At 52.1% G+C, this 56878-nt stretch carries 60 protein-coding genes, 4 tRNA genes and 1 pseudogene (1 of these 65 cut by a window edge); 32 read left to right on the top strand and 33 right to left on the bottom strand.

Going from position 1 to position 56878, the window contains the following annotated elements:
• Both C7386_RS04110 and C7386_RS04105 read right to left on the bottom strand, forming a co-directional pair.
• Positions 1-7, bottom strand: partial view of a hypothetical protein gene (locus tag C7386_RS04110; protein ID WP_110436919.1) — the 5' portion only. It extends 677 nt beyond the left edge of the window; the window shows 7 of its 684 coding nt (coding positions 1-7); the start codon lies at positions 5-7; its stop codon lies off the left edge, out of view.
• Between the two features lie 12 nt (positions 8-19).
• Entirely contained in the window at positions 20-523 is a 504-nt protein-coding gene (locus C7386_RS04105; RefSeq protein WP_110436920.1) for a hypothetical protein, read from the bottom strand.
• A gap of 387 nt (positions 524-910) precedes the next feature.
• Between C7386_RS04105 and C7386_RS04100 the strand changes: the two genes are divergently transcribed.
• The 8 genes from C7386_RS04100 (at position 911) to C7386_RS04070 (ending at position 10229) form a co-directional block, all read left to right on the top strand.
• Positions 911-1114, top strand: a complete 204-nt coding sequence (locus tag C7386_RS04100; protein ID WP_110436921.1) for a helix-turn-helix domain-containing protein — start codon at positions 911-913, stop codon at positions 1112-1114.
• A 686-nt stretch (positions 1115-1800) separates the two neighbouring features.
• Positions 1801-1926 (top strand): hypothetical protein, encoded by a 126-nt coding sequence (locus tag C7386_RS13675; protein WP_318261182.1) that lies wholly within the window; start codon positions 1801-1803, stop codon positions 1924-1926.
• 426 nt (positions 1927-2352) lie between these two features.
• Positions 2353-3273, top strand: a complete 921-nt coding sequence (locus tag C7386_RS04095; RefSeq protein ID WP_116704901.1) for a site-specific integrase — start codon at positions 2353-2355, stop codon at positions 3271-3273.
• Positions 3274-3499: 226 nt separating this feature from the next.
• A complete protein-coding gene (locus C7386_RS04090; protein ID WP_110436923.1) occupies positions 3500-3712 on the top strand; it encodes a helix-turn-helix domain-containing protein in 213 nt (70 codons plus the stop codon).
• 14 nt (positions 3713-3726) lie between these two features.
• Positions 3727-5622 carry a Dam family site-specific DNA-(adenine-N6)-methyltransferase gene (locus C7386_RS04085; RefSeq protein ID WP_116704900.1) on the top strand — a complete coding sequence of 632 codons (1896 nt, stop codon included), beginning with the start codon at positions 3727-3729 and terminating at the stop codon, positions 5620-5622.
• A gap of 14 nt (positions 5623-5636) precedes the next feature.
• On the top strand, positions 5637-7352 hold the full coding sequence (locus C7386_RS04080) for an AlwI family type II restriction endonuclease (protein WP_116704899.1): 1716 nt from the start codon (positions 5637-5639) through the stop codon (positions 7350-7352).
• A gap of 112 nt (positions 7353-7464) precedes the next feature.
• Entirely contained in the window at positions 7465-8532 is a 1068-nt protein-coding gene (locus C7386_RS04075) for a dsDNA nuclease domain-containing protein (RefSeq protein WP_110436924.1), read from the top strand.
• Positions 8529-10229 carry a coiled-coil domain-containing protein gene (locus C7386_RS04070; protein ID WP_110436925.1) on the top strand — a complete coding sequence of 567 codons (1701 nt, stop codon included), beginning with the start codon at positions 8529-8531 and terminating at the stop codon, positions 10227-10229. Before C7386_RS04075 ends, C7386_RS04070 begins: the two co-directional genes overlap by 4 nt.
• A 647-nt stretch (positions 10230-10876) precedes the next feature.
• Here C7386_RS04070 and C7386_RS04065 read toward each other — a convergent pair.
• The 3 genes from C7386_RS04065 to C7386_RS04055 all read right to left on the bottom strand — a co-directional run bounded on the left by C7386_RS04065 (position 10877) and on the right by C7386_RS04055 (position 13676).
• Positions 10877-11479 (bottom strand): hypothetical protein, encoded by a 603-nt coding sequence (locus C7386_RS04065; protein WP_133241565.1) that lies wholly within the window; start codon positions 11477-11479, stop codon positions 10877-10879.
• Positions 11480-11667: 188 nt separating this feature from the next.
• Positions 11668-12972: a sensor histidine kinase gene (locus C7386_RS04060; protein WP_110436927.1), complete on the bottom strand. Its 1305-nt coding sequence runs from the start codon at positions 12970-12972 to the stop codon at positions 11668-11670.
• Positions 12969-13676, bottom strand: coding sequence for a LytR/AlgR family response regulator transcription factor (locus C7386_RS04055; RefSeq protein ID WP_110436928.1), 708 nt, complete (start codon positions 13674-13676; stop codon positions 12969-12971). Before C7386_RS04055 ends, C7386_RS04060 begins: the two co-directional genes overlap by 4 nt.
• 234 nt (positions 13677-13910) lie before the next feature.
• Between C7386_RS04055 and C7386_RS04050 the strand changes: the two genes are divergently transcribed.
• Positions 13911-14396, top strand: coding sequence for an RNA polymerase sigma factor (locus C7386_RS04050; RefSeq protein WP_110436929.1), 486 nt, complete (start codon positions 13911-13913; stop codon positions 14394-14396).
• A gap of 126 nt (positions 14397-14522) precedes the next feature.
• Here C7386_RS04050 and C7386_RS04045 read toward each other — a convergent pair whose 3' ends face one another.
• The 7 genes from C7386_RS04045 to C7386_RS04015 form a co-directional block, all read right to left on the bottom strand.
• Positions 14523-16688, bottom strand: coding sequence for an ATP-binding response regulator (locus C7386_RS04045; protein ID WP_110436930.1), 2166 nt, complete (start codon positions 16686-16688; stop codon positions 14523-14525).
• The gene (locus C7386_RS04040) at positions 16675-17496 is read right to left on the bottom strand and encodes a substrate-binding periplasmic protein (RefSeq protein ID WP_116704898.1); all 822 of its coding nucleotides are present in this window, start codon (positions 17494-17496) and stop codon (positions 16675-16677) included. Before C7386_RS04040 ends, C7386_RS04045 begins: the two co-directional genes overlap by 14 nt.
• Positions 17497-17602: 106 nt before the next feature.
• Positions 17603-18538, bottom strand: a complete 936-nt coding sequence (locus tag C7386_RS04035) for an XdhC family protein (RefSeq protein WP_116704897.1) — start codon at positions 18536-18538, stop codon at positions 17603-17605.
• Positions 18535-19020: a cyclic pyranopterin monophosphate synthase MoaC gene (moaC, locus tag C7386_RS04030; RefSeq protein WP_116704896.1), complete on the bottom strand. Its 486-nt coding sequence runs from the start codon at positions 19018-19020 to the stop codon at positions 18535-18537. Before moaC ends, C7386_RS04035 begins: the two co-directional genes overlap by 4 nt.
• A 79-nt stretch (positions 19021-19099) precedes the next feature.
• Positions 19100-19175, bottom strand: a tRNA-Pro gene (locus tag C7386_RS04025).
• A gap of 45 nt (positions 19176-19220) precedes the next feature.
• Positions 19221-19307 (bottom strand) — tRNA-Leu (locus C7386_RS04020).
• A 120-nt stretch (positions 19308-19427) separates the two neighbouring features.
• Positions 19428-19919: a COG2426 family protein gene (locus C7386_RS04015; protein ID WP_227109541.1), complete on the bottom strand. Its 492-nt coding sequence runs from the start codon at positions 19917-19919 to the stop codon at positions 19428-19430.
• A gap of 178 nt (positions 19920-20097) precedes the next feature.
• Between C7386_RS04015 and C7386_RS04010 the strand changes: the two genes are divergently transcribed.
• Positions 20098-20433 carry a PadR family transcriptional regulator gene (locus tag C7386_RS04010; protein ID WP_110436934.1) on the top strand — a complete coding sequence of 112 codons (336 nt, stop codon included), beginning with the start codon at positions 20098-20100 and terminating at the stop codon, positions 20431-20433.
• On the top strand, positions 20420-20740 hold the full coding sequence (locus tag C7386_RS04005) for a permease prefix domain 1-containing protein (RefSeq protein ID WP_116704895.1): 321 nt from the start codon (positions 20420-20422) through the stop codon (positions 20738-20740). Before C7386_RS04010 ends, C7386_RS04005 begins: the two co-directional genes overlap by 14 nt.
• 302 nt (positions 20741-21042) lie before the next feature.
• Here the strand turns inward: C7386_RS04005 and C7386_RS04000 are convergent, their stop codons facing one another.
• From C7386_RS04000 to cls, 3 genes are read right to left on the bottom strand one after another with little or no spacing between them, the layout of a single operon-like run.
• On the bottom strand, positions 21043-21498 hold the full coding sequence (locus tag C7386_RS04000; protein ID WP_116704894.1) for a threonine/serine exporter family protein: 456 nt from the start codon (positions 21496-21498) through the stop codon (positions 21043-21045).
• Positions 21495-22259: a threonine/serine exporter family protein gene (locus tag C7386_RS03995; RefSeq protein ID WP_116704893.1), complete on the bottom strand. Its 765-nt coding sequence runs from the start codon at positions 22257-22259 to the stop codon at positions 21495-21497. The genes C7386_RS04000 and C7386_RS03995 overlap by 4 nt, the downstream gene beginning before the upstream one ends.
• 18 nt (positions 22260-22277) lie before the next feature.
• Complete coding sequence (cls, locus tag C7386_RS03990) at positions 22278-23807, bottom strand: cardiolipin synthase (protein WP_243031233.1); 1530 nt, start codon at positions 23805-23807, stop codon at positions 22278-22280.
• A 161-nt stretch (positions 23808-23968) separates the two neighbouring features.
• Between cls and C7386_RS03985 the strand changes: the two genes are divergently transcribed.
• The gene (locus C7386_RS03985; RefSeq protein WP_110436938.1) at positions 23969-25168 is read left to right on the top strand and encodes a M24 family metallopeptidase; all 1200 of its coding nucleotides are present in this window, start codon (positions 23969-23971) and stop codon (positions 25166-25168) included.
• A pseudogene (locus tag C7386_RS13885) lies at positions 25092-25568 on the top strand (dipicolinate synthase subunit A N-terminal domain-containing protein); the annotation flags it as partial. The gene C7386_RS03985 and the pseudogene C7386_RS13885, both read left to right, overlap by 77 nt.
• Before the next feature lie 130 nt (positions 25569-25698).
• Here C7386_RS13885 and C7386_RS03975 read toward each other — a convergent pair.
• Positions 25699-26442 (bottom strand): sporulation initiation factor Spo0A C-terminal domain-containing protein, encoded by a 744-nt coding sequence (locus C7386_RS03975; RefSeq protein ID WP_116704891.1) that lies wholly within the window; start codon positions 26440-26442, stop codon positions 25699-25701.
• A 426-nt stretch (positions 26443-26868) separates the two neighbouring features.
• Between C7386_RS03975 and C7386_RS03970 the strand changes: the two genes are divergently transcribed.
• The 5 genes from C7386_RS03970 (at position 26869) to C7386_RS03950 (ending at position 30682) form a co-directional block, all read left to right on the top strand.
• Positions 26869-27366 carry a QueT transporter family protein gene (locus tag C7386_RS03970; RefSeq protein WP_207655840.1) on the top strand — a complete coding sequence of 166 codons (498 nt, stop codon included), beginning with the start codon at positions 26869-26871 and terminating at the stop codon, positions 27364-27366.
• 23 nt (positions 27367-27389) lie between these two features.
• The gene (queF, locus tag C7386_RS03965; protein ID WP_116704890.1) at positions 27390-27887 is read left to right on the top strand and encodes a preQ(1) synthase; all 498 of its coding nucleotides are present in this window, start codon (positions 27390-27392) and stop codon (positions 27885-27887) included.
• The gene (gene queC, locus C7386_RS03960; protein WP_116704889.1) at positions 27884-28570 is read left to right on the top strand and encodes a 7-cyano-7-deazaguanine synthase QueC; all 687 of its coding nucleotides are present in this window, start codon (positions 27884-27886) and stop codon (positions 28568-28570) included. Before queF ends, queC begins: the two co-directional genes overlap by 4 nt.
• Before the next feature lie 113 nt (positions 28571-28683).
• On the top strand, positions 28684-29805 hold the full coding sequence (locus tag C7386_RS03955) for a cysteine desulfurase family protein (protein ID WP_116704888.1): 1122 nt from the start codon (positions 28684-28686) through the stop codon (positions 29803-29805).
• A 16-nt stretch (positions 29806-29821) separates the two neighbouring features.
• Entirely contained in the window at positions 29822-30682 is an 861-nt protein-coding gene (locus C7386_RS03950; RefSeq protein ID WP_110436944.1) for a tRNA 2-thiocytidine biosynthesis TtcA family protein, read from the top strand.
• Between the two features lie 3 nt (positions 30683-30685).
• On the opposite strand, the gene C7386_RS03945 is transcribed toward C7386_RS03950, so the two are convergent.
• Entirely contained in the window at positions 30686-32011 is a 1326-nt protein-coding gene (locus C7386_RS03945; protein WP_110436945.1) for a recombinase family protein, read from the bottom strand.
• 1 nt (position 32012) lies between these two features.
• Positions 32013-32150, bottom strand: coding sequence for a hypothetical protein (locus C7386_RS13395; protein WP_158574396.1), 138 nt, complete (start codon positions 32148-32150; stop codon positions 32013-32015).
• Between C7386_RS13395 and C7386_RS03940 the strand changes: the two genes are divergently transcribed.
• Genes C7386_RS03940 through C7386_RS13390 form a run of 3 tightly spaced genes read left to right on the top strand, consistent with a single transcriptional unit; the run spans position 32149 to position 33535 of the window.
• Positions 32149-32703: an NAD(P)-dependent oxidoreductase gene (locus C7386_RS03940; RefSeq protein ID WP_165815454.1), complete on the top strand. Its 555-nt coding sequence runs from the start codon at positions 32149-32151 to the stop codon at positions 32701-32703. The two genes, C7386_RS13395 and C7386_RS03940, sit on opposite strands and share 2 nt — an antisense overlap.
• Positions 32700-33284, top strand: coding sequence for a dipicolinate synthase subunit B (locus C7386_RS03935; protein ID WP_110436947.1), 585 nt, complete (start codon positions 32700-32702; stop codon positions 33282-33284). The genes C7386_RS03940 and C7386_RS03935 overlap by 4 nt, the downstream gene beginning before the upstream one ends.
• A 26-nt stretch (positions 33285-33310) precedes the next feature.
• The gene (locus C7386_RS13390) at positions 33311-33535 is read left to right on the top strand and encodes a hypothetical protein (RefSeq protein ID WP_165815453.1); all 225 of its coding nucleotides are present in this window, start codon (positions 33311-33313) and stop codon (positions 33533-33535) included.
• Positions 33536-33589: 54 nt separating this feature from the next.
• Here C7386_RS13390 and C7386_RS03930 read toward each other — a convergent pair whose 3' ends face one another.
• Together C7386_RS03930 and htpG are read right to left on the bottom strand one after the other, a co-directional pair.
• A complete protein-coding gene (locus C7386_RS03930) occupies positions 33590-34498 on the bottom strand; it encodes a diacylglycerol/lipid kinase family protein (protein ID WP_110436948.1) in 909 nt (302 codons plus the stop codon).
• Between the two features lie 144 nt (positions 34499-34642).
• Entirely contained in the window at positions 34643-36553 is a 1911-nt protein-coding gene (gene htpG, locus C7386_RS03925) for a molecular chaperone HtpG (protein WP_110436949.1), read from the bottom strand.
• Between the two features lie 402 nt (positions 36554-36955).
• Between htpG and ung the strand changes: the two genes are divergently transcribed.
• Complete coding sequence (ung, locus tag C7386_RS03920; protein ID WP_110436950.1) at positions 36956-37627, top strand: uracil-DNA glycosylase; 672 nt, start codon at positions 36956-36958, stop codon at positions 37625-37627.
• A gap of 249 nt (positions 37628-37876) precedes the next feature.
• A complete protein-coding gene (gene cysK / locus C7386_RS03915; protein WP_110436951.1) occupies positions 37877-38809 on the top strand; it encodes a cysteine synthase A in 933 nt (310 codons plus the stop codon).
• 184 nt (positions 38810-38993) lie between these two features.
• On the opposite strand, the gene C7386_RS03910 is transcribed toward cysK, so the two are convergent.
• The 5 genes from C7386_RS03910 to rpsT all read right to left on the bottom strand — a co-directional run bounded on the left by C7386_RS03910 (position 38994) and on the right by rpsT (position 41868).
• Complete coding sequence (locus C7386_RS03910) at positions 38994-40085, bottom strand: S-layer homology domain-containing protein (protein WP_110436952.1); 1092 nt, start codon at positions 40083-40085, stop codon at positions 38994-38996.
• Between the two features lie 206 nt (positions 40086-40291).
• Positions 40292-40939, bottom strand: a complete 648-nt coding sequence (locus tag C7386_RS03905) for an SdpI family protein (RefSeq protein WP_165815452.1) — start codon at positions 40937-40939, stop codon at positions 40292-40294.
• Positions 40923-41207, bottom strand: a complete 285-nt coding sequence (locus tag C7386_RS03900) for an autorepressor SdpR family transcription factor (protein ID WP_110436954.1) — start codon at positions 41205-41207, stop codon at positions 40923-40925. The genes C7386_RS03905 and C7386_RS03900 overlap by 17 nt, the downstream gene beginning before the upstream one ends.
• Positions 41207-41440 carry a hypothetical protein gene (locus C7386_RS03895; protein WP_110436955.1) on the bottom strand — a complete coding sequence of 78 codons (234 nt, stop codon included), beginning with the start codon at positions 41438-41440 and terminating at the stop codon, positions 41207-41209. The genes C7386_RS03900 and C7386_RS03895 overlap by 1 nt, the downstream gene beginning before the upstream one ends.
• Before the next feature lie 164 nt (positions 41441-41604).
• Positions 41605-41868, bottom strand: a complete 264-nt coding sequence (rpsT, locus tag C7386_RS03890; protein ID WP_110436956.1) for a 30S ribosomal protein S20 — start codon at positions 41866-41868, stop codon at positions 41605-41607.
• 139 nt (positions 41869-42007) lie between these two features.
• Here rpsT and gpr point away from each other — a divergent pair, with 139 nt between their 5' ends.
• From gpr to C7386_RS03855, 7 genes are all read left to right on the top strand, one after another.
• Positions 42008-42892: a GPR endopeptidase gene (gpr, locus tag C7386_RS03885; RefSeq protein WP_110436957.1), complete on the top strand. Its 885-nt coding sequence runs from the start codon at positions 42008-42010 to the stop codon at positions 42890-42892.
• Positions 42893-42963: 71 nt separating this feature from the next.
• Complete coding sequence (spoIIP, locus tag C7386_RS03880; RefSeq protein ID WP_116704887.1) at positions 42964-44031, top strand: stage II sporulation protein P; 1068 nt, start codon at positions 42964-42966, stop codon at positions 44029-44031.
• Positions 44032-44120: 89 nt separating this feature from the next.
• The gene (locus tag C7386_RS03875) at positions 44121-45569 is read left to right on the top strand and encodes a spore germination protein (protein WP_110436959.1); all 1449 of its coding nucleotides are present in this window, start codon (positions 44121-44123) and stop codon (positions 45567-45569) included.
• The gene (locus C7386_RS03870; protein WP_110436960.1) at positions 45566-46192 is read left to right on the top strand and encodes a Ger(x)C family spore germination protein; all 627 of its coding nucleotides are present in this window, start codon (positions 45566-45568) and stop codon (positions 46190-46192) included. Before C7386_RS03875 ends, C7386_RS03870 begins: the two co-directional genes overlap by 4 nt.
• On the top strand, positions 46185-47015 hold the full coding sequence (locus tag C7386_RS03865) for a hypothetical protein (protein ID WP_110436961.1): 831 nt from the start codon (positions 46185-46187) through the stop codon (positions 47013-47015). The genes C7386_RS03870 and C7386_RS03865 overlap by 8 nt, the downstream gene beginning before the upstream one ends.
• A gap of 167 nt (positions 47016-47182) precedes the next feature.
• Entirely contained in the window at positions 47183-47518 is a 336-nt protein-coding gene (locus C7386_RS03860; protein WP_110436962.1) for an arsenate reductase family protein, read from the top strand.
• A gap of 207 nt (positions 47519-47725) precedes the next feature.
• A complete protein-coding gene (locus C7386_RS03855) occupies positions 47726-48142 on the top strand; it encodes a hypothetical protein (protein WP_110436963.1) in 417 nt (138 codons plus the stop codon).
• 106 nt (positions 48143-48248) lie between these two features.
• Here C7386_RS03855 and C7386_RS03850 read toward each other — a convergent pair whose 3' ends face one another.
• From C7386_RS03850 to C7386_RS03820, 7 genes are all read right to left on the bottom strand, one after another.
• Positions 48249-49607 carry a PFL family protein gene (locus C7386_RS03850; RefSeq protein ID WP_110437238.1) on the bottom strand — a complete coding sequence of 453 codons (1359 nt, stop codon included), beginning with the start codon at positions 49605-49607 and terminating at the stop codon, positions 48249-48251.
• A gap of 72 nt (positions 49608-49679) precedes the next feature.
• On the bottom strand, positions 49680-49949 hold the full coding sequence (locus C7386_RS03845; protein WP_110436964.1) for an ACT domain-containing protein: 270 nt from the start codon (positions 49947-49949) through the stop codon (positions 49680-49682).
• An 81-nt stretch (positions 49950-50030) separates the two neighbouring features.
• Positions 50031-51173, bottom strand: a complete 1143-nt coding sequence (gene hemW, locus C7386_RS03840) for a radical SAM family heme chaperone HemW (protein WP_110436965.1) — start codon at positions 51171-51173, stop codon at positions 50031-50033.
• Complete coding sequence (gene lepA / locus C7386_RS03835) at positions 51160-52971, bottom strand: translation elongation factor 4 (RefSeq protein ID WP_110436966.1); 1812 nt, start codon at positions 52969-52971, stop codon at positions 51160-51162. Before lepA ends, hemW begins: the two co-directional genes overlap by 14 nt.
• 718 nt (positions 52972-53689) lie before the next feature.
• A tRNA-Gly gene (locus tag C7386_RS03830) sits at positions 53690-53765 on the bottom strand.
• Positions 53766-53975: 210 nt separating this feature from the next.
• A tRNA-Phe gene (locus C7386_RS03825) sits at positions 53976-54051 on the bottom strand.
• Positions 54052-54274: 223 nt separating this feature from the next.
• Positions 54275-54961 (bottom strand): hypothetical protein, encoded by a 687-nt coding sequence (locus C7386_RS03820; protein WP_116704886.1) that lies wholly within the window; start codon positions 54959-54961, stop codon positions 54275-54277.
• A gap of 198 nt (positions 54962-55159) precedes the next feature.
• On the opposite strand from C7386_RS03820, the gene C7386_RS03815 reads away from it, so the two are divergent.
• A complete protein-coding gene (locus C7386_RS03815) occupies positions 55160-55693 on the top strand; it encodes an RNA polymerase sigma factor (protein WP_116704885.1) in 534 nt (177 codons plus the stop codon).
• Entirely contained in the window at positions 55694-56374 is a 681-nt protein-coding gene (locus C7386_RS03810) for a DUF4367 domain-containing protein (RefSeq protein ID WP_116704884.1), read from the top strand.
• A 210-nt stretch (positions 56375-56584) separates the two neighbouring features.
• Here the strand turns inward: C7386_RS03810 and C7386_RS03805 are convergent.
• Positions 56585-56878: IS30 family transposase (locus C7386_RS03805; protein ID WP_116704883.1), on the bottom strand; the 294-nt coding region annotated here is incomplete at its 5' end.

Here is a 56878-nt window from a genome sequence, read left to right as displayed (position 1 = left end):
TAATCATGAAAAAACCTCCTCAATCAGCAAAAACAGCGAACTGGCGATAGAATTTGGGGTCGGTGGACAACTCAGCAATGATGTGTGCGAGAACTTCGTCTGCCTCGTCACCGATGCCCTTGCTCCACTCGCGGTAATCGTTCGGACACTGGTTGACAGTGTAGGCGAAAACCTTGGTCGGCGCGATACCGGAAGCCAGATCGTGCAGCGCGGCATAAACCAGATGCACGAACCCGCACAGGCGCGGCATGGTTTCCAACGTTTCGCGGAACAGCGGATGGTTCGGCGGGACGATAACCACACGCAAACCGTTGCGGCAAACCAGCTCGAACTTGGATTTCGGGTCGATGCAGAGAAGCAGCACTGTGCCGACTGCACCCTTGCCGAAGTTCTTCTGCGTTTCAAGAATGCACTCGGTGAGCGGCTTCAAACGCTTCGGCAGGCGGTATGGGTAGACGATAACAGTAACCTGCTCTCCGGTCGTGGTCATGCCAAGTCCACCAACTAAATGCTTAGATTCCATAAAAGAACCCTCCTTTGAAATTGTTTGAAAACAAAAACAGCGTGTAGGTGTGCCTACACGCTGTCTAACAATTTCGACTGGAGGAAAATCCGGGTGCGCTAAATAAGCCCGTTTCGCTTGCATTTCTGCTTAAAAAAGGGTATACTTATTCTGCGTGGTGCGGAAGTTTTTCCGTTGTGTAGGTGGGATAGACACCTATGCAGGTGCAAGAGAGTTGGCGCTCTCTTGTACTGCCACGTTATTTTGTTTTCTGATGTTATATTACCACCATACAATGGCTATGTCAACATTAAATATAGCGATAACGCCATATTTAATGTTTTGTTTACATTTTTATTTTTCTGCGATATACTATAAATACAGATATTACTTATAGGAGGAATTCACATGGCTTGGTCCTATATAAAGCTGTGGAAATTACTGCTCGACAAGGGCATGAAACGTATAGACTTGGCAGCAGCCGCTAATTTGACCTCAAACACACTTGCTAAATTAGGCAAGAACGAAGAGGTATCGATGGAAACGCTCAACAAGATTTGCAACCAGCTTGATTGCGGAATTGAGGACATCCTCGAACACATTCCTGATTGAAAAACAGACCGAAGCCGAACCGCAAAATGCAGCAATTTTTTGACTTCGGTCTATATTTTTAGGCACAATGTTTTTTGAAATTTTCAAAGTTTATTGATTTTTTCAATGATTATAGAACTACAAACATTGACAATCAAAAATGCCTACATTACCGCACTTGCTATTTTCCGCTTTCCAATCAATAATTATTTTGTATATCTATACGAATTTTGTTGTCTGTATTTGTACAATTCGACTGTGCTTTTATCACCTGAAAAACCACGAAAACCCGTGTTTTTGCAACCAAACCCCGTATGTGATTTCGACCCCTGATTTTATGATTTCGGGGAAACCGTAATGATTACGGGGTCTGGACAGAAAAAATCGTATATTTTTCGATTTTACGTCTTTTTCTCGCTTTTTTGATGCAATGATTTTGATGTTTCCTATACGGTTTTTGTTCGATTTTTTCTGGTTACGGGGTTTTTCGCCTGTTCTCTGGCTGCAACTTTTTCGCCGTTTTCATTTTCACTGTAAATAATTTCATATTTTGCACTAACAGCACCGAAATCTCCGGATTTTCGGTGCTGTTGTGTTTTTGCCGACTATCACTTCTCACATAATCTTTATGTAGCTAATTATTTGACGAAAAGGAGGCTTTAGTTGTTTCAAGTAATTGTTTCCGGCGGTTAGGAAAACCGCACGATATGCACCTTGAAACAGCGTCCGTGGTTGTGTTTTCAATGAAAAACGCAATCACAATCAAAGTTGGGACGTGTGCAATCGAAACGGAATTGGTGAACATCGGCGGCTCGGACGAGCGCATGACATGACAAATATTTCCTGTCGTTCACCAACCTACTGCTGCAATTATTGGTCGTAAATAACACATCGAACGCGAATGGCTTAAAGGTTATATTGCACGAAAAAGTGCAATATAACCGATTAAGCAGCTGCTCAATCGGATTTTCTCAAATATCACCGATGCGCCACTGGCTTTACTACGGCAATGATTGTAGCCTCTCACGAATTTTTTCTTCATATAGATGTTAGGTTGTTCAAAAATTGATTTGTTTCCCAACTAATTCGCCCAATTAGGTTTATCATCTTTCCCACTGATTCGAATATCAGCGAACAAAAAAGATGTCTCTCGGGCGAGAGTTGAACGGCATGGCGGGTTGAAATTCCCGGTGCGGACGCACAAAAATTACGGGATAACTATATCCATTCGCAAAGCAATTTTTGTATAGGAGGATTTTATGGACAACAGGAATAATAACGGAAGCCTTTTTCATCAGCTTATCAACGCGCCGGGATTGATGGAGCGGCAAGACCTCTCTCAACCGGTATCATTCCAAACAAGGGAAAATTATTGCAACTGGTGTCACAAAGCGGCAGACGTTTTCAAAAGCTATGGCATCCGAAATTTAAGCGAAATCGGCAAAGACGAAATCCAACGTTACGAGAATCAACTTGAAGCCGAGGGCAAATCTGCGTCTACCATTCACAATTATCTGGTGCCAATCTGCAAGGCCACGGGCATTGCAATCAAAGACATTCGCAAACCGATTCGTGCTTCAAGCGAATTCAAGCGCAGCGCTGGCAAAGGGCGTGGTGATGGCGGTAAACCGGCAGAACTGAATAAGTTCCTCGGTCTGCGCGAGGGCGACCTCAAACGGCTGCGCGGCGATTCGCTTATATACAAAAACGGGCATTGCTATGTTGTCGTTGATAAAGGCAAAGGCGGTAAATATCAGGAACAGCGTGTTTGCGACAAAGATATTTCTCAAGTCGAAAAATTCTTCGACGGCTCACATCGCAAGCTGTTCATTGCCGGAGATTTTGGCCACAATTTCGACTACCACGGTCAGCGCCGAGAATATGCTATGAATATCTGCGCCTACTACACCGAGCAGGCCAAGGACCCAAAGTTTCGCAAAGAGTTGTACAAAGAGGTTGCGACCCAGTGGCACCAGCTTAACAAGAAGCATCGCGGCCATCTTGAACCGTTGAGCTTCTTCGATCAGCCGTATGTTCTGCGCGGCAAGAACAAGGATTTAGCCATCAAGCAGGGACGGCCGTGGATTCTCGACCGGCTGGCCCTGCGGGCCACGAGTGTGCTTCACCTCGCACATTGGCGGGATAATGTTACGGTGCAAAGTTATTTGGCAAGACGGTAAAACTCTAGGCATAACATATTCCTATGATAAGATGTTCCACATATATAAGTTTTCGCATTAACTTCGACATATGAGGTCACTTTCTCCGAAAATATCTTTCTTAAATTGTTTTTTACTCATATCTTGTTCTATATAGAAAAGTATGATATACTAGCATAGATTTCAGCGAATGCTGATTTTAATTCTTCTAATTATGAATTATAAAATTATTATCGGAGTGTAATGTATGGCTGTTAGTTATAAAAAACTTTGGAAATTACTTATTGATAAAGATATGAAAAAGAAAGACCTCTGCATCGCAGCAGGCATCAGTCATGCATCGATGGCGAAACTTGGAAAAAACGAAAATGTTACAACCGATGTACTCGTAAAGATTTGTACCGCTTTGCAATGTGACATCGGTGATATCATGGAACTTATCCCGAATTCCAAGGTCTGAAAGGAGGCAGCTAAATGCAAAGTAATACTGCAACACAAATCTCTACAATAGTGGCTAAACCCATTCTCAAATGGGCTGGCGGCAAAACCCAAATGTTGAAAGAGCTGCTTCCTAAAGTTCCTTCTAGCTATGGGCGTTATATCGAACCTTTCATCGGTGGTGGCGCAATGTTTTTTGCATTGCAACCAGAAAATGCGATTATTGCAGATAGTAACCCTGAGTTGATTAATATGTATCGTCAGGTAGCAGAACATGTTGATGAAGTGATTTCCTATCTTGAGAAATATGAAAACACAAGTGAAATGTTCTATGCTGTGCGCAGTTTGGACTGGGAAGAACTTCCCGAAGCTGAAGCTGCTGCAAGAATGATTTATCTAAACAAAACATGCTATAACGGACTCTATCGTGTCAACAAAAAGGGGCATTTTAATGTTCCTTACGGAAAGTATAAAAAGCCCAAAATATGTGACATTGAATCACTTTATGCTGCATCAAAATCCTTGCAGAACGCTGAAATTGTATGCGGCGATTACTTTCTTGTGCTGGAGCATTATGCTGAACCAGGAGATTTTATTTTCTTAGATCCACCATATCTTCCGATTTCTGAATATTCGGATTTCAAAAGATATACTAAAGAGCAATTTTATGAAGAGGATCATGTTGAACTTGCTAAACAAGTTATGCGCCTGCATGAAAAAGGATGTCATGTTATTCTAACCAATTCCAATCATCCTCTTGTTCATGAATTGTATGCCCCTTTTAAAATTGATGTTATCCAAACCAAACGCCATATTTCCTGTAACGGTAATACACGCAAAGGCGAAGATGTAATCGTCACTGTTCCACCTAAACAGCGTTTTCTTATCAACCTCGCGCCCACACCGTTGCCCAAACAAGTTTCTCTCTATCCCCCTACTCGTTTTATGGGCTCAAAGAGCAAATTGCTTTCTGAAATTTGGGCAGTTGCTTCACAATTTCAGGCAGAAACAGTGGTAGATTTATTCTCAGGTTCAGGCATTGTCGGATATATGTTCAAAACCCAAGGCAAAACCGTAATTAGCAATGATTATATGTCTATGTCAGCTACTTTCACCAAAGCAATGATTGAAAATAGCAATGTTACTCTGCCACTGAATGAGGCAGAAAATTTATTGATTTCGCACAAAGAGTCCGATCATTTTGTTGCAAATACATTCAAAGACTTATATTATACGGATGCCGAAAACGATCTAATCGATACCTTGCGCACCAATATTGCTGAGATACATGACCAGTACAAGCGTGCCATTGCAATGACTGCACTGATTCGTGCTTGCACCAAAAAGCGTCCTCGCGGTATCTTCACATACACAGGTCAGCGCTATAATGACGGACGTAAAGATTTACAAAAAACACTTTCTCAGCAATTTCTTGAAGCAGTTGAGGCTGTAAATAAAGCCGTATTTGACAACGGAAAACCAAATAAATCAAAGAACGGCGATGCTATGGACCTTCGCATTGAGCAAGCTGACCTCATATATATAGATCCTCCGTACTATTCGCCGCTCTCTGATAATGAATATGTACGCCGATATCATTTCGTGGAGGGTCTTGCCCGAGATTGGAAAGGCGTAGAAATTCAAGAACATACTCAAACCAAAAAGTTCAAATCTTATCCCACACCCTTTTCTACGCGTAAGGGTGCAGCCGATGCATTTGACAAGCTATTCAAAAAATTTTCCAATAGCATCTTAATTGTGTCCTATTCATCTAATAGCTTGCCCACCCAAGATGAGATGGTAGCCATCATGGCAAAGCACAAGGAACATGTCGAAGTTGTTCCGGTCGATTACAAATATTCTTTTGGAAATCAGAATAATGCCAAAACCCATAGGAATTCCGTCAAGGAATATCTTTTCGTCGGGTATTAATTGGAGGTTGTCGCATGAGTATGAAGATAGAAATTTGGCTTGCCGGTAATACGGGATTGCGCAATCCGAACCGCATTCAAGATGGTTTCGCTGTATTTGCAAATTCACCCTATGTTGGGAATCTCCATGGAAGAGATAACGAAATAGGCTTTATGCGTCTTTTGGATGAAAAAGGAATCATCCAAAATGAAAATGGTAAAGATGAGTCCGGAAGTCACGCGCGAAAGTGGCGCTTGATGTTTTCCAGAAATGGTTTTATTTATCCCCAGATCAAGAAAAAAGATGGTGTGCAGGAAGAGTTAGGACCGCTTGATGAAATCACGCCATTTGGCAGAACCTTTCTGAAAGCAGACACATACCCCGCTGTGCAAGAGTGCTTTCTTCGATCAATGAGCATTGAACAATATCCGATGCCTAATAAGACACACTATTTCTCTCCGTTAAGATGGCTGCTGGCAATCATGCTCGAACTTGAGCGACGAACCGGCTCGTCTGAATTGAGCAGAATCGAGTTCGCACTGTGGGGACATACCACTAATCCCAGCTATAATGTAGATGAGGTCGTTGATAGAATTCTTGATCTGCGCCAGCGAAGGACCGCTGCCCCTGCCAAGCGTTCTTTTGATAAAAAAGAAATTGTAGCCAGAGGTGAAAATTACGACAAGAAGTCTGATAATTTCTTGGATTATAGTGATATGAATATGCGCTATCTTCGCATTTCTGGCATACTCCAGCGAAAAGGCAGAGGACTTATCATTGTTCCGACAAAGCATGTGATAGCAGAGAAACTTGCGAAAGCAACTGCAAGTTCAGAACCTATTATAGAACAATATAAAATGCTTTGTATGGGTGCGCCCCTGCCCACTGATAACAAAGAAATCGCCAAATCTTTGCTTGACGATTTGATTAAGCAGATGCGAGAGCGTCATATTCTATTTGATATTTCTGATCTCCCATTAAACACTGCAGCAGAAATAAATATCGCAAGGCAACGACTTGAAAATATTCTGGCTCAGACGGACGAAATTCAATATGCCAAAGAGCAATGTAATCAGTGGCAAGAAATCAGAGACTATATGACCCTGCTGATTAAAGGTGGTGGTAAATTGGTCTATGACGAAGATGCTGCCATTGAAGTACCTAAGGACGAAACTCCAGCTTACCTTGAATGGACACTTTGGCGAGCTGCATTAGCAATCGACCATATGGTAAATAAACCTTATGAAGTTCGCGGATTCAAATTGGATTCTGATTTTATGCCTGTTTCAGCAGCAGGTGGAGGTAAGGGTGACTTATACTGCGAGTTTGAGGAATTTACTATTCTCACCGAAGTCACGATGTCTACATCTTCGCGCCAAGAAGCTATGGAGGGGGAACCGGTTCGACGTCATGTTTCTGATGCAGTCCTGAAATACGATAAGCCGGTATATGGTATGTTTATTGCCGTTCGTATTGATACTAATACTGCCGAGACATTTAGACATGGCGTTTGGTATGCCAAAGGTGATGTCAAACAACGATTGAATATCCTTCCATTGACACTTGCTCAATTCAAAGACTACTTTGTAGCAATGTTTAAAGCCGACAAAGCAAGTCCAGAAAAACTTCGAGATTTAATTTTGCAATGCGAGTCTAGAAGAGATTTGTTGGAGGCTCCTACTTGGAAACGGTATATTGATACAACCGTTTCTGAAAAGGTAACTGAAATTGTAAACGGACTTGTTATATAAACCCTGTTAATGTATCTAGATGATATGTGATTTCTCACATTGCAAATAGATGTTAAAATTGAAATCTATATTTCTACATTAGATATGATATAACCGTTAGGATGTGAATATTTTGAGTAAGAGTCTACATACTCCCCGAAAAGTCAAAGCGGATACTCGCTCCGGAAGCCTTGCTTATAACCGCTTAGATATGCAGGTCAGTCAAGCTATTCACATGGCTGTCGAATTATTCGATAATCTTGACTATTTACTGGTTTTAGACCATTATGATGATATCTCTATCTTTGATAGTGAGAATTCTCCTGCAGTTGTCAGTTATTATCAGATGAAAAGTCATGAAGAGTCTATCACGATCAGTACGGTTATTCGTGAAGAATGGCTCCCCAAATTATATCAGCATCTTAGCAACAAAGAATGGAATGTGAAAGAACTTGGATTGATCACTCCATGCGTTCTAAAAATTACTGCTTCTTCAACCGATGGCATTAAAGGGCAGGTATTTTCAAGCGAAAAAACCCCATTTTTAAGCATGGATAGCATTACCCAAGCAAAGATAAAAAAAGATATTGGTACAGCACTTTCGATATCTCCCGACACTGTTGACCTCTCTAAATTCGTTCACATACGTACAACATTAACAATAGCCAAACATAGAGATATAGCTGAACAGAATTTGAATGAGATTTTACACGAAAAATATCCAAACATTACATTAGATATGGCCAAAACCATATTTAACACGCTAGTCGAATTGTTATCGCAGCGTCAGTCTTATGAACAGCTAAATAATGATTCGGATTTTGAAACCATAAGAAAGCATAAAGGCGTTTCAAAAAATGATATAACTCGAGTTATTGATAGTGCTATGATCGTCTGCATTCCAACATATGAAGAAATAGAACAATGGACAGAATATCATGAATCAGAACAACATGAATTGTCTCTTGCGTATCTTCAAGTATTAACTGATGGGCAGAAAAAACTTAACTCACAACGTGAGTTATTTCGAAAAACCGCTCAGCGAATTTCCGTAACTCCAAGAGAAAAAGCAGAGAATATGCTTGAATACTCTAAGCGTATCGCTGTAACGATAGAATCCTTACCGCCAATATATAATGACCTTTATATGCTAGTGGTAGTTACAAGTATACTGATAAATGATTGGAGGCGTCAAAAATGAGCGAAATGTATTTCAAGAGCATCTTAATTGCAGATATTGTTTCACATAAGGCACGTTTTCAGCAATTCCAAAAAGGATTAAATGTTATTACAAGCACTAATAATCATGTAGGTAAATCTTCATTATTAAAATCTCTGTATCATACATTAGGGGCAAATGTAAAATATGATAGTGTATGGAATGTAAATAACAAATTATTTGTCTTGGATTTCTGTGTCGATAATATTGATTATAGAATAGTGCGTCAAATAAAAAGTTTTGCAGTATTTAAAGGCGAAGAATTGATTTTAGTCACAAGCAAAGTTATGTCTGAACTTGCTCCGCTATTAGAAAAAATTTTTCACTTTGGAATATACTTAGACAGCAAGAAAGATGGTCGAGTTACTCTAGCCCCACCAGTCTTCACATTTTTACCATATTATATCGACCAAGATAACGGTTGGAGTGAATTATATGGCAGCTTTCAAAACCAAGAGCAGTATAAAAAACATGACAGAATGAAATCTCTGTATTATCATCTTAGTATTTATACCAAAAGCGCTGTAGAGTTGATGGCTCAAAGAGATAAGTTGCAAGAAGAACTGGATACGTTAAAAACAGATGCGACTAAATTACTTGATATAATTGAAGCGCTTACTGATGAAATTCAAGGTATTGTTCCCGCAGATGATGTAGCGCAGTTTGATAAAAATATTCAGATCTCTAAAAACAAAATCCGGACTCTTGTCAAACAGATTGGCGAGAAAAGAAATCGTATTCAAGAACTAGAGATTTCATTGGAACAGCACGAACACCAATTGCAAGTCATTACAGAATATCATACTATCGCAAAAACTGCACAGAGTAACCAAGAAATATTTACTCATAGTTGTCCACGGTGCGGTTATTTGTATGATGATGAAATCTACAACAGAGTCCATGCGAATTACCTAAATGTCAGCGATTCCTATGTAAAAACATATATCGGACAAGTGATTATATCAATCCGAGATGATCTTCAGAAAGAAAAACAACAATATATCACTCTAACGAAGAAACTAAACAATTTAGAAACCGCATATTCCAATAAGGAAGATGAATTTGATTTATATATTCGTCATCGCGGAATAAGCGAATCCGTTGATAAACTTAATACCCGATTAGGTAAAAATCAAAAAGAACAATCTGATATTCGAAAAGCGCTTAAAGATATTGCCAAAGAACTAAAGTCCTTTCCCAGTAAAAAAGAAGTTGAGAGTAAATATATCGAGTTTACCAGACTAAATATTATAAAATTGGGAGCTTGGAATGCAGCCTATGACGGTACCATCAAATTACTTTCTCCGATAAAAGCGCAGGGAACATTGGAAAATAAAATAATTTTATCTCAATTTGTAGGCTTATTTCAGACAATGGAATATTTTAAAACGCAAACTATTCGCTTGCCGTTTGTCGTAGATTCACCACGAGGCAAGGAAGCCAGCCAAGAGAGCAGTAAAGAAATTTTATCAATGATCGCCGGAATATCAATGCTTCCACAAGTGATTCTTGCGACAATAGATTTTAACGATTACAAGGACAGTCTCGGCGATTCTGCAAAAAACGCTACCGTCATTACATTACAAAAACATAATCGTCTTCTTGATGAGGCGGATTATATAACTCACGAAGCTGAAATTGAGCAATTATTAAATTTGTTTAACGTGTGTAAAGAATAGCAATCGCTCCCGCTATTAAATGAGAACGTGTACCTTGTGTCGCGAAAATACTTTATTGCGACCTACATTTTATGTAATACGTTTTTTCTAATAATGATGCTGTCTAATATGTGTCTAATAGATTGTATTTCCAAGCAAAATTTCCGCTGCAAATCAGATTTTCTACCAGAATATACCGATTTTCTGCTGGTTTTTTCTCGAATTTTTTAGTATTGTAAATTCTGATTTTATGAAAAAGCACCAGCTATTCAGTACAAAATTTAAGTTTCACACTCGTATTATTCATTTTGCAGCTGGTTATATGCACAAAAATCGTATCTTCAGGTGCTAGTGTTCGCAAGGACGTGGGGGTTCAAGTCCCCCCATCCGCACCAAGTTAAAGAGCTTCAAACTTATGTTTGAAGCTCTTTTTCTGTACTTTTTACGGTATTTAGTTTTGTGATGTAATTCGTGAAAAACTGGTGTCTACCACAAGTGTCTACCAAAATCGCAGCGCTTCATTTTAGTGCAGGTTCAGCACCTTTTTAACGAGTTTTAGGATGACAGGATATCGTTTCAGAACATATGCTACCGATCGGCAGCAAAAGCACAATTTCCGCATCACCAAAAGAGCTGAAACCCAAAAGTTTCAGCTCTTTCACGCATTTTCAATTCCCCCCTGCCTCCGCTACCTTCATACGCGAATACCCAATCGGCATATTCAACGGTACGCTTGCGCGAATCGAGCAGTATACACCATTTGCGGTCTGCAGCAGTACGCGATCGCCCTTAGAGAGATTCGGCAGCCAGCCTGCGTCCTGCTGCGCTGTCTCGTTGTAAATGCCCAGATTGTATTTTCTGCCCGGTATCGTCACCGCAAACGCACTGACCGTCTCACCGTTTCCCAGAAAACTGTAAAACGGCTTGTACTTCACATCTTGCGTCAAATACACATTCCGGTAATAGCCGCTGATCGAATGCGAACCGACATCAGCCACCTCAGCCAGTGTCGTACTCGATACCGAAGCCGCTTGCTTCGGCACTGTCCACCCGGGATACAGCGCCGAGAACTCCGGTACCGGCTCTACTGTGCCGTCGCTGTGCTGAATAGCTGCCGCACCGTTCACCGTCCACGCCTGACTGCCGTAAATGGCCTTCTCGCGTGCGGCTTCTGTGCCGGTATTCGCCGCACCGGCGCTCATCATCAGCGCAGAGACCGCCATGCAGCCTGCCAGCGCGGCGCTCAGTATTTTTCGAAATCTGTTCATCATTTAACCCTCCCTGTTTGCTCTCTAATTACTATCCATACCTTACCGGTTTTCATTTCAACATAGCATCGGACTCACCTCAAAAAAGCAGTTATCTCAGCAGATAACCCATGCACATTGCATTTGTCATGGTCTATCTGTAAGATAACTGCTTTTCACCGAAATTGCAACCGGCTATTCCTGCTTAGTCGTTATTCGTTCCTGCTTGGCACGTTAAGGAGCAAAATATCGCAGATGAACCGGTCGTTCTGCTTATAAAACCGAATCAGTCCCTGATTACGTTCCACCGCCTGCCGCATATTCTGAATGCCGAAGCCGTGGCGATACCGGATATTTTTCGTGGTACGCAGTGCCGGATTGTCCAACAGCACCGGATGTGCGATATCATTGGCAATCACAATCGAGCTGTATGCTCCCTGCGGCTGAATATGAATATCCACCACCTTGCGCTGACTGTCTTTTGCGGCACGAATCGCGTTGTCCAGCGCATTGCCGAGGATGATGGTAATATCCTCCGGCGAAACACCCGCCAGCGGGGTTGTGATAATAGCGCTCAGCCGAACGCCTGCCCGTTCCGCGGCTGCGCTTTTGCTGTTGATGATCGCATCCAGCACCTTGCTGCCCGAAAACATGATCAGCTTGTTGACAGTATTCTGCTGCTGCAGAAGCTGCCCTGTGTACTGCTCGATACCCTCGACATCCCGTTCTTCCGCCATGGATAAAATACAGAGCAGATGATTTTTGAGGTCATGCCGCAGCGCACGAACCGTGTCATACATGTTCTCAATGTCCTTGGCGTTTTCCTGCAGGCATTCGTTCTGCAGCGCGAGCAGCGCCATTTCGGTCTGGATTTTGCTGACCTGCCCCAATCGAACAAACAGGAAATAAATCAGGATATTCAGCGCCAATACGATGCACACCGCATAAAATACAATATTTTGAATATGCGGTTCCTGTATCGCCGCGTACATCATCAGCGTAATCGTAATAATGGATAATGTCGGAATCGCTGCCAGCGGGATAACATCCAGCCATTTGATTTTACCGTTTTCCTTCACCCGCAGGATAATCCGCGTGATAACAAAAAACAGCAGCTTGGTTATCAAAATCGAGATAATACGAACCGAATTAAACCGGCTGAGCAGCAGGGTAACATTATTTCCGGATAGCTTTGCAACAAGCAGTGCTGTAAAAGTTGCAATAACAGCCACAAGGCCCATTGTAAATGCAGAAACAAATATCTTCTGCAGAATTGACCCGCGCAGCAAAATACAGCAAAACGCAATGTTAATCAATATCTGTACCAAGCTTGCATAGCCTTCATACAACTGCCCCCAGGAGAAAAAGGCTACACTGCCGAAGGACAGCACGCCAAAGAGTGCCGTCCATATGTATTTCGCCGGACCGGCCATGCGGTAGCCGAAATACTGCACCAAGAAGCTCAAAATAAGGGTTATCTCTACGGCGTTAATCGCCATTTCAAACCAGAAATTCATGGGCGCAGGCTCCTCATATACGCCATAAAGGCGGTCTGTGTTTCCTCTGCCTTGGCGCGGCTGACCGGCAGGACCGTTCCGTCCGTCAAGGTGACGCTTGTCCGGCTGCAGATTTGAACAAACCGGCAATTCAGCAGATAGCCAACGTGGCAGCGCACGAAAAAGTATTTGCTGAGTGCCGTTTCGATATCGCTCATGCGTGCCTTGAACCGCAGGGATTTCTCGTTGTAATGTACAACGATATAATGTCCCTGGCTCTCAAAATACGCAATCTCCGTGATTGGAATGCGGGTGCTGCTGCCGTTCATCGTAACCGTGTAGTGAATCTGACGGCTGTTGAGAAGCTGCAGCATTTTCTCGGTTACCTGCGGCAGCTCCTCCAGATGCGTTTTGCGGAGAAACCAGAACGGCTGAAACGCAAACGACTGATACACCAGATCTTCCATGCCGGACAGGAAAATGATAAGAGGCTTCGACGGCATGGCTGACAGCTCTTCCGCGACCGAAAAGCCGTTTTTTTCAGGCATATCAATGTCTAAAAACAGCACATCCGTCGGCCTGCGTGTAATCTCGCGCAAGGCTTCCACGCCCGTGTGCGCGGACACGATCTCCGGTGTGATCCCGTATTTTTTGAAAACGGTCAGCAAGCGTTTTTCAAAGACCTGCGTGAATGCGGTATCGTCATCGCACAGTATAATGCGCATGCGTGCTCCTCCCTGTTGTGTTCTGAACTAACTATACCATAAAGCAGCACAGCAGACAATATTTCACAAAGCGTTCTGTCTCCTGCTGCCCCGTTTCTATTATACCGCAGATTGATGGACGTCCGGCTGCAGAGCGGGAACGCAAAGTGACCAATCAGGAACGCGCTATTGATTTTCCCCTTGAAAACGGGTATCGTGCATAACATAACCCGATAGGAATCAGGTGAACGATCTATGACGGCACAGGACAAGGAGCTGTTTTCTCAATTATACGACAGGAATTACAAACGGCTGCTGTATGCGGCCATCCGCATTGCACACAACCCGTTTACAGCAGAGGAACTGACAAACGAGGCGTTTACCATCCTGCTGACGCATTTTGACCGGGTGCGCCAGCACCCGAATCTGCCCGGCTGGCTGCACACCGTGCTGACCAATCTCGCGCTTGATGAGTACAAACGGCAGAGCCGGTATGTGCAGGTGCCGCTGGACAGCGTTCAGAATCTTGGCTGCGAACCGGCGTCCCTTTCTATGCTCGACCTGCTGCCGAATGAATTATCCCGCACGGATAAGGAGATTCTATATCTGCGGTATCAGCTGAATCTGAACTGTGTGGACATTGCCGAGTATCTGCATATCAGCCACGAGGCCAGCCGTGCGCGCTTGAGCCGCGCCAAACAGCATTACGCCCACCTGCTTGCGAAGGAACGGCTGATGTGAGTTTTCCATCCTGCCGAATAGTTCCGCTGTGTGTATGCTGCGGGCAGCAGAACTGCACTATACAGGAAAAGTCAGCCGTTTTTGGCTGACTTTCCTTTATATCGTATTCTTTCTGCGCTTCTGCTCCTATTTCCGCGAGGATTTGACAAACCGCTCCAGCGTTTCCACCATCTCCGAGCCTTCCAGCGGCTTTGCAATATGCATATCCATGCCCGCAGCAAAGGCACGCTGACGGTCCTCTGCGAAAGCGTTTGCTGTCATGGCGATGATTGGAATGGTTCTCGCATCCGGACGCTTCATCGCACGAATACGCCGCGTCGCTTCCAGACCGTCCATCACCGGCATCATCACATCCATTAAAATCGCATCAATTTCTCCCGGCCTGGAATCGGCAAAAATGCGTACCGCCTCCTCGCCATTCACTGCCTTGATGATGAAGGCTTCTTCCACATTGAGTACAAACTCAGCGATCTCCATATTCATCCTGTTATCTTCCGCAACCAGCACATGCAGTCCGGCAATAGAGCTGGTCTGCAGCAGGCGTTTCGGCTTGTTCCGCTTCTCCGGTGCATGGCAGATGCGGAACGGCAGCGACAGCGTAAACGTCGTGCCTACGCCCTGCCTGCTGACAAAGGACAGCGTGCCGCCCATTTTCTCCGCCAGACTTTTCGCAATCGGCATACCCAGACCGGTACCGCCGTATTCCGATCGAGCCGTATTCCGCTCCTGTGCAAACGGCTCAAATACATGCTTCTGAAACTCCTCGCTCATGCCGATACCGGTATCCGCACAGGTGAATTCAATCTGTGCAGTCTCCGGATCCGCACTCGGCTTTTCGCAGCATCCCAACCTGATTTCGCCGCCCACGCGGTTGTACTTGACCGCATTGCTGATGATATTCATCAGCAGCCGCCGCAGGTGCAGCGGACTGCCGAGCAGGCAGCGGTGCTCAACCGGATAGCCATCCGTTATTATCGTAATGCCCCGCTCCCGCGCCTGCTTATCCACCACCATGCCGACGCTGTCCAGCAGTTCCTTGAGGTCAAACTCGCGTTCCTCCAGCATGATCTCGCCGGATTCGAGTTTGCCCATGTCCAGCACCTCGTTTACCAGCTCGAGCAGCAGACCGGAGGCATCCCAGATTTTCTTCCGGCACTCGGTCTGCTTGTCCGGATCGTCCTTGTAGTAATTCGCAATCTCAATCATACCGCGAATGCCGTTGATCGGCGTGCGGATATCGTGGCTCATGCGCTGCAGGAACTCGGTCTTAGCGCGGTTGGCCTGCTCGGCCTTTTCAGCGGATTCCATCAGCTGCTCACGGAATTCCCGCTCGCGCCGATCCCGCTCGGCCAGATATTCCCGCGCGGAACGTCTGCGGAACATCTGAATCGCGGTCAGCATGACCAGATAGATGATCAGCGCCGCCATCATATTTTTGACCATATCAGTCGCTACCATGCGGTCGGATACATAGGCGTAGATATAGTAATCGCGGCTGCGGTCCAGACCGCCGAAATAGATGCTGCCATCGCACTTGAAATGTCCGACCGCGGCGGACGAAAGATTCGACTTGATCTGCTGCAGAATACGGCTGTCCTCCACCTTGGTATCAACCAGCTTTTCATCGTTGGACGCGATAATGCGGTCGCCGTTTGCCACCACAATCACACCGTCGTCCCTGGTATTATAGCCCGCAAGCGAACCCTGTATGGTCAGCGTATAATTGCGTGCATACTCCGCAGTGGTGTGATAGTATGCAACGATCACACCGGGCACATCTGTACGGCCGTACGCCGAAATATCCACATAGGAGCCGTCCGGCAGGTCAATCCGCGAAGCATAGGTCTTCTGCGGATACCTGACCACATCGAGCACTGTATCCCGCTCTATATACTCCTGCAGCGTCAGAAAATTCAGCAGATCACCGTTATACTCGCACTGCACGCTTCCATCTGTGTCCAGCAGAATAATGCCGGTCAGCCGCTGTTCCTGCGCATAGAACCGAAGCCGTTCTTCATCTACAGCCGAGCCTTCATAGCCGATATTGCGGTTTACCTGCTGTGCGTTGTCCATGATACGCATCAGGCTTTTGGTAACAGCTGCAGCATTGTAGCGTGTATAGGTCGTGCACTGCTCCTTCACATAATCTATCGTATTGCCGAGCTGTTCCCGTGTCTGCGCGCTCTCCGCACGCATCGTGTTAAAGCCGACCACGATAACCAGCACGGCGCCGATTGCAGCCGCAATCCGTTCGTACCGGCGTGTGGCTTTGCCCTTTTTAATCTGCAGCACAGTCCACCTCCAAATATTTATCCGGATCGGACAGATACCTGCCTATGATCGTTCGAGTCGTACCGTCTGCACGCATTTCCTCAAAAACCCGGGAAAGCTGTTCGCTCAGTCCGCGCGTATCGTTTTTTGCAAATGCCACACCGATTCCTGTCGTGAGAATGCTTTCGTCCAGAATACGGTAATCCGCATCATAATCCTTCATATACTGCCGAATAGCGGTTTCGTGCGCCGCGATCGCATCCACATAACCCTTGCCGAGAGAGGTGTAGAGCAGTTCGCGATCCTCCAGACTGTATACTTCACGCACAAGCGGAATGCGGCTATCCGTTCGCTCGAGGAAAATACTCTCCGGCTTGGTGGTGGACTGCACAGCAATGGTCTTGCCCTCCAGATCGCTCAGCCGGTAAATATCGCTGCTTCGGTTGACTGCAACCACCTGGCGGCTGATCATATACGGTTCGGTCCAGTTGTATTCGTTCTCGCGCCCATCAATGGAAAAACATCCCCAGATACAGTCAATATCACCATGTTCAACCAGTTTCTTCTTTTCTTCCCAGTCAATGCCGACGAAGGATACTGCATACCCCAGCCGTCCGAAGGATTCCTTAGCCAAATCCACATCCACGCCTGCCGGATTGCCGTTTTCATCGGTATAATTAAACGGCGGATAGTTGTCGCTGCCCACCTTGATCGTTATCGGTGTTTCCGTCCGGTGCTCCTGCATACCCTCGGCAGCCGTACATCCGCACAGCAGCACACCCGCCAGTGCTGCTGCAAATACACCGAAAATCCGTCTTTTGAGTCTCATGGCTTCCCCTGCTTTACTTTTTATCCTTATTATACCATTTAAAATCTATGAATGCCAGAGAGAATATGACATTTTATCCCAGTATTTTTCGACAACTTTTTTCACTTTATGTCGATTTTTTCGTACCCAAATCCGCCAGCAGCACCTTCATCTGCCCGCCGCAAACCATACCTTCCTGCGCAGCAATGTCGTTGCTCATGTCGATGGTGACGCACTTGTGCTCGCCGGTGCCGATCAAGTAATACGCCTGCCGCATAACGGCACTCTCACTGCAGCCGCCGCCGATGGTGCCCGCAGTAGCCGTATTGGCATCGACCACCATGTACGATCCGGATTTTACTGGCGTGGAACCGCTGGTCTCGTACACGAGCATGAGCGTTTTTGGAATATCACCGCGTGCAGCGGTTTCCAGCAGCGGCAGGTCGATATCCTCTGCGGTGAGAATGCTGCTCTTGGAACGGCGGTCGGTCGTGCGGCGGCGTTCCGCGATCAGCTCTGCCACGATAGAAATCGCGATCTCCTTGACGGTCAGTGCACCAATGTCCAGACCGATGGGCGTATGAATGCGGTCGAGATCTGCCCGAGAGAAGCCTTCTTCCTCAAGCATGTTCAGCAGACCGACCGTGCGTCTTTTCGACCCGATCATGCCGAGATAGCGCGGCATGATGCCGCGCAGAAGCTCCCGCAGGCAGTCCGCGTCATAACGATGCCCGCGCGTGATAACGGCAACGTAATCGCTCTCTCGGATGCCGATTTTCTCGATTGCCGCCGGAAACAGATCACATACAATCTGCTTTGCTTCCGGAAAGCGCGGATGGTTGGCAAAGGACGGTCGGTCGTCCGCCACGACCAGTTCAAAACCGAGATCGGCCGCATAGCGGCAAAGCGGCTGCGCGATCGTGCCGCCGCCGAGCAGAATCAGGCGTTCCTGCGGCATGAAATTGCGCGTATACTGTACGCCGTCCGCGTCGATGGTCAGCGCCGCCGGAAGTCCCTTGCGCGCATTTTCTGCGGCAGCCTGCAGCTGTTCCAGCAAAGTCATCGTGCCGCCGCTCCTTCCGCGTGATAATCGCCGCTTTTGCCGCCGGTCTTGTGCAGCAGCAGCGTCTCATCAATACGCATACCGCGGTCCACCGCCTTGCACATGTCGTAGATGGTCAGCGCAGCAACAGAGGCCGCCGTGAGTGCTTCCATCTCAATGCCGGTCTTGTGCGAGCAGCGCAGCGTGCTGACAACGCGCACCTGCGTCTCCGAGACAGCCTCAATGGCGATGTCCACGCTCTCGATCGGGATTGGATGACACATCGGGATCAGCTCTGCCGTCCGCTTGGCCGCCATAATGCCCGCGATGCGCGCGCACGCGAACACATCGCCCTTGGGCGCTGTGCCGTCAAGGATCATGCGCAGCGTCTCCGGCTGCATGGTCAGCACGGACTGCGCCACAGCTTCGCGCTGCGTGACCGGCTTTGCGCCGATGTTGACCATGTGCGCTGCACCGTTTTCATCCAAATGGGTCAGTTTCATGTTGTTCCTCCCGAAAATTCATTCTGTTCTGCAAACGCAAAAAACACCGCTCAAAACGACGTTTAAGCGATGTTTCATCTGGTCCGAGTGACAGGACTTGAACCTGCGGCATCTTGTTCCCAAAACAAGCGCGCTACCAACTGCGCTACACCCGGATAGTATTGTGAGCGCCCCGTATTCCGAGGAACCGAGGCGCTTGATGGTGCCGGTGACCGGACTCGAACCGGTACGCTGTCGCCAGCGGTGGATTTTGAGTCCACTACGTCTACCAATTCCATCACACCGGCATAACATGGTTATTATATCGTAAATCGCACCGGTTGGCAAGAGGAATTTTCCGAAAAGGGTATTTTTCTTTCACTGCTGCAAAAGATAACAGCCATTCCCACGGGAATGGCTGTTATCTGTTAAAACAAATGTGCAACGCCAATTACACCCTGAGAACCGAGCAGCATAATGAAGCCTGCAACAATTACGCCGCACAGAATCGAAGTCAGCGCTTTGGTTTTCGGCATTTTGAGCAGCGTTGCGATCAATGCACCCGACCATGCTCCGGTGCCCGGCAGCGGGATCGCCACAAAAAGGAACAGACCCAGCCGTTCATACCGGGTGACCTGACCGGTCTTTCCGAGCAGCTTTTCACGGTACTTGGTGGCAAATCCGGAAAGCGGGCCGAGCGAGCACACCCAGTCCAGCAGCTTTTCGCCGAAAAACAGTAAAAACGGGATCGGGATCATATTGCCGATCACAGCCAGCGGGATCAGCTCGATCGCCGGCACGCCTGCGACCGCGCCCAGTGGGACCGCACCGCGCAATTCTACCAGCGGAACCATGGAGATGAGCACAACCGCCAGTTCACGGCCTGCGCCCATCAGCCAGTTGAATAACGATGAAAACACGATTTTTTCCTCCTGACAAGTGTTCTATGATAAACAGCGAATACTCACACAGATATACTTGTTAATAATACCCTATTCCGCATACAAACGCAAGCGCTGCAATCGTAAAATCTGTGTAAAATAATTTGACGCACCCCTTGCGAACGGTTATACTGAATATATAAAGGAGGGGATCTCCATGCCGCGAGGACAAAAAGACGCTGCCTTTTACGACAGCGCAGCTCTGCTTGTACTTTCTCTGCTTGAGGAGGCGGACAAGACCGGTTTTCAGCTGCTGCATGAGGTGGAATGCCGCTCAGACTGCGCGTTTGCCATCCGCGAAAGCCGCCTGTATCCCCTGCTGCACGGACTTGAGGCACGCGGCGATGTCCGCTCCTGTGAACGGCAGACCGAGGACGGCACGCACCGGTTTTACCGACTGACCCGTCAGGGCGTGAAAACGCTCACCTGCTGCCGGGAACAGTGGAAAACCTGCCGCAAGCCAATCGGAGGTGGCGCCTGTGTCACCAAATAAGCTGATTGTGCCGTACCTGCACCGCGTGTGCCGGCATCTCCTGTGGCCGCCTTACCGTGCCCGCGTTCGGCGGGAGCTAACCGACCATATTCTCAGCCGCGCGGAGGAGCTGCGCTGCCGCGGCAGTCTCACACAGGAGCAGGCTGTGCGTCAGGTGCTGCGCGCACTCGGTGACCCGGATGTACTGGGAAAGGCTCTGCGGCAGGCACGTCTGCCGCTTGCGCGGGTAGTGTACAATGTAATTTTCGCCACTGTGTGGATCGCGATTCTGCTCTGTGCGTTATATCTGACAATTCACCTGCTGTAAGCAGCACAAAAGCGTTCTGTATGAAATTTACAGAACGCTCAGTTTGTAGTAAACCAATTTTATCCTATCGCGCGGTAGCGCGTGTTTCAATAGAATTTGCCATGCAAATTCCAAAAATCCGGGGACATGTGCCACGCAGCGCGGCCAAGAAGCCGCGCAAGGATGGCGTTCGGTTTTTTATACTTCTGGAGGGAGAAAGTTTCTGTATAGGAACTTTCGGACGACTTTGGAACGGCCCACGGTCCGTTCCTGCTTGTCGGCGAAACTGCAGTTTCGCGACAGCCTCTTACAGAACGCTTTCTTTATTTTCTTTCGCTGTGCAGCAGCCACAGCTTGCCGAGAGTCTGCACCAGGCACGCCACAAGGATGACGCCGAACGCCATCGCGCCCGCCTCCTCGATGAACAGCGTACCGTATCGAGCAAAGCCTGCTGTGTCGCCCTGCACGAGCGCAAGCGTCGTGTAATACAGGTCGCCGCCCGGAATCAGCGGCACCAGCATAGGCACAAGCAGCGTGATGACCGGCGCTTTGAGCAATCGCGCGAGCAGCTCGGCCAGTGCGGCCGTTGCCAGCGTAGAGACAAAAAACGCGGTCACGCGGTTATCATACCACTGCATCGCCAGCAGGTATACACCCCAGTTTACCGCAGCACCCAGCATGATCGTGATCAGGCGGCTGCCGGAAATATGAAACAGCAGTCCGAAGCCGAGCGCACCGATCATCGCCATGACAATCTGCAGAAGGATTTCACCCGTCATACGGCACCGCCCCCAGTCTGCATGAGCACAAGCGCGCAGCCTGCCGCGATGGCAAGCGCTCGCAAAACCGCTTCAAATGCACTGAGCAGTCCGGTGATGGTGTCGCCCACGAAAATATCGCGCATGGAGTTGACGAACGGAATGCCCGGAATCAGCAGCATGATGTTGCCGATAATGATATAATCCAGATTCTGTCCCATGCCGGTTTTTACCGTGAGAGCCGCTGCCGTGCACATCGCCGCCGAGCTGACCATGGTCAGCACCAGCGGCTGCAACGAAATCCGATCACCGAGCACGCCGATGACATACAGCAGCACGCTGCACAGCATGGCGGCTATGCCGTCTCTCCAGGTGCCGCCGAAGAACACAGCGAACGAGCCTGACGTGATCAGATACGCCAGCGGCAGCCGGCAGCGCAGCTTATCCGGTGCGGTGCGGATGGCTTCCAGATGTGCGTGTAATTCCTCCGGCGGGATAGGATTCACACATACCTTGCGCGACAGCTCGTTGACCGCCTCAATGCAGCGCATATCGGTTCCGCGCCGCAGGATGCGGCGTGTCTGCGTAATCACCTGATCGTCTGCCGTCCGTACCGTTACTGCCATGCTGGCCGTGATGGTCAGCACATCCGCTCGTACAAAACCGTAGGCGCGTGCCAGACGGCGCATGGTGTCCTCTACGCGAGCTGCCTCAGCACCCGAGGTCAGCAGCAGCTCTCCCGCATCCAGCACAGCGGAAAGTGTCTGCTCCGGTCGGTCCATCAAACCACGCTCCTCTCATTACAGCAGCGGCGCGAACAGACGCAGCACGCTTGCCATGATCGACCGAATCCACGGCACACGGCGCAGCCATTCGTCATCAATCCGGCGGCTGACATTGATGGTCTCCATAATGTCCTGCTTAACGGCGGCAACGACCGAGCTGTTGTAGAAGCAGGTCGCGCACTCAAAGTGCAGGAAGAACGAGCGGAAATCCATGTTGATCGTACCGACCACCGCCGTATCATCGTCGGACACGATGGTTTTCGCGTGCAGAAAGCCCGGTCGGTACTCATAAATCTTCACACCCGCTCGGTGCAGCTGCTGATAGTACGAACGTGTGATCATGTACACCAGCTTTTTATCCGGGATGCCCGGCGTCAGGATGCGCACGTCCACGCCGGACTGCGCCGCAATGGTCAGCGCCGTAATCATCTCGTTATCCAGTACAAGATACGGGGTGGTGATATAGACGTACTTTCGCGCGTTATGGATGATCTGCAGGTAGGTGGATTCACCGATATTGATGTCGTCGAGCGGTGAATCCGCAAACGGCTGCACATAGCCGTCTGCCGGCAGCTTGGCAGTCGGCAGATAGTTTTCGAGCGGCGGCATATCCTCGCCGGTGACATACTCCCACATCTGCAGGAACAGGGCGGTCATATTGGCTGTTCCCTCACCCCGCAGCATGATGCCGGTGTCCTTCCAGTAGCCGAAGCGTACCTTTTTGTTGATATACTCATCCGCCAGATTGATACCGCCCATATAACCGACATTGCCGTCAATAATCGTCATCTTGCGATGGTTGCGGTAGTTGAGATAGGTGTTCAGCGTCGGGATAAAGCGGTTAAAGCGCACCGCGTGAATGCCGAGGCTCATCAGATAGCGGTCGTAGTTTTTCGGCAGCGTGCAGATCGAACCAACGTCGTCGTACAGCACACGCACATCCAGTCCGGCGGCCGCCTTCTCCCGCAGGATGTCAAGGATAGTATCCCACATGATGCCTTCTTCGATGATGAAATACTCCAGAAAGATGAACTTCTGTGCGCGGCGCAGCTCCTTACACATGGAGTCGAACATTTCCTCGCCGATACGGAAATATTTCGTCTCCGTGTTGGTCCACACCGGCATACCGTCCAGCGTCTCGATATAGCGGGCGCGTGCTGCATGACGCGGATGCTGCTCGATCAGCTCCTTTGTAGCAGGCGTGCGCATATAATCAGTGAAATCCGGCGGTTTCGGCTCGTACTGATGCTGGGTACGCGCCCGATTGAGCGGCGTATTGCCCCAGAACAGATAAAACAAGCCGCCGAACAGCGGCAGCAGCACAATAACCAGCATCCATGTGATCTTGTACATCGGGTTGTCGTACTTACGCACCAGCCAGATGACAATGATAACGCTCAGCACGGTCAGTGCCGGTGTCAGCCAGTGATATTCCGTACTTGCCCAGCTTACGCCGAACATAACGATTGCAAGCTGAATCAGCAGCAGGAATCCTCCGACAACGCGGCGGTCGCCCAGCAGCTTGCCTACTTTTCTGCGCATCATAATCGCTCCCTTCCCTGCACAACGCAGTCCTTCCATAGACTATAATCATATCGCACAAGGTATAAAAAGTCAACGCGTCTGCGTTGCTCTCCGGTTAAATATGTGCTACACTAAAAGTAACATTTTTGTAAACCACCGTTAATCATACAGGAGGATCATCCATGCCCCATATTCCCGTGCCCGCCGCCGAACTGAACACGCGGCTCGACCGTCTGCGCTGTGCCATGACCGAGAAGGACCCTGCGTGGTCCATGCTTCTGCTTGACAACACGCTCGACATGTACTACTTCACCGGCACCATGCAGGATGGCGCACTTGTCGTGACACCCGATCAGGCTACGCTGTTCGTCCGCCGCTCGTTTGATGTTGCAAAGGACGAATCCGCCTTTGCAGACATCCGTCCGATGGGCAGCTTTCGCGGCATCAAGGAGGTCTATCCGGATATTCCGGAGACCGTCTACGTTGCCGCAAAGACCATGACGCTGCAAAAGCTCTCCATGCTGAACAAGCATCTGCCTTTTGCACCCAAGCCGATGGACGGCGTTCTGAGCGGTCTGCGCTCGGTCAAGAGCGCGTATGAGCTTGACTGTATGCGCGAATCCGGCAAACTGCACCGCTATGTCATCGAGGAACTTGCTCCGGCATTCCTGCGCGAAGGCGTCAGCGAAGCACGCCTGTGCAGCGAGATCTGCACCGCCATCGTGGACCGCGGCGGCATGGGTATCTCGCGCTACAATCAGCCGGCAGCCGAGGACGTGCTCGGTATTGCCAGCTTCAGTGAAAACAGCCTGCGTCCCACCGCACTGGACAGCCCCTCCGGCTGTGTCGGCACCTCGACCGCAATGAAGTCCATCGGCTCGTCCGAGCGCACGCTGCACGAAGGCGACACCGTCCTGCTGGATATTCCGTGCGGCTGGCGCGGCTACCATACCGATAAGAGTATTACGTTCTACTACGGCGAGCTGGACAAGCATCCGCAGAGCGGTGTGATCCGCGCGGCACGCGAGCAGTGCATTGCGCTGGAGAACGAAACTGCATCTCTCCTGCGCGCCGGTGCCGTTCCGGCTGAGATTTACGAGAAGATCCTCTCTCTCGTCGATCCTGCGTTCCGCGAAGGCTTTATGAACGGCTGCAAGTTCCTCGGCCACTCCATCGGTCTGACAATGGACGAAACACCGGTTCTCGCCAAAGGCTTCTCGGCTCCGCTCGAGTCCGGCATGACGCTTGCCGTTGAGCCGAAGATCGCGATTCCGGGTGTCGGCCTCATCGGCTGCGAAAACACCTATGAGATCACCGCAGACGGTCCTGCGCAGTCGCTCACCGGCGCATGCGACACGCTGTTCGAGGTACTCAATCAGTAATCTATACAAAAATATCCGCTCTCTGTTTGTACAAAGAGCGGATGTTCTCTTTTCACTCCTCTTTTGCATCCGGCATAGAATGGCGCAAAGGAGGTTTTTGCTTATGAATCAATCGACGACTCTCGCCGTCGTCGGCGGCGACGTGCGTCAGGCATATTTAGCCGAGCTGCTGCATGAAGCAGGCCACACCGTGCGCACATTTGCACTCGAGCGCCGCCCCGCCGCAGGCTGCACGGCTGCAAGTGACCTGCAGGCGTGCCTTGCTGACGCACGCGCGGTCATTCTGCCTATGCCGGTGCAGACGGGGGACGGCAGTCTGAACGCGCCGCTTGCCAATGCACAGCACACGATTGGCGATGTACTCGATGCCATTCCCGCCGGAACGCTGACGCTGGCCGGTGCCGTGCCCTTTTCCGTACACGCCCGCGCGGTGCAGAACGGACTGACACTCATCGACTACTTATCCCGCGAGGAGCTGGCGATCCGCAACGCGGTACCTGCCGCATTTGCAAAAAGCACAGGCTGTCCGGTTACAGGCGGCAGGCTTCCTGCCGGAGATACTCCACGAGAGCCGCACAGAATTCGCGGTTGCTCGGCGGCTCCTTATCCTGTGCACGCGCTTCACCGAAATACCTGGCAAGCACGGCTTTATCACACTTATCCCATGCGCGGTGAACGGCATAGCGCATATTGCGCTCCACATTACTGCCTTCGCTGTTCATCTGCTGCGCGACACTGTGGTAAATGATCTTGGTGATGCTGGCACCGTCGGTCTCCCGATACAGGCACACGGTCAGCAATGCACACTGATAGCCGATCGTCTGCTCGCGCATACCCAGCTCACGCAGGATCTGGGCCAGCCGCTGCTCCACCGTGTCTCCCCGACTGGTACAGGTGACCGCCAGCTTGATGCGCTCATACAGTGCATCCGCGCAGATTGGCTTACGCAGCAGCACGTTAATGTGCAGCAGGCTGCACTCCACATAGGTCTGACCGCCGATGAACGAGCTGAGCAGGATAATGCTCGTATCCCACATCTTATTCTGTCTCATCCATGACGCAACGGCAAAGCCGTCCGCATATGGCAGGTCGGTATCCAGCACGACCATATCCGGCATTTTTTGTCGAATCATTTCCCACGCCTTCGTGCCGTTCGACGTACAGCCGACAAGCTCCAGCTCTTTGCTCGCCTGCATAAGCCGTTTTGTCTGTTTCAGCAGAGACTCGTCCGCACACGCCAGTAAAATACGCATTTTGCCTTGTTTGATCTTCATTTACTGCTTTCCCCCGGCTTTCTCTATCTTATGCCGATTGATGGATTACATCTTATTTTTACATATTCAGCGCGTCCGCGCAAGCGGATATCCCTGCTTTTTCCCGCATATTTATCGACAATTTTCGACAAGACCGCATTTTTTCTGTCGAATGTCCGGTTTTCTCCCAACCAGACAGGTGCTCTGCGCTTCTCTGTGAAACCGCATAATCTCTCTATCAAAAAACGCATTTTGGTGCTTTTACACTTGCATAAACGATAAAAATACGCTATACTATCGTTTGTGCCGTTCGGCACTTTGCTTCCGGATATGGAATGACAGTTCGAAACCATCCTGTCGTAAAACAAAACTAGGGACAACGAAACAGAAAAACTTTACGTTTCTCAATCAACGTTGTTGTGTGCATTATTTGGAGGTGAACGAAATATGGTAAAAGAAAACATGAGCAAGGTTCAAAAACTGACCGTTTCTGCTATGGTGATGGCACTTTACGTTGTTGTGCTGTACTTTACGCAGAGCTTCTCTTTCGGTGCGTACCAGATCCGCATTGCGACGGCTCTGTATGCGCTCGCTTACCTGTTTCCGTTCCTGGTTTTGCCGCTTGGTTTCGCGAATTTCATTGCCAACTTTCTGTTCGGCGGACTCGGTCTGCTGGACTGGTTCGGAGGCTGCTTCGTCGGTATCATCGTTACCGCGATCATCGTGCTCATCCGCCGCAAGGGCTGGAGCCTCTGGCTGATGATCCTCCCGATCATCCTTGTGCCCGGTCTCGGCGTACCGAGCTATCTGAGCTATCTGCTGCACGTTCCGTATTCTGTACTTGCCACCAGCCTGTGCATCGGTCAGTCCGTACCTGCGGTCTGCGGTGTCGTTCTGGTGAACGTACTGCAGCGTGCACTGTATCCCAAGGCAACTAAGGCCTAATTAAATGTAAGGAGAATGCAACCATGACCGGAAGAAATAAAGAAGAACTGAACGGCGTCACTCTGCTGGGCAGCCAGAAGAACCAGTATCCCTCGGACTACGCGCCCGAAATGCTGGAGACTTTCCCGAACAAGCATCCGGACAATGACTATTTTGTCAAGTTCAACTGCCCGGAGTTCACCAGCCTGTGTCCGATGACCGGCCAGCCGGACTTTGCTACTATCTATATCTCCTATGTGCCCGGCGAGCGCATGGTAGAGAGCAAGTCGCTCAAGCTGTATCTGTTCAGCTTCCGCAACCACGGCGATTTCCATGAGGACTGCGTAAACATCATTATGAAGGACCTCATCCGCCTGATGGATCCGAAGTACATTGAGGTCTGGGGCAAATTTACACCGCGCGGCGGCATCTCGATCGACCCGTACTGCAACTACGGCAAGCCCGGCACCCGCTGGGAGGAGGTTGCATTCGAGCGTCTCACCCACCACGATCTGTACCCGGAGAAGGTGGACAACCGATGAGCGAAAAGGCAATGGTCCTGTGCAGCGGCGGCGTGGACAGCACAACCTGTCTTGCGCTTGCCATCGAGAAGCACGGCAAGGAGAATGTGTGCGCGCTGTCCATTTACTACGGTCAGAAGCACGTTAAGGAGATCCAGGCTGCAAAGGCGGTTCTCGAATACTACGGCATCGAGGGCACGTCTCTCGACCTGACGCCGGTGTTCGCGTACAGCGACTGCTCGCTGCTTTCCCACTCGACCGAGGACATCCCCGAGGAATCCTACGCCGAGCAGCTCGCGCAGCGCGGCGGCAAGCCGGTTACGACCTATGTGCCGTTCCGCAACGGTCTGTTCCTGTCGGCAGCGGCCAGCGTTGCGCTGTCCAAGAACTGCAGCGTGATTTACTACGGTGCGCATCACGACGATGCCGCCGGCAATGCCTATCCCGACTGCAGTGAGGATTTCGTAAATGCAATGAACCACTCCATCGTACTCGGCTCGGGCGGTGATGTCCGCATCGAGGCTCCGTTCGTGCGTTGGAACAAGGCGCAGATCGTTGCCGAAGGTCTGCGGCTGCAGGTTCCCTATCAGCTGACGTGGAGCTGCTACGAGGGCGGCGACAAGCCGTGCGGCAAGTGCGGCACCTGCCTGGATCGCATCCGCGCGTTCGAGGCCAACGGCGTGACCGACCCCGCAATGAGGTAAAACAAAAGACTGCTGTTTCATCGGAGACAGCAGTCTTTTTCTGTCCATCTTGACTTTTTCCTATAAGAATGCTATGATTATAGCCGTTAACCTTATTTTGAGGAGTCCATGCTATGATTTATCTCGATTATGCCGCCCATGCACCCGCTGACCCCGTGGTGCTCGAGCGATTCTGCGATATGGAACGCCGCTTCCCGGCCAACCCGAACTCGGTACACGCGGCTGGCAAAGCCGCCCGTGAGGAAATGGCGCGTGTCACCGAGCAGATTGCGGCACTGACCGGCGCGTCCCCTGCCGAGATCATCTTTACCTCGGGTGCGACCGAGGCGAACAACCTCGCCATCAAGGGCATCGCACAGGCGTCACGGCATATCGGCAAGCATATCATCTCCACACCGCTCGAGCATTCCTCGGTCAGCGGCAGCCTGACCGCCCTGCAGGAGCGCGGCTGGGAGATTGACCTGCTCTCCATCGGTCTGGACGGCACGGTTGACCCGGAGGAAGTGCGCGAGCTTCTGCGTCCGGATACCGTTCTCGTTGCCATCTGCGCGGTGGACAGCGAGCTTGGCACCATTCAGCCGGTAAACGAAATCGCAGCGCTGCTGGCTGACCATCCGAACTGCCGTCTGCACATTGACGCAACGCAGGCTATCGGACGCATCCCGGTGGACTTTTCCGGTATCGACACGCTGAGCTTTGCGCCGCACAAGTTTGGCGGCATCTGCGGGAGCGGCGTGCTGCTTAAGCGCAGCCGTATGCCGCTCGAGCCGCAGATGAACGGCGGTGCCAGCACGACGCTGTACCGCAGCGGCACGCCTGCACTCGGTCTGGCGGCTTCATCTGCGCTGGCACTGCAGCTGGCATGCGATGAGCGTGAGAGCCGCTGTGCGGTCGTTCAGCGCCACAGCGAACGGCTTCGGAAGGCACTTGCGGCGTATCCCGCGGTGCATATCAACAGTCCGGAGCACACCGTGCCGCATATCCTCAATCTGAGCGTCAAGAATGTGAAAGGCACCGTATTTCAGCGCGCGCTGTCCGAAAAAGGCGTGTGCGTATCGGTCAAATCCGCCTGCTCGGCAGACGGTCTGCCGTCCCGTGCAGTGTTTGCTGTCAGCCGTGATCGCAGAAATGCACTGTCCTCATGGCGCATCAGCCTGAGCCACCTTACCACGGACGCGGAAATCGACGAATTTCTGTCCGTTTTCGACGCGTGCTATCACGAGTTAGTCAAGTAATACAGGGAGCATCATTATGAAACGAGATTTACAGCCGCACGAGCTGATCGAGCGCAGTATCATCAAAAAATTCCGCAAGACCATCTGGAACCCGTTTACACTGGCGGTTCGACAGTATCAGCTGATTCAGCCGGGCGACAAGATCGCCGTGTGCATCTCCGGCGGCAAGGATTCCATGCTGATGGCCAAGCTGATGCAGCTGCTCCAGCGGTACAGCGAGGTGCCGTTTGAGGTAGTTTTCCTCGTTATGGACCCCGGCTACAACGAGATCAACCGCAATAAGATCGAGAGCAACGCCGCGCTGCTGCATATCCCGATCACCGTGTTCGAGACCGATGTTTTCGCGGTCGCCAACAGCAGCGAGAAAAACCCGTGCTACCTGTGTGCGCGGATGCGCCGCGGCTATCTGTATAGCAAGGCGCAGGAGCTTGGCTGCAACAAGATCGCACTTGGCCACCACTTCAACGACGTCATCGAAACCACCGTGATGAGTATGTTTTATGGCTCACAGATGCAGGCCATGCTGCCCAAGCTGCACAGCACCAACTTTGCAGGCATGGAGCTGATTCGTCCGCTGTACTGCATTCATGAGGAGGATATTCTCGCGTGGAAGCAGTATAACAACCTCGAATTTATCCAGTGCGCGTGCCGCTTCACCGAAAACTGCACGATGTGCGACAACGGCGGCGGCGGTTCCAAGCGGCAGGAGGTCAAGATCCTGCTGCGCCGTCTGCGCCGCGACAACCCGAATATCGAGCGCAGCATTTTCAACAGCATCCACGCGGTAAATCTGGACATGATGCCCGGTTACAAGACCGGCGGCGTGCTCCACTCGTTCCTCGATGATTACGACGAACGCGGAAAGAAAAGCGAATAGTGTTCAGCCGTCCGTGCGCTGCACGGACGGTTTTTCTCTGCCCGAAAGTTCGAAATGCAGCGGTTCGGACACGCCGTGCAGATATACAGTCAAGCCCTCCCCCGTTGCGGTGATATGATCGAGCAGCGCGCTGTAAACCGTTTCACTGTACAGCTTTTTTCGTAAAATTGTACAGAATTGCTGCCTTTCGGTGCGTGTGAGGTCGGGTATGGCGCGCAAGGTCTGCCGCAATACCATCTCCATGCCGATTGGTAAATCCTGTACAATTTGCTTCATGCAGTCCAGCAAAATCCGATTCCCAACTGCCGGAGCCGCACACGCTGCCACGCCGTGCTGCACCCGTTTCCCGCACACCCATCGCAGACCGCCGTCCGCCTGTGCCCCTCTGCGCGGCACAAACCGACTGCCGCACCGTCCGCAGACCACTTTTCCGGAGCACCAGTACCGCGCGGAGGGTCGGCTGCCGGCTTTGCGGTTTGCCTGCCGGCGGTCGAGTTCCCGCCGGACAGCCTCGAACATCGAGCGCGGCACAATCGCCTCGTGATGATCCCGCAGATAGACCTGCGGTGACTGCCCCTCATTTTTCACCTTGCGATGATCGAGAAAATCCGGCGTGCAGCTTTTGCGCTGCAGAAGATCGCCGCAGTATTTCTCGCTCCGGAGCAGCCGCAGCACCATCGTAGACGACCACGATTTCCCTTTTCCGCTTGGCGGCGGGATGCCCTCGGCGGTCAGCTCCCGTGCGATGATGTAAGTACCTTTGCCGTCCATCAAGAAACGGCGATACACCTCGCGGACGACTGCCGCCTGTTCGGGATTCACTGTCAATTCCCCACCCCGCAGGGAAAACCCGTAAATATTATCGCATCCGAACACCACACCGCGCTCCATCGAGCGCTGCTGCCCCCACTTGACGCGCTCAGAGATTTTGCGGCTCTCCTCCTGCGCTACGCTTGCCATTATGGTAAGCCGAAATTCACCGTCGTTCTGGCGGGTGTCGATCTGATCTCCAATGAATACAATACCGACTCCCTGACGGCGCAGCAGCCTCGTGTACGCGAGCGTGTCAACCGTATTTCGGGCAAAGCGTGAGACCTCTTTGGTTAAAATCAGGTCAATTTTCTCTTCTGCTGCCGCTGCCAGCATGCGCCGAAAGGCAGGCCGGTCGGACGAGGTGCCGGACAGACCCTCGTCCGCATAAACCTCCACAAGCTCCCAGTCCGGCTGGCGGCTGATGTACTCCGAAAAATATCGCCGCTGATTCTCCAGCGAGTTTCTCTGGTCCTCCTGCGAGGTGGAAACGCGGCAATAGGCGGCCACGCGCAGCATGTCAGCGGCCTGCGCACAGCAGCTCGAGCACCAGCTCCAGACGCTCGGGCGGCAGCACGCCTTCCGCGTGCAAAGCGCGGAGCAGACCCTCGATCATGCCGCGCGAAACAGCAGCCTGCTCCTGTTCGGTCAGTTTCATGGCTATCCCTCCTTCGCTTGCAGTCTATGCGAAAGCAAACCCGTTTATGCGCCAAACCGCTAACGCCTTCCCTACCTGCGAGGGAGCACTTCAGCTCGCGATGGAGCAAACTGCGTTCACGCTGCAAAATGCACGCTGTCTGGTGATTGGTGCCGGACGGATCGGCATGCTTCTTGCACGCAAATTGTACGCTCTCGATGCACAGGTTACAGTCTCCGCACGCTGTACGCGTGATTTTGCACGCATCGCCGCCGCAGGACTGCACGCACTGGATACACGCAGGCTCGCCGGTCACCTTGCCGGTTTTGACCTGATTTTCAACACCGTACCCGCTCCGATCCTGACAACCGAGGTACTATCCGACATGAAACCGCCCTGCTTCATCATTGATCTTGCATCTCTGCCGGGCGGTGTTGCCGCCGATACCCTGCTTCCGGATGGCTGCCGCGTGCTGCACGCACTGTCTCTTCCGGGCAAGGTAGCACCGCTCAGCGCTGCACGCGCGGTATTCGATACCGTGGACACCATTCTGCACGAGGAGGGCATCTTATGAGCAAACTCCGCATTGGCTTTGTACTGACCGGTTCGTTCTGTACCTTTGCCAAGGTCATGCCGGTTATACAAGCACTCATCGAGCGCGGCGACACGGTCACGCCGATTCTGTCCGACAGCGCCGGTACACTCGACACCCGCTTTGGCACCGCCGCGCACTGGCGCGAGGAGCTGACCGCACTCACCGGCATCTCCCCTATCGACAGCATTGTTTCCGCCGAGCCGATTGGACCGAAGGCGCTGTTTGATATACTGATCGTTGCTCCATGCACGGGCAATACGCTCGCCAGACTGGTGCACGGTCTGACGGACACGCCTGCAACCATGGCGGTCAAAAGCCATCTGCGCGGAGAACGTCCGGTCGTGCTGGCGGTCTCCACCAACGACGGTCTGTCCGGCAGCGCCGCCAATCTCGGCACGCTGCTGAATCGCCGGCATTACTATTTCGTGCCGCTCCGGCAGGATGCGCCGCACAGCAAGCCGCGCTCGCTTGTCGCAGATATGACGCTGATTCCCGCTGCCATTGACGCAGCCATGAACGGCAGACAGCTTCAGCCCATCCTGCTTGCACCCAACGTATAAAAACCCCGCAAAGCTGACACTGAATCGTGACAAGTAATTATTGTGCCGCAAAGAACGGTGTGACCGTGAAAGTCACGCCGTTTTCTGTGATCCCGGGCTCTGCCGATACGAAGATTTCCACCTCGTCCATGAAATTGAATAAGTTTGCTTTTGATAAACAGCAAAAAATCAACCGCCCCTTCCTTTCGGAAATGGGCGGTTGTCTTTGCGTTTGTGGTCCTTGCACACCTGAATCCATCGGCTATCCATAATAAGACTGCATTCGTTCCTTATCACGGTTAAGCTCGCATTCTGCAGGACTTTTCTTATGATTCTTTGCATTCCGGCTCCTTGCCGGTGGCAAATGTGATCGCACGGCTGCAGTTGGTAATCTGCACATTGTGCAATGCACCGCCGAACTCGCCGTCCAGCGTCCACGTTACCTCGTCATCGGACGAAAAACTGATTTTTGACGTGCGGAAGTACGCGAAGCGGTTAGATTCGATATTGTGCGTCAGCAGGTCATTCGCCAGCCACTGCAGCTCCATCGGATTTTCGACCGGGTAAATGAGCAGCACCTCGTACAGCCCGTCATCCAGCGCCACGCCATCCGGCCGGATGGTCTTAAAGCCGCCGACCGACACCGTGTTTGTCACCATACCGTAGATGAAATCGTCCTCCATCTGCGTTTCCGCGCTGTTCACGCGGATGTGGTAGGTTTTGATGTTGGTCAGCGCCTTAATGCCCTCGATGATATACGCAGCACGCCCGAAAATGTTCTTGGTCTGCTGCGGTGTCTCATAGGAGACCTCAGTAAACGCACCGAACGCCGCAATATAGTTAAAATAGCGATCGTTGAAGCGGCCAATATCCAGCGCCTGCAGCGTATCGCCTGCAGCAATAACCGCCGCCTCAGCGGGCACCTTGGAAATGCCCAGACTGAACGCGAAGTCGTTTGTTGTACCGGCAGGCACATAACCGAGAACCGGACGGGTCTCCGCCTGCATAAGACCGGTAATCACCTCGTTCAGCGTACCGTCACCGCCTGCACACACAATGCGATCGAACTCGCCCGCACGCTCCCGTGCAACACGCGTTGCATCCTGCGCACCCTGCGTGATATAAATCGTCACATCATATCCTGCCTGCTGAAATGCGGTTACGCAGCCGATGATCTTTCCGCTCATTGCACCGCGTCCCGCATGCGGATTGAGTATCCACAGCATTCTCTTCATGTTTCATCACCTTCCGGTTTTGTTCATAAATAAAATGTAGTATCGACACAGCCGAGCCGCATCGCTATTCTCAATCCATCAATCATTCACTCTTTTATCCCCGCGTATATAATCTATTATATACTAACTATATTATTATATATCTCAGGAGAGCAAATTGCAAACAGCATTTGCGTAAGCCACCGGATCATCCACCGGCATACCCTCGATGAGCAGCGCCTGCGTGTACAGGATATCCGCATAGGTGCTTACCTTATCCGAGCCTTCTGCCTGCAGCGCACACAGCTTCTTAAAGATCGGGTGCTCGGCATTCAGCTCCAGAACACGCTCTGCGTGTACGCTCTGACCGCCGTTGACAGCAGCCTGCTGGTTGAGCACCTTCTCCATCTCGAGCGTTACCGGGCCTTCGGCACGCAGGCAGCACGGATGGCTCTTGAGACGGCTGGTCAGCTCGACCTTCTTAACCTTGCCCTCGAGCGCCTTGCCGAGCGCTTCGAGGACATCCTTATTGTCCTCACTCAGCTTTTTGATCTCTTCCTTCTCGTCCTCGCTGTCCAGACCGAGGTCTGCATCCGCGATGGACTTGAATTCCTTGTCGTTGTACTTAGCGAGCATCTTGACGCAGAACTCATCAATGCTGTCATCCATACACAGCACCTCGTAGCCCTTGTCGGACAGCGTTTCCATAACCGGCAGCAGCTTGATCTTGTCGATGGTCTCGCCGCAAGCATAGTAGATATACTTCTGGTCTTCCTTCATGCGGGAAGCGTACTCCGCGAGCGATACCAGCTTGTCCTCCGTGGAGGAATGGTACATCAGCAGATCCTGCAGCAGCTCCTTGTGCGCGCCGTACTCAACATAAGCACCGTACTTGATCTGACGGCCGAACGCTGCCCAGAACTTCTCATAATCCTCGCGCTTATCCTTCTGCATCTTGAGCAGCTCGCTCTTGATCTTCTTCTCAAGGCTCTGCGCAATGGCCTTCAAATGGCGGTCGTGCTGCAGCATCTCACGGGAGATGTTGAGCGACAGATCTGCCGTATCGACCATGCCGTGTACAAAGCTGAAATGATCTGGCAGCAGATCCGCGCATTTGTCCATGATGAGTACGCCGTTGGAGTACAGCTGCAGACCCTTCTCATAATCCTTGGTGTAGTAGTCCATCGGCGCGTGAGACGGGATGAACAGCATTGCCGTGTACGTTACCGCGCCTTCCACACTGGAATGGATGTGGCACAGCGGCGGCTGATAATCGTAGAACTTCTGCGTATAGAAGCTGTTGTAATCCTCGTCCTTCAGCTCCTTCTTGGACTTCTTCCAGATCGGAACCATGGAATTGAGGGTCTCATTCTCGGTGTACTCCTCCCACTCCGGCTTATAGTCGTCACCTGCATCCGCCGGCTTCTCCTTCATGCGGGAGCGCGTCATATCCATCTTGATCGGATAGCGAATGTAATCGGAATACTTCTTTACCAGACCCTGAATACGGTACGGCTCGAGAAATTCATCGTAATTCTCGTTCTCCGTATTGTCCTTGATGGTCAGCACGATTTTCGTGCCGTTTTCTGCCTTTTCGCACGGTGCAACCGTGTAGCCGTCCGCACCGTCGGACTCCCAGCGGTTGGCCTCGTCGCTGCCTGCCGCACGGGATACGACCTCAACATGCTTTGCGACCATAAATGCCGCATAGAAGCCAACGCCGAACTGACCGATGATGTCGATGTCGTCCTGCTTTTCGTTTTCGTTCTTGAACGCCAGCGAACCGGAATGCGCGATCGTACCGAGGTTGTTCTCCATTTCCTCGGCAGTCATGCCGCAGCCGTGGTCCTCGATGATAAAGCGGCGGTTTGCCTTGTCGAGCGTCAGCTCAATCGGCAGACTGTCGCGGGTGATACCGGTCTTGCCTTCCTTCATTGCATTATAGTAGAGCTTATCCGTTGCGTCGGATGCGTTGGAGATCAGCTCACGCAGAAAGATTTCCTTGTGCGTATAAATGGAGTTGATCATCAAATCGAGCAGGCGCTTGGATTCTGCCTTAAACTGCTTGGTTGCCATGATTACATACACCTCTGTGTTTGTTGTTTGGTATTAGCACTCTCAATCACCGAGTGCCAACATTGATATAATAATCCCAAAGTCAGAAAAAATCAAGAGGGCTTTACAAAATTCATGGTTTATTCAAAAACGGTCATCAAGCCGTTTAAACATCCGTCTTTTCTCTGCACCGATTGACCGGGGCACACGAGTTGCGTTAGCAATATACCCTGTCCGGGCGGCAGGTTTTTCGCTGAACCTGAGCGAGGGAGTTGCGCTCCGCAGAGCGTGAAACTCTCACCGCTCACAAGCGGCAAAAAAACTGCACTTTGACACATCGCAGTCAGTATGTTATACTTTTTATACTTTATAAAACATAAAACGACAAAAAAGTTAGAACAACTGAAATGGTGGAGTGATAGCATGGTACATCTTGGCAACGATTGGGACGAGATCCTTGCCGGTGAGTTTGAGCAGGATTATTACAAGCGCATTCGCTACTGGCTGAAAAAGGAATACGCCGAGCAGACCATCTATCCGGCGGCAGAGAACATCTTTAACGCTCTGCGGTACACGCCGTATTCCAAGGTCAAGGCCGTCATTCTCGGGCAGGACCCGTATCACGGTCCCGGACAGGCGCACGGACTTTGCTTCTCGGTTCAGCCAGGTGTTCAGCCGCCTCCGAGCCTGCAGAACATCTTCAAGGAGCTGCAGAGTGATCTCGGCATTGTACCTCCCAAGGACGGCACGCTCACCAAGTGGGCGGAGCGCGGTGTGCTCATGCTGAACACGACTCTGACCGTACGCCGCGGGCAGGCGAACAGCCATAAAAACCTCGGCTGGACGACCTTCACCGACCATATAATCGAAAAGCTGAACGAGCATGAGCAGCCAATCGTCTTTCTGCTCTGGGGCGGCAATGCCCGTAGCAAAAAGAAACTCATCACTGCACCGCAGCACCTTGTGCTCGAAAGCGTGCATCCCTCTCCTCTGTCGGCGTACAATGGCTTTTTCGGCTGCAAGCACTTCTCCAAATGCAATGCGTTTCTCGAAGCGCACGGCATCGACCCCATCGACTGGGATCTCAATCATTAAATCGTGAGCTTCCGCACCATTTTCCGGGTGCGGAAGTTTTTTTGACTTTTTTCAAAATTCCTATTGACAAACAGGAGTTTCGGTTGTATATTTAATTCATACAAAACACATATGATTAAAGTGAATTAAGGAGAGTGATCTCAATGATGATCCGGCGAATGTGTCGATGTTGCATCGACTGAGTTTTCCCATCATTCCTTATTAACATCACATTCTAATTTTTCTTAATTTTGAAAGGCGGTTTATCCCATGTCTGATATTAAAAAGAGCTTCTCCGACCTGATCGGCAACACCCCGCTGTATGCGGCTGAAAAGTTTGCAGCTAAGGCTGGCGCTAATGCACAGGTTCTCGCAAAGCTGGAGTACTTTAATCCGGCCGGTTCCGTTAAGGATCGTATCGCAAACGCCATGATCAACGAGGCCGAGAAGTCCGGTGCACTCAAGCCGGGCGCAACCATTATCGAGCCGACCTCCGGCAACACCGGCATCGGTCTGGCAGCAGTTGCAGCTTCCCGCGGCTACCGCATCATCCTCACCATGCCGGAAACCATGAGCGTTGAACGCCGCAACATGCTGAAGGCATACGGCGCTGAGCTGGTTCTGACCGAAGGCACGAAGGGTATGTCCGGTGCGATTGCAAAGGCAAACGAGCTGGCTAAGGAGACCCCGAACAGCTTCATCCCCGGTCAGTTCGTAAACCCGGCAAACCCGGCTGCGCACTACGCAACCACCGGTCCCGAGATCTGGGAGCAGTCCGGTCACAAGGTTGACATCTTCGTTGCAGGCGTAGGCACCGGCGGCACCGTAACCGGCACCGGCAAGTACCTGAAGGATCAGGACCCGAATGTCAAGGTAGTAGCTGTTGAGCCGGATACCTCCCCGGTACTGTCCACCGGCAAGGGCGGCCCGCATAAGATTCAGGGTATCGGCGCCGGCTTCGTTCCGGATGTACTCGACACCAAGGTTTACGACGAAGTTATTCGTGTCGCAAACGAGGATGCATTTGAAACCTCTCGCCAGTTCGCTCACAGCGAGGGTCTGTTCGTGGGTATTTCCTCCGGTGCTGCTCTGTGGGCTGCTGTTGAGCTGTCCAAGCGTCCGGAGAACGCCGGCAAGGTTATCGTAGCTCTGCTGCCTGATACCGGCGACCGTTACCTGTCCACCCCGCTGGTTTCCGAGTAATTTTAATTCTCAAATCCTGCAATTCTCTCCAAAAATCCATTCATCTCCAAATGTATAAAAAAGACACCTCTGCATAGCGGAGGTGTCTTTTTAATAGAAAATGGAGAATGAACGTAACGTTTCTCCAGTTTCCGCCCACGAATTTAACAACGAAAAACCACCCTGCGAAAGCAGGGTGGCTTCGTTATATCCTGGAATAATAAATTGCAGTAACCGTGCCGTCCTCGATGGAGGGATAGCAATGCCGGTAGGTACTGCCGGTGCTTGTCGGCGCATTCAGCTGATGGTACGGCTGACTGACATCGATAGCTACGCAATCGGCGGCCGCCGGAATGCTCACTGTACCCTCACCGTCTGCGAAGGTGAACACGCCGTTCGTGTACGTTACCGTGCGGTCGATCGCGCGTTTGCCGCTCAGCGAAACGTAGGTAACGCCGCCGACTCGTCGGAAATCCGTATACCCCATCAGACCGGTATACGTCACCGAAGGATCATAGTTCTCGATCACAACATCGCAGTAATTCTGCGTACCGATACACAGGTTGACCAGATCGCCGCGGCTCTGATACACAGCGCCGCTGCTCTGCACGGTCAAATGCGTTGCCCGATAGAGCATCACCGCCATCTCCGCACGCGTTACCTTGGAAAGCGGATTGATCTTTCCTTTCGAGCCGCCGATCACCTTAGCACCGACCAGTGCACTGACGGAAGGCTTCGCGTAATTGGAAATCCTGCTCGCATCCGAGAAGCTGCTCACCGAACCGGTGCCCAGTTTGAGCGCCGTGCGGTCAATCGTGCGTTTGAGGAACACCATTGCGTCCTGACGGGTCATGCTCTGCTGCGGCTGAAACTCACCGGTCGCGGTGCCCGCCGCTATGCCGAAGGCTTTCGCCGCGATAACCGCCTTGCTGTAATAGGCGCTGCTCGGCACATCGACAAACGAGCCGTTCGAATTGACCTGACCATTGTCGAGCGCTTCACTCATGCCATAGGCGCGGTCGAGCATAACGATGAAGTCCGCTCGGGTAATGGCGTTGCCCGGATAAAACAGATGGGTTCCGCCGCCCTTGATCACGCCTGCAACGGCAAGCGTATCAACCTCGCGGGAAGCCCACGCGTACTCTCCTGCTGTATCATAAAAGTAAACCGAGTGTTCAGGAAGATACGCATACGTCTCCACGGTGTTCGCGCTCAGTGCATAGGCTGCCGTGATCGCGCTTACGACCACCGCAACCGCCAGCACCGCAACGGTCACCAGCTTTCGCGTTCTTTTCATAATATTCTCCTTGCTCAGTGGTTATGATAGATAGGGTGTATTCCCCACCTATGTAAACTTGCTTCAAAATTATAGCACACCGTTCCCCACTTGACAAGTTAAAATATGACTAAATTTGTTGTAACCATTCTGTAATTTTAACCTTTTTATACAAGAAAAGCGCGGTTTTCCAGCAAACCGCGCTTTCAAAGTTCATTTTTCGTCTATCACTGCTGTTCTGCGCGGTACCATCGCCAGCTCAGAACAGTCGAGATAATCGTTGCCGCCACCATTGGCGCAAGCACCAGCACAAACTTTGCAATTTCGTTCGGAACGAACGAGCCTGCCGCACCGATAATACCCGCCGCAAACATCATGCGGCCTGCCACACGATGCGTTTTCGTCCAGACAGTTTCGCTCGACAGCGTCCACGGTGTTTTGAGTCCGCAGTACCAGTTCATGCGAAACTTCGGCATAATGTTGCCGAGGCACATCACCAGCAAGCTGACGAGCAGACATACGACTGTCGGCACATCAACCGTACCCGGACGCAGTGCTTCCGCAATACAGATACCGCACATTGCGGTCAGGAACAGGTCGATCATGATCTGAAACCCGATATAGACATCGTAAAACTTGCTGTAGTTCCTGCTTTTCGGGTCAAACCGCGGCAGAAAGTAAAACAGAACCGCAAACAGCGGTGCCATCCCGGCCACGATCCACAAATGCCATCTGGTTTCGTAATTCATATGGCCGGCAAGATCCCACTGCATGGGAATTTCCGCGGGCAGCCTGCTGTAAAACACCGCTGTCATTGCCGCCGGCAGCAGCGACAGCACCCACGCCGTCACCTGCAGTCTACTGATTTTTTTCATTCCTGACATCTCCTTTCAAGGCGCTGATCCATTCGAGAATCTCATCCACGACCGACATATTCAGCTCATAATAAATGTACTTGCCCTGCTTGTCATCCAGCACCAGACCCGCATCCCGCAGGACGGACAGGTGATGCGAAATGGTTGCGCCCGACACCTCGAAGTGCGCCGCAATATCGCCCGCCGCCATCGGTCCGCGCCGCAGCAGCGACAGAATTTCGCGCCGCACCGGATCGCTGAGTGCCTTAAAGCTCTGCTGAAACCCCATTACTGTCCCCTCTTTCGTGCGGCAAACCACGTTTTGCGTCCGCAGACCGGACAATATAGCTGCCAGTCATTTCCCACATGCGTGCGGAAAACCAGCCGCTTCCACGGTAGATTCTGCTTCGTGCCGCAGGATTTACAAATTAAATCGCACCTTGCAAGCGCTTTTGCCTGCCAGAGTACCAGTATTGCCGCTAAAATCAGCGCAATCGCGCAAATCAGAATAGTAATGTCCATTCCGTTCACCGCCCTTCTCGTTATCCTGTTAATTAGATGATCATCTAATTGTTTTCAGTATACCACAGTTTCTGCATTTGTCAACACATTTCGATAAATATCTAAATGATGCAAAAAGAAAAACCGCAAGTTAAACTTGCGGTTTCGATGTTCTATACCAGAACTTACGCCATGCCGTTGAGCTTGGTAGTCATCTTGCTCTTCTTGTTGGACGCATTGTTCTTGTGCAGGAGGTGCTTGGCAGCCGCCTGATCGACAGCCTTGACAGCGGTCGTGTAAGCAGCAGTTGCTTCAGCCTTATCGCCGCCAGCAATCGCAGCATCAAACTTCTTCAGAGTGGTCTTGAGCTCGCTCTTAGCCATCTGGTTGTTCAGCGCCTTTACGGAGTTAACCTTAACGCGCTTCTTTGCAGACTTAATATTGGGCATTCTGAAAACACCTCCTTCGTTTTCTATTCAACAGTGATATTATTCTATCATCTTCTCACAAAAAAAGCAAGTGTTTTTTTCATTTTCTGCATAAAAACTTTTTCCTCGAAAAAACTATCCTTGTAAGGAGGGATTGCGCATGGCTTTCCGCACCGATCTGGCCGTTGAGGCAATCGAAAACCATAAAACAGCCGCTGCCCTGCCGCATGTCCGGCAGTCCGATCGCACGCTTGAGGGCTTCGCCGTACACGAGGTACGCATTCTCTCAGAGGATGCTGCCCGCGAGATCGGCAAGCCGCAGGGGCGCTATCTCACGCTTGAGCTGGATGCACTCATCCGCCGTGAGGAAGATGCGTTTCCGCGTGCCTGCAAGGCGCTCAGCACGCTGCTGCGCGAGCTGCTGCCGCATCCGAATGACGGTCCGGTGCTCATTGCCGGGCTGGGCAACCGTATGATAACCCCCGATGCCATCGGTCCGCAGACCGCCGATCATGTCATTGCTACGCGGCATCTGGTAGCGCAGTCACCCGCTATTTTCGCGGACTGGCGGCCCGTTTCCGCACTGGCTCCGGGTGTGCTCGGACAGACCGGCGTCGAGACCGGCGAGGTCATCTGCGGTGTGCTCGACCGCGTGCGCCCTGCCGCTGTCATCGCCGTGGATGCGCTTGCCGCCGGTCGGCTGTCGCGGCTGCTGCGTACGGTTCAGCTGGCAGATACCGGCATTACGCCGGGGGCCGGCGTGGGAAACGCCCGCGCAGCGCTCAACAAGGAAACACTCGGCGTGCCGGTTATCGCCGTTGGCGTGCCGACCGTGGTGGACGGTGCAACGCTCGCACATGAGATCAGCAGCCAGCTCGGGCAGCCTGCCTGCGAAGCGCTGGACGACCTCTCTCAGCCGGTGATGATCACCACGCGCGACATTGACCGCGAGGTTGCCGACATCTCCCGCATGATCGGCTATGCGGTCAACATGGCGCTGCATCCGCACCTCAGTGTTGCCGATATCGACCTGTACCTCTCGTGACAGGTTTCGGGCATACTCGCACGCTGTACGGCGTATGATAGATAGCATGAAACAGCAAGGAGGATGGCGCAATGAAGCGGCGTAAACATCAGAAATTCCGATCGAGAGGCGGCATCCGCCTGCCTGCCGCCATCACCCTCTGTCTGGCGCTGTCGCTGCTGATTTTTTCCCGGGCAGGCGGCGAGCCGATCGCACAAAAGGCACTGACTGGTCTGGCTCGCAACAGCGGCTTTGTCACCCGCGCAATGGCGCTCGAGTTCGGCGTTTCGCCGGAGGATACCGCCGAGGTGTACACGCCGCGCACGGCTGCCGCAGCGCGGGATGAGCAGGCGGAAAATCCGCTTGCAGAGAGCACCTATGTGCCCTCGTCCGACACCGAGAACGACAATCCGGTGCTGTCGGCCGCTGACAAGGCTGCCACGGTCTCCATCAACAACGAGACCTCGTATGACGTGGATGCGGCAGACTGTCTGGCCGCAGACGAGCATTTTTCCGCTGATGGAGATGGGCCGCAGGTGCTTATCTATCACACACACAGCAGCGAAAGCTACACGCCGGATGCCGCTTTTCCGTATACACCGACCGAGACCGAGCGCACGACCGATACCAATTACAATGTAGTGCGCGTCGGTGACGAGCTGCAGAAGGTCCTCGAGAACAACGGCATTGAGGCCGTACATATCCGCGAAATTTTCGATTCGCCCGTGTACACCGGCGCGTATGACCGCTCGCTTGCCGTGGTTGAGGACACGCTGGCAGAATATCCATCCATCACAACCGTCATTGATGTGCACCGCGACTCGATCCTGACCGATGACGGCCGCGCCTACAAGACCTCCTGCACGATAAACGGCGAGGAAACTGCACAGCTTATGCTTGTGGTCGGCACAGATGACGGCGGCCTGTATCACCCGGACTGGCAGGAGAACCTGAAGCGTGCAGCATCGCTGCAGTACCGGCTCAACCGCACCTATCCGACGCTCATGCGTCCGCTTAATCTGCGGACCCAGCGTTTTAATCAGCATGCAACGCACAGCGCGTTTCTGGTGGAGGTAGGTTCGTCGGGCAATACGATGACAGAAGCGCTGAAGGGAATCAAATTATTTGGCGAGGTTCTTTCGGCCGAATTGACCACTTGACCGCAGGGCGGAATGAGGTCACCCCGCCCTACAAGATAACTTTCCGAATAATTTTTATCATAGTGCGCACCCTAACTCGGGGTGAAACTATGGAAACGATCACATTTACCGCCGATCTGGAACGAAACATCCGCATGATGCAGGAGCTGTTCCGGAACGACGATACGCTTATCATACGGCGTGCCATCGGTCAAAACGGACTGCGCTGTGCGCTGTTTTTCTTTGACGGCATGGTAAATTCCCTTGCCATCAACCAGAGCCTTGTGCGGCCGATCCTGCGCTGTGAGCAGCCGCGGCTTTCCGCCGATATACTCGCCGCCGCTGTGCTCCAGGCCGACGAATGCCGCGTGGAAACCGATATGAACAAGGTATTTGCCGCCTTTCTCTACGGCGACGCCATTGTACTGACTGACGGCGATGCACGTCCGGTTCTCGTCAACACCAAGGGCTTCGACAAGCGCAGCACCGCCGAGCCGGAAAACGAGCGCGTGCTTTCCGGCCCGCGAGAGGGCTTCACCGAGTGCTTTATGCCCAATCTGGCGCTCATCCGCCGCCGCGTGAACGACCCTCGGCTGAAATTCCGGTTTATGCGCGTCGGCAGCCGCACGAACACCAACGTGTGCCTGTGCTATATCGCCGGACTGTGTGAAAACAGTCTGGTTGAGCGTCTGGAAACGCGTCTGACCGCGCTCGATATCGACAGTGTGCTCGACTCCAACTATCTTGCCGAGCGCATCCGCGACCACCGCTGGTCGCCGTTTCCGACACTCGGCACGACCGAACGGCCGGACGTTGCCGCTTCCCGTATGCTGGAGGGTCGGTGCGTCATTGTCGTGGACGGCAGTCCGGTAGCGCTCACAGCGCCGTTTCTGTTTCAGGAGTGCTTTCAGTCCAACGACGACTACTATATCAGCTTTCTGCAGGCGAATCTTTCGCGCATCCTGCGTGTCATCGGATTTGTATTCACGATCACGTTTCCCGCCATGTACGCCGCACTCATGCTCTATCACCGAGAATTAGTGCCCGCGCGGCTGCTGTTCGCTGTCTCCGCCGCACAGCGCGGCGTTCCCCTTCCCATCGGTTGGGAGATTCTCCTGATGCTGTTCGTGCTCGAGGCGCTCAAGGAAGCCGGAGCGCGAACGCCCGGTGCCATGGGACAGACGATGAGCATTGTCGGCGGTCTGGTGCTCGGTGACGCGGCAGTTTCCGCGCGATTTGCCGCCGCACCGACCGTTATCGTAGTCGCTATCGCGGGTGTCACCGGTCTGATGGTGCCCAAGCTGCAGACTGCTGCCCTGTGGCTTCGCTTCGTGCTGCTCGCTGCTGCAGCCTCCTGGGGACTGTATGGCGTTGGTCTTGCACTCGGATTAACACTCGCAGCACTGTGCCGCATGCACTCGTGCTCGGTACCGTATCTGCTCAATCTGGTGCCGCGCATCTCTGCCGAGCACGAGGACACCTGGCTTCGCTATCCATGGTTTTTCATGCGCTGCGACCGCTTTGCCGTCAAACGCCCGTCGAAGGAGGAACGCCCGTGAATCTGCTCAGATTCCTGCCGCTGCTGCTGTTGCTGTGCGGCTGTGCGAGAGAGGTTTCGCCGGTATCCGCGCTTGCGCTCGACTGCAAAAACGGTGTGTACTGCCTGACCGCCGAGGTTGTGCGGCAGGACTCGCCGGACGACACCGCCGCACCGGCTTACCTGTCCGCCACCGGAACCGATGTAACGGACGCACTGCGCAACCTGCGCAGTATCCTGCCGGGCGACCTGTATTTGAGCCATGCACAGGTGCTGCTTTTAAGCGAGGATGCGGTTTCCGAGAGCATTCTTCCGCTGGCGGACTATCTTTGCCGTGAAAACGATGTGCGGCTCAGCCTGCGGGCAGCCGTCGTGCGGGACGGCTCTGCCGCCGAGCTGCTGGAGAACGACAACGAGGTGTACGCGCTCAGCGAGCTGCTTGACCGCTCCGCGCAGGACGGCATTCTGCCGGATATGCCGCTGTACCGCGTCACCGATGTGCTGCACGCAGACGGCACGGCCATTCTTCCGGCCTTGCGCGTGGATGCGTTCGGACAGACAGCACCGGCAGGCACGGCAGTGTTCAAAAACGAACGGCTGAACTGCTTTTTAGACGGTGAGATCGGCGGTGGCGCCTATGCGTGAGCGGCTGTTTCCGCGGTGGTGTACGGCGCTGTTTGCCCTGCTGCCGATGAGCGAATTACTGTATCTTCCCGCCGACGGGCAGAGCGTGTACGCCGCTGCACTCGCGTGTACGGTCTGTGCACTGGCCGGTATCGGAGCAGCAAGGCTGTCCGACCGTATTCGGCATTCGGCTCCTGCACAATGGGTGCTCGCCCTGACCTCGCTGTTTCCGCTGCTTGCATCCATCGCCCGCATGAGCATTTTCCTGCAGAAGACCGTGTTCACCGGACGCTCATGCGGCAGCACAGTTGTGCTGCTGACAGTCTGCATCCTGTTCATGGCATCAATGGGGCTCAACCGCTGTGCCATGTGGGCACTGCCGATTGCGTGGCTTGCCGGTACGGTACTCCTGCTCTCCGGCGTGCTGACATTCACACAGCTTACGCCTGCCAGCTTTTCCGCACCGACAGCGGCATTGCTGCCGCAATTCCGGCATATTCTGTACTCCCTGCTGCCGGCATCGGTCGTACTGGCGTTTTCTCTGCCGGAGACCAGGCTGTCCGCAAGCGTGTCGCGCGGACTCAGCGCAGGCGGTGCATTGCTCGCACTCCTGCTGCTGCGCACAGTGCTACTGCTTGGAGCTAACACCGCTGCCCTACTCCCCTATCCGGCGTTCACTGCCGCCGGACTGGCTGCCATCGGCAATTTTGCCCGACACGGCGAGGTATTCTTCGCAGTGCCGCTCCTCCTGTGTGAGGTTGGCCGATGCGCCGCACTTGTCTGCGCGCTGCTGTATCCGTTCACACGCACCTGCGGCGTTTTGCACCTGCGCCGACCGCAATAGGATTTGGGCAACACCGCACAATTAAAACTGCGGTTCCTTGCGCAGGCTCCGGTCGCGCTGCCGCGGCGCTTTGCGCAAATCGCTCTTGTTCAATTATGCGGTATTGCCCTTGTTTTCCTCTCCCAATTCTGCTATAATGCAAACAGCAGAGCAAAGGAGATTACGGCATGAATATTCAGATTTTCGGTAAAAACAAGTGTTTTGATACCAAAAAAGCGCAGCGATGGTTCAAGGAGCGCGGCATTAAATTCCAGATGATCGACCTTGCGCAAAAGGGCATGTCCAAGGGTGAACTGGACAGCGTGCTGAAGGCTGTCGGCGGACTGGACAACCTGCTCGACCAGAAAAGCAAGAGTTATGCGTCGCTTGCCTACCTCGCCTACGACGAGGACAAGAAGGAAAAGCTGCTCGAGGACGGCACGCTGATGAAAACGCCAATTGTCCGCAACGGCCGTCAGGCAACTGTCGGCTACCAGCCCGATGTTTGGGAGCAGTGGGAATAACTTCTCCAAAGCCGTTCTATGCCTCAGAACGGCTTTTTCCGTGTCCGTTGTCCGCTTTAGCGCCTTGTATAAAATATTTTTAGGAAAATGCTGTCATTTCGCAAAATATACCCTCTTTCTGTATCTGCTGTCTGATAAACTATGTTCGATAATAAGAAGCGGCATTGATTTATGCTTCTGATTTCATGCGAAAGTGAGGGAGAGCTCATGAAGAGAAAAGGCAAGCGTTTTCTTGTTCTGCTGACCACCGCCAGCCTGAGTCTGAATATGCTCGGCATCAGCGCTTTTGCAGCAGAAGATTCTCCGGAGACGGACGCTGCTTTCGTTTCAGAGATCTCAAAGAACGAGACTGATTCATCTGTAAACCGTCCGGATTCCGAGGTTCCGGAGATTTCCTATGAGCCGATCATTATCGACATTCCCGATGGACCGATTCCGGCCGGTGAAACCTGCGATAACGAGGTTTCGGCTACTGATATTGCAGAGAACGATATCCCAACGTCTGACAGCTTCAAGGTGCACTTGTCTGACGGCTCATCCAAGCTGTGGATAAGCGTAGGGGTTGTCTCCGGTGCAGGCGTGATTTTCACTGCCATGTGCCAAAAAGGCAACGAGAACCGGTAAAAACAATAAACGCCCACTCATTTTTGAGCGGGCGTCTTTTCGTCTCACAGGCATAGCATAAAAACAGCTCAGGCATTGCTGAGCTGTTTTTATGCGCTTTATGCAGTTAGTTCTTGAGGCTCTGAATCGGAGCCGGAATACGGCCTCCGCGGTTAATGAACTTCGCGGGAGAACCGGTCTTGATCGGCATGATCGGAGCCGAGCCAAGCAGACCGCCGAACTCGACCATATCACCGACTCCCTTGCCGATGGCCGGGATAACACGGACAGCAGTGGTCTTGGTGTTGACAACGCCGATTGCGATCTCGTCCGCGATCAGGCCGGAGATGACCTCAGCAGTGGTGTCACCCGGAACAGCAACCATGTCGATACCAACCGAGCATACCGCAGTCATTGCTTCGAGCTTCTCAAGGGTCAGTGCGCCTGCCTGAGCCGCCGCAATCATGCCCTCGTCCTCGGAAACCGGAATGAATGCGCCGGACAGACCGCCGACACTCGAGGATGCCATAACGCCGCCCTTCTTAACGGCATCATTCAGCATCGCGAGGATTGCGGTCGTGCCGCAGCCGCCGCAGACCTCCAGACCAACTTCCTCCAGAATACGCGCAACCGAGTCACCGATCGCCGGCGTCGGTGCGAGAGACAGGTCAACGATGCCGAACGGCACACCCAGGCGCTGGCTTGCCAGTGCGCCGACCAGCTGGCCCATACGGGTGATCTTGAACGCAGTTTTCTTGATCACGTCAGCTACCTCGCCGATGGAGCAGTCACCTGCGCGGCGAATTGCGGACTGCACAACGCCCGGACCGGAAACGCCAACGTTGATAACGGTCTCCGGTTCACCGATGCCGTGGAACGCACCGGCCATGAACGGGTTATCGTCTACCGCGTTGGCAAAAACGACCAGCTTGGAGCAGCCCATGGAATCATTGTCCTTGGTCAGTTCTGCGGTCTGCTTGATGATGCGGCCCATCAGACCGATGGCATCCAGATTGACGCCCGCCTTGGTGGACGCAACGTTGACCGACGAGCAGACCAGATTGGTCTCCGCCATTGCCTCCGGAATGGAGTTGATCAGGATTTCATCGCCCTTGGCAAAACCCTTCTGCACCAGAGCCGAGAAGCCGCCGACGAAGTTGACGCCAGTGGTCGCAGCGGCACGGTCAAGCGCCTTGGCCAGCGGTACATAGCTGTTTGCCGAGGAGGTCGCACCGACCATGGCGATCGGCGTTACCGAAATACGCTTGTTGATGATCGGGATACCAAGCTCGCGCTCAATCTGCTCGCCGGTGGCAACCAGCTTTTCCGCGCGGCGCGTTACCTTGTCGTATACCTTGTCTGCCAGCACATTGATGTCGTCCGCTGCAAGGTCGCGCAGCGAAATGCCCATCGTGATGGTACGAATGTCGAGGTGCTCCTCCTCGATCATCTTAATGGTTTCCAGAATATCTTTCGTGTTGATCATAGACATTTAACTAAACCTCCTGAAAAATTGAGAGTTGAGAATCGGTTACCTGCTCTCGATTCCGTCAATTTGTCAGATTTTGTGCATTGCGTCGAAGATGTCCTCGTGCATGGTGTGAATCTTCATGCCGAGTTCCTCACCATCCTTGTCAAGCAGGTCGATGAGCGTGTTGAAGTCTACGGTGCACTTGTCGATGTTTACCAGCATAACCATTGCAAATACATCTTCCATGACGTTCTGCGAAATGTCGATGATGTTGACCTGCTGCTCATAGAGCGTGTTCGAAATCTTGGCGATGATACCGGTACGGTCCTTGCCTGTTACTGTGATTACTGCGCGCATAGTGATTCCTCCATTTTTGCGTATATGTTAATTTATCACAAACAAATGAATAATGGAAAATTGAGAATCCGTCGTTCTCAATTATTCTCCGGCTTCCACCACAGCATTGATAATGCTGTTGGAAACCAGAAACCCCTGTTCGGTGAGATACCACCGTGTTCCCTCGTGAGCGGCAAGACCGTGCTTTTCCAGCATGCAGAATACCTGCTCGTAAGGAGCCGTACTGACATGGTATCGGTTTTCGAGATCGTGCATATCCGCACCGTCCGAGGTACGCAGACGCACCATCAGGTATTCGCCCTGCCGCCGGAAGTCCGAGACCTCCTCCTCGTCCTGCGGGATGCTCTCACCGCTGATATAAGCCCTGATATCCCGGGCAAACGCGAACCGGCGGCCATTCAGGAAAGAATGGGCGCCCGGTCCCAGTCCGAGATAGTCGGAAAGATCCCAGTATTTGAAATTATGCCGGGAACGAAAACCCGGTTTTGCGAAATTTGATATTTCATAGTGCTCGAAGCCGTTCCTGCAGAGCAGTCTGCACATGGCAAGATAGGTATCTGCCTGCGTGTCGTCATCCGGCAGAACCGGATTTTCACGTCCCATCGGTGTTGCAGGCTCCAGTTTGAGTCCGTAGCACGACAAATGCTGCGGATTCAACGTCAAACACTGCGTTACCGAGTCGAGAAACTGCGCCTGCGTCTGGTCCGGCAGGCCGTACATCAAGTCAAGGCTGATGTTGGTAAAGCCGCACTGCCGTGCGAGTTCTACGGCTGCCTGTGCCTGCGCAAAGTCGTGGATACGGCCGATGCGTTTAAGCTCGGTGTCGTGCGCCGCCTGCACGCCAAACGAGAGCCGGTTGACGCCGTGCTTATGCATGGCCTCCAGCACCGCTTGATCCGTGCTCTCCGGATTGCATTCCACCGTGATTTCGGCGTTTTCCGCAATTGCAAAGCATGCCCCGACCGCCTGTAAAATCTCGCTGAGATAGCCTGCGCCAAGGCAGGTCGGCGTGCCGCCGCCGATGTACACGGTATCGACCGTGTAACCGGAACAGCGTTCGCCGTACGCCTTTATATCACGAATCAGCGCCGCCGTGTAATCGGCTTTGAGTGACGCATCCGTGATCGAATAAAAATCGCAGTACGCGCACTTTTTCACGCAGAACGGGATGTGCAGGTAGAGGCCGAGCGGCTTGCCGCCTGTTGCAGCGTTAGTTTTCTTCATCGAGTTTAAGCACAGCCATAAAAGCCTCGGTCGGCAGCTGAACCGTGCCGAGCGCACGCATCTTCTTCTTGCCTTCCTTCTGCTTTTCGAGCAGCTTCTTCTTACGCGTGATATCGCCGCCGTAGCACTTAGCCAGTACGTCCTTGCGAAGCGCCTTGACGGTTTCACGAGCGATGACCTTGCCGCCGATGGCTGCCTGGATCGGCACCTCAAACAGCTGACGCGGGATATTCTCCTTCAGCTTTTCGCAGATACGGCGGGCACGGCCGTAGGCCTTGTCGCGGTGCGCGATAAAGGACAGCGCGTCCACCTGATCGCCGTTGAGCAGCATATCGACCTTGACAAGATCGCTCTTGCGATAGTCGATAAATTCATAATCGAGCGATGCATAACCCTTGGTACGAGCCTTGAGCGCGTCGAAAAAGTCATAAATAATCTCACCGGTCGGCATTTCGTAATGCAGCTCGACCAAATTGGAGTCCAGATACTGCATATCCTTAAAAATGCCGCGGCGGTCCTGGCACATCGGCATGATGTTGCCGACAAACTCCTGCGGCGTCATGATGGACGCCTTGACATACGGCTCGCGAGCCTCCTCGATAACATCCGGACTCGGATAATCGTGCGGATTATCGCAGCGCTGCACGGTGCCGTCGGTCTTGCTGACCTCATAGATAACGCTCGGCAACGTGGTAACAAGGTCGAGGTCGAACTCGCGTTCGAGACGCTCCTGAATGATCTCCATGTGCAGCATACCGAGGAAGCCGCAGCGGAAGCCGAAGCCGAGTGCGACCGAGCTTTCCGGCTCAAACGACAGCGCTGCGTCATTGAGCTGCAGTTTTTCAAGTGCGTCACGCAGGTCGGGATACTTGGAGCCGTCCTCGGTGTAAATACCGCAGAATACCATCGGACGTGCCGGGCGATAGCCGGGCAGCGCCTCCGGCGTCGGATTTTCCACACCGGTAACGGTATCGCCGACACGAGTGTCGGATACCTTTTTAATAGAGGCGGTAAAGTAGCCTACCTCACCGGCACACAGCTCCTGCTGCGGAGACAGACCGAGCGGCAGCATATAGCCGCACTCAAGCACCTGAAATTCGGCACCGGTGGCCATCATTTTGACCTTCATGCCCGGGCAGATCTTGCCGTCAAGCAGGCGCATGTAAACGACAACGCCCTTGTACGGGTCATACTGGCTGTCGAACACGAGCGCACGCAGCGGCGCATCCGCATCGCCCTCCGGCGCCGGAATATCAGTGACGATACGCTCGAGCACCTCGTGAATGTTGATATTCATTTTTGCGGAAATTTCGGGCGAGTCCTCTGCCGGAATGCCGATGATATCCTCGATCTCCTTCTTGACGCGCGGCGCGTCTGCCGCCGGCAGGTCGATCTTGTTGATGACCGGCACGACCTCCAGACCGGCGTCAATGGCAAGATAGGTGTTGCCGAGCGTCTGCGCCTCAATACCCTGTGCCGCATCAACAACCAGAAGCGCACCCTCACACGCCGCCAGAGAACGCGAAACCTCATAGTTGAAGTCCACATGTCCCGGGGTGTCGATCAGATTCATTTCGTAGGTCTTGCCGTTGTCCGCGGTATATTCCATGCGGACAGCACGCGCCTTGATGGTAATGCCGCGCTCGCGCTCAAGCTCCATATTGTCGAGTAGCTGCTCCTCCATTTCACGCACGGAAACGGCCTTGCACTGCTCCAGCAGACGGTCTGCCAGCGTAGATTTGCCGTGGTCAATATGCGCAATGATGGAGAAATTGCGAATTTGCTCGCGATTTTTCACGTCGAAAGCTCCTTATCTGTAAACTGTAAAGCGAACAAGGTAATACCGCATAATGGAACAAGTGTGATTTGCGAGTAAATTTCGTGTACTGACTATACACAGTTTTGCGGTAATACTTGCTGTATTACCGTGAAACCGGAACGAAGTCAGGGCGCAAAATTTCCGCAAAGCACCGCAGCTTTCATTGTGCGGTGTTACCTCAAATATAGGCTCATTATAGCATATTTGACGGGGTGTCACAAGCGTTCTTTCGCAGTTTGCGTTTGTTTCTCTGCTGCAAACGTGAATTTTGTATTTTTTCATAAATTTCATTTTCTGATAAAGGGAATTTCATGCAAAGCGGTTATTGCACTATCATGGTGAAGCGGTAAACCGACAAAGAATTAACAGTGGCTGGCGGTTTGGGTAAAACAAAAAGCACCGAATACATCGGTGCTTTTTTGATTTAGAGCGGCTGACGAGGCTCAAACTCGCATCCACACCCCGACCTCTGATTTTATGAAAGTGGAGGAAGTGAGTGTGCTGCGGATAAAAAAAACACCGAATTACATCGGTGTCCTTTGATTTGGAGCGGCTGACGAGGCTCGAACTCGCATCCACACCCCGCAAAAGCCGCAGGCTTTCACGGGGACCCCGACCTCTGATTTTACGAAGGTGGAGGAAGCGAGTGTGCTACGGATAAAAGAAAAACACCGAATTACATCGGTGTCCTTTGATTTGGAGCGGCTGACGAGGCTCGAACTCGCTACCTCCACCTTGGCAAGGTGGCGCTCTACCAGATGAGCTACAGCCGCATATTTGGTTTTTCGCGCTAACGCGATTTTTTGACTCGAAGATGGGTTACTTGCCGCTCCGACGCTACATCTCCGGGCGGAATCGCTTTTTCTGCGGAAAAAGCCACGCTGGTTGAAATATGCCACCGGCATATTTCCAAGAGCCAGCTTTCGATTCCTCAGCACGGAGGTATTATTTTTTAATGAGTGCCAATGGCACTCATTAAAAAATGGTGCCTCCGGGCGGAATCGAACCACCGACACGGGGATTTTCAGTCCCCTGCTCTACCGACTGAGCTACAGAGGCGTTTTTTACAGCGCTTGTTTAGTATATTATATTCTCTCAGAAATGTCAACAACTTTTTTCAAAATTTTTTGTATATTCTGCAAGCAGACGAAAACAGTCACAGCAGTTCAGTCTGTGACTGTTTCACTTTTCTCTTCCGTTTACGGCGGATTTGTCCCCACAACAAGTCCGCCGCTCTATCCTTTTCATGCGGGAGCAGCCACACGGTGCAGCCCAAAATAGTTCAAGCGAAACGCGCCTCCTTTATGTATGCCTGGTCATCTATACTGTCTGCCACCTGCCTTGCCGTTTCAAATGTCGGATAGCGTTCTCTGCAAACCTCATCATCCGCCGATACGGCAGCCGACAGACTGATCTGTGAATCAATCGAGTCCAGTTTCCACACGCCGTTCTCTTTCTTCATAGTCGCAGTGATGGTATCCCGATTGACCGGCAGCTCCACCGAAAATCCCTGCTCCGGATTGCCGGAGATCCGTTTATCCCAAACAACGGTCTGTGCCTGCACCACCGCCGTCATTCGGTCTGCATACAGCCGCACGCTGTCAAATCGGCAGTCGGCCACGCCGCCGAACTCGCTGTATTCTACATCAGAATCGCAAGCCGTCAGAAAATCCTCGTTCAGTGCAATGTATCGTTTTCTGCAGGGATTTTTCTCGGTGTAGTACTGCTCCACCCGTGAAGTGTATGCCGTCTGCAGTTCCGTGCGTTCCCGCTCGGTCAGGTCGGCCGGTGAGCCGGTCTCCGACGGATAGCACCCTATCCGCATCTGCGTTTCCATCGCGCCGAGGAACGCCCTCTGTACATTTTTCGCTTCCTGCGCACGGTCGGAGACAACGGCCGCACCGCCTGTGCAGACAGCTGCCGCAGCCAGTACGCCGCCTAATCGAAACCATATCCTGCGATTGTTCATGCACTCCCTCCTTTCCGGCTCTCCTGTCCTGCTCATACTATATAGACGAATGTCCTTCCGGTTTTGTGACACGCTCCCGCAAAAATTTTTGAATTTTTGCGGCATGAGAAAAACCGGCCTGCAAATCCGCTCTTTGGATTGCACAGCCGGACACAATATGCTATAATCTGCTAAAATAACAGGCAGGAAGGCGTAAAAATGTTTCTCTATCTGGCAATGATCGACTCGGATGCGGACAAGTCCAAGTTCGAGATTCTTTACAGCGAATACAAAAATCTGATGTACTACACCGCAAACCGCATTCTGTGCAACAGCAGCGATACGGAGGACGTGGTGCATCAGGCTTTTCTCAAAGTCATCGAAATTCTGGATACCATTTCTTCACCAAGGTGTCACAAAACGCGTGCGCTGCTCGTCACTATTACCGAGCACAAAGCAATCGACCTGTACCGCGAAAAGCAGCGCCGCAATGTCCTGCCGCTTGCCGAGGAATATATTGGAGCTGCGCCTGCCGCCGAGATCGAGCGTCTCGCCGCGCGCGACGCACTGGCCGCCGCTATCGCGTCCCTGCCGCCGCGTTACCGCTCGGTACTGCTCCTGCGGTACGACTGCGGCTATTCCAACGCGGAGATTGCGAATATTCTGGATACGACCGAGCCGAACGTGCGCAAGCTCATCCAGCGTGCCAAGGAAAAACTCAGCGCAGCGCTGAGCGAGATGGAGGAACCGTAAATGAAGATCACTGACGATATGCTGTCCGCGCAGGCCGCCGAAGCGCGCGAACTGTGGCTGCAAGCCTGCACGCCGGATGCGCTGCCCGAGCACCGTTTCTCCCGAAAATTCCGGCGTGAAATGCGCCGTCTGGTGCGTGCACAAAAGCACTCTGCAGCGTTTAACCGGAGCCTCCGTCTTGCGCGCCGCACGGCCGCTGTTCTGCTGCTTTCCGCTGCGGTTTCGTTCGGCTGCGCGATGAGCGTAGAGGCATACCGCGTATCGCTTATCAATACTGTCGTGCGCGTGTTTAACGACCTGACCGACTATCGTTTTTCATCGGCCCTGCCGTCCGAAACCGACAGCAAGGCGTTCACACCGCCGGTTCTGTTCGATCTGCCGGATACCATGCACAAAACCGATGAGCACAGCACACCTAACGGCTATACCGTCACCTACGAGAGCACTACCGATTTTCTCGACCTGACCTGCACCCGGATTACGGACACTTCGGAGGCACACAAGCTCGTGGACACAGAAAACGCATCCGTTACCGAATTTGCTTTGCACGGCAGCCCGGTTACGATGATCGAGAAAAACGGCACGGTCACGCTCCTCTGGACGCACGATGACATCGTCTATCACCTGTACAGCAGCCTGTCCGCTGATACCTGCCGCAAACTCATCGAGAATCTGCAGTAATTCTCTGCTGATATTACAGCTGAGTAGCAAGAGCAAAATTAACACAAATTGATAGAAGATTTTTAGGCATTGTGTACATCATACACAATGCCTTTACTTTTTACACTTTATAAGCACTTTTTTAGGGTAATTCGAGGTATTTTAAGCACGCCAACAAGGAGTGACTTTTTTCGCCACTCCTAAAATGAGAAAATATGCGATTTTGATGGCTTATTCCTGCTGCTGCATATACAGTTCGTACACTGTATTAGAGGTTGCCCAACTGAGAACCTTGCGTGGATAGTTATTGATCCAGTCCTGCAAAGCAGCGATCTGTGCTGCCGTCACCTTGGAGAAGTCAGTACCTTTTGGAAACCATCGCCGGATTAGACGGTTAGCGTTCTCATTAGAACCACGCTCCCAGCTATGGTGGGCATGACAGTAATATACTTTCGTGCGTTTCTCACTCTTGCGCAGGCCGGAGTTCTCCATGCCATCTACATTGGCAAATTCGCTGCCGTTATC

Origin of the sequence: Agathobaculum butyriciproducens (genome assembly GCA_003096535.1) — a bacterium.
Lineage (GTDB): Bacteria > Bacillota > Clostridia > Oscillospirales > Butyricicoccaceae > Agathobaculum > Agathobaculum butyriciproducens.
This window is presented reverse-complemented; position numbering and strand designations above follow the sequence as displayed.

Excerpts from the sequence above, each read along its gene's own strand:
- C7386_RS04080 (WP_116704899.1), top strand. The coding sequence starts at position 5,637 with ATGAGTATGAAGATAGAAATTTGGCTTGCCGGTAATACGGGATTGCGC.
- spoIIP (WP_116704887.1), top strand. The coding sequence starts at position 42,964 with ATGAAGCGGCGTAAACATCAGAAATTCCGATCGAGAGGCGGCATCCGC.
- C7386_RS03850 (WP_110437238.1), bottom strand. The coding sequence starts at position 49,607 with ATGATCAACACGAAAGATATTCTGGAAACCATTAAGATGATCGAGGAG.
- C7386_RS03875 (WP_110436959.1), top strand. The coding sequence starts at position 44,121 with ATGGAAACGATCACATTTACCGCCGATCTGGAACGAAACATCCGCATG.
- C7386_RS03955 (WP_116704888.1), top strand. The coding sequence starts at position 28,684 with ATGATTTATCTCGATTATGCCGCCCATGCACCCGCTGACCCCGTGGTG.
- C7386_RS04050 (WP_110436929.1), top strand. The coding sequence starts at position 13,911 with ATGACGGCACAGGACAAGGAGCTGTTTTCTCAATTATACGACAGGAAT.
- hemW (WP_110436965.1), bottom strand. The coding sequence starts at position 51,173 with ATGAAGAAAACTAACGCTGCAACAGGCGGCAAGCCGCTCGGCCTCTAC.
- C7386_RS03865 (WP_110436961.1), top strand. The coding sequence starts at position 46,185 with ATGCGTGAGCGGCTGTTTCCGCGGTGGTGTACGGCGCTGTTTGCCCTG.
- C7386_RS03900 (WP_110436954.1), bottom strand. The coding sequence starts at position 41,207 with ATGGGGTTTCAGCAGAGCTTTAAGGCACTCAGCGATCCGGTGCGGCGC.
- C7386_RS03910 (WP_110436952.1), bottom strand. The coding sequence starts at position 40,085 with ATGAAAAGAACGCGAAAGCTGGTGACCGTTGCGGTGCTGGCGGTTGCG.
- gpr (WP_110436957.1), top strand. The coding sequence starts at position 42,008 with ATGGCTTTCCGCACCGATCTGGCCGTTGAGGCAATCGAAAACCATAAA.
- C7386_RS03935 (WP_110436947.1), top strand. The coding sequence starts at position 32,700 with ATGAGCAAACTCCGCATTGGCTTTGTACTGACCGGTTCGTTCTGTACC.
- C7386_RS03945 (WP_110436945.1), bottom strand. The coding sequence starts at position 32,011 with ATGCTGCGCGTGGCCGCCTATTGCCGCGTTTCCACCTCGCAGGAGGAC.
- C7386_RS03895 (WP_110436955.1), bottom strand. The coding sequence starts at position 41,440 with ATGGACATTACTATTCTGATTTGCGCGATTGCGCTGATTTTAGCGGCA.
- C7386_RS03950 (WP_110436944.1), top strand. The coding sequence starts at position 29,822 with ATGAAACGAGATTTACAGCCGCACGAGCTGATCGAGCGCAGTATCATC.
- C7386_RS13675 (WP_318261182.1), top strand. The coding sequence starts at position 1,801 with ATGCACCTTGAAACAGCGTCCGTGGTTGTGTTTTCAATGAAAAACGCA.
- C7386_RS04055 (WP_110436928.1), bottom strand. The coding sequence starts at position 13,676 with ATGCGCATTATACTGTGCGATGACGATACCGCATTCACGCAGGTCTTT.
- C7386_RS03930 (WP_110436948.1), bottom strand. The coding sequence starts at position 34,498 with ATGAAGAGAATGCTGTGGATACTCAATCCGCATGCGGGACGCGGTGCA.
- C7386_RS04000 (WP_116704894.1), bottom strand. The coding sequence starts at position 21,498 with ATGACGGGTGAAATCCTTCTGCAGATTGTCATGGCGATGATCGGTGCG.
- C7386_RS04095 (WP_116704901.1), top strand. The coding sequence starts at position 2,353 with ATGGACAACAGGAATAATAACGGAAGCCTTTTTCATCAGCTTATCAAC.
- C7386_RS04060 (WP_110436927.1), bottom strand. The coding sequence starts at position 12,972 with ATGAATTTCTGGTTTGAAATGGCGATTAACGCCGTAGAGATAACCCTT.
- C7386_RS04090 (WP_110436923.1), top strand. The coding sequence starts at position 3,500 with ATGGCTGTTAGTTATAAAAAACTTTGGAAATTACTTATTGATAAAGAT.
- C7386_RS03820 (WP_116704886.1), bottom strand. The coding sequence starts at position 54,961 with ATGAACAATCGCAGGATATGGTTTCGATTAGGCGGCGTACTGGCTGCG.
- C7386_RS03860 (WP_110436962.1), top strand. The coding sequence starts at position 47,183 with ATGAATATTCAGATTTTCGGTAAAAACAAGTGTTTTGATACCAAAAAA.
- C7386_RS03940 (WP_165815454.1), top strand. The coding sequence starts at position 32,149 with ATGGCTATCCCTCCTTCGCTTGCAGTCTATGCGAAAGCAAACCCGTTT.
- C7386_RS04085 (WP_116704900.1), top strand. The coding sequence starts at position 3,727 with ATGCAAAGTAATACTGCAACACAAATCTCTACAATAGTGGCTAAACCC.
- C7386_RS03995 (WP_116704893.1), bottom strand. The coding sequence starts at position 22,259 with ATGGACCGACCGGAGCAGACACTTTCCGCTGTGCTGGATGCGGGAGAG.
- C7386_RS03845 (WP_110436964.1), bottom strand. The coding sequence starts at position 49,949 with ATGCGCGCAGTAATCACAGTAACAGGCAAGGACCGTACCGGTATCATC.
- cysK (WP_110436951.1), top strand. The coding sequence starts at position 37,877 with ATGTCTGATATTAAAAAGAGCTTCTCCGACCTGATCGGCAACACCCCG.
- C7386_RS03975 (WP_116704891.1), bottom strand. The coding sequence starts at position 26,442 with ATGAAGATCAAACAAGGCAAAATGCGTATTTTACTGGCGTGTGCGGAC.
- C7386_RS03855 (WP_110436963.1), top strand. The coding sequence starts at position 47,726 with ATGAAGAGAAAAGGCAAGCGTTTTCTTGTTCTGCTGACCACCGCCAGC.
- C7386_RS04070 (WP_110436925.1), top strand. The coding sequence starts at position 8,529 with ATGAGCGAAATGTATTTCAAGAGCATCTTAATTGCAGATATTGTTTCA.
- htpG (WP_110436949.1), bottom strand. The coding sequence starts at position 36,553 with ATGGCAACCAAGCAGTTTAAGGCAGAATCCAAGCGCCTGCTCGATTTG.
- C7386_RS03905 (WP_165815452.1), bottom strand. The coding sequence starts at position 40,939 with ATGAAAAAAATCAGTAGACTGCAGGTGACGGCGTGGGTGCTGTCGCTG.
- cls (WP_243031233.1), bottom strand. The coding sequence starts at position 23,807 with ATGATGCGCAGAAAAGTAGGCAAGCTGCTGGGCGACCGCCGCGTTGTC.
- C7386_RS03970 (WP_207655840.1), top strand. The coding sequence starts at position 26,869 with ATGGTAAAAGAAAACATGAGCAAGGTTCAAAAACTGACCGTTTCTGCT.
- C7386_RS13395 (WP_158574396.1), bottom strand. The coding sequence starts at position 32,150 with ATGAAACTGACCGAACAGGAGCAGGCTGCTGTTTCGCGCGGCATGATC.
- C7386_RS04035 (WP_116704897.1), bottom strand. The coding sequence starts at position 18,538 with ATGACTTTGCTGGAACAGCTGCAGGCTGCCGCAGAAAATGCGCGCAAG.
- C7386_RS04065 (WP_133241565.1), bottom strand. The coding sequence starts at position 11,479 with ATGATGAACAGATTTCGAAAAATACTGAGCGCCGCGCTGGCAGGCTGC.
- C7386_RS04100 (WP_110436921.1), top strand. The coding sequence starts at position 911 with ATGGCTTGGTCCTATATAAAGCTGTGGAAATTACTGCTCGACAAGGGC.
- C7386_RS04105 (WP_110436920.1), bottom strand. The coding sequence starts at position 523 with ATGGAATCTAAGCATTTAGTTGGTGGACTTGGCATGACCACGACCGGA.
- queF (WP_116704890.1), top strand. The coding sequence starts at position 27,390 with ATGACCGGAAGAAATAAAGAAGAACTGAACGGCGTCACTCTGCTGGGC.
- C7386_RS03810 (WP_116704884.1), top strand. The coding sequence starts at position 55,694 with ATGAAGATCACTGACGATATGCTGTCCGCGCAGGCCGCCGAAGCGCGC.
- queC (WP_116704889.1), top strand. The coding sequence starts at position 27,884 with ATGAGCGAAAAGGCAATGGTCCTGTGCAGCGGCGGCGTGGACAGCACA.
- moaC (WP_116704896.1), bottom strand. The coding sequence starts at position 19,020 with ATGAAACTGACCCATTTGGATGAAAACGGTGCAGCGCACATGGTCAAC.
- C7386_RS03985 (WP_110436938.1), top strand. The coding sequence starts at position 23,969 with ATGCCCCATATTCCCGTGCCCGCCGCCGAACTGAACACGCGGCTCGAC.
- C7386_RS03815 (WP_116704885.1), top strand. The coding sequence starts at position 55,160 with ATGTTTCTCTATCTGGCAATGATCGACTCGGATGCGGACAAGTCCAAG.
- rpsT (WP_110436956.1), bottom strand. The coding sequence starts at position 41,868 with ATGCCCAATATTAAGTCTGCAAAGAAGCGCGTTAAGGTTAACTCCGTA.
- C7386_RS04010 (WP_110436934.1), top strand. The coding sequence starts at position 20,098 with ATGCCGCGAGGACAAAAAGACGCTGCCTTTTACGACAGCGCAGCTCTG.
- ung (WP_110436950.1), top strand. The coding sequence starts at position 36,956 with ATGGTACATCTTGGCAACGATTGGGACGAGATCCTTGCCGGTGAGTTT.
- C7386_RS04040 (WP_116704898.1), bottom strand. The coding sequence starts at position 17,496 with ATGAGACTCAAAAGACGGATTTTCGGTGTATTTGCAGCAGCACTGGCG.